This is a genomic window from Streptomyces sp. NC-S4, from assembly GCF_054353315.1.
Map to the genome: position 1 here is coordinate 6,454,591 of NZ_CM135937.1, position 56,576 is coordinate 6,511,166.

Below are 56,576 nucleotides of genomic sequence, written 5' to 3' on the forward strand. Positions count from 1 at the left end.
CCTGCGGGTCGTCGGTCGCGGCGGCGGCCGGGGGCGCGTCGTGTGCGGCCTCCGGCCCGGTCCCCGCCGGTGCGCTCCGCGCCGGCACTGCCTGTCCGGGTGCGGCCGTGGCCGTGGCGCCGCCCGCCGGGGCGGAGACGGCCCGCGCCAGCAGGTCGAGCAGCGGCTCCGGGTCCGTGCCCGCCACGGCCGCGAGCTGCTCGACGGCCACGGTGGTCGGTAGCTGTTTCCCGTTGAGGAACCGTTCCCATGACGAGCGGCTGTAGTGCGTCCGGTCGGCAAGCCGGCCGAAGCTGAGTTGCGAGGACTCCTTGATCCTGCGCATCTCCGTGCTCAACTGGGCACGCGCCGACTCCGTACCACTTGTTGCCTTTGTCTGGTCAGACATCAAAGGGCCCCCAACTCGCTTATGCGCCACACGGCTTCCCCGAGACGGTGTGGCGCGAGGGACAGGATATGCGGCGCCGCTGACACTTCCGGACGCGGCGGCGGGTGCCGGAATCCCTAGGGGCGACCGCCTTCGGGACGTCCCTGGGCCGGAAGGGCCGGAACGTGGGACGTCCCAGGGAAGCGCCCCGCTGTCGGCAGATCGCACAACGGTTTCCGGCCTCGGGCGTGTCCCTGGGACGCCGGGCCGTCCGCCGGGACGGCGGACCCGAGGCCATGATGATGCGGCGCCGGGGCGTCCCCGCCCGGTCCCCGCCTCCTCCCCCTCCCGACACACAGACACCCCACCGCAGAAGGAAGTTGCCGCACCATGCCCCAGATCTCACCGCGCAGGACCCTCACGGCCCTCACCCTGGCGGCCGCGGCCGTCGGCTCCCTGCTCGTCACGGCTCCCGCCGCCCACGCCGGCGACTACCTCGACGCGTGCCTGCGCAGCGTCGGCCAGCGCAAGTCACCGAACGGCTGGAACATCCCGGCGCGGAACTTCTCCCAGGGCTCCTCGGGCGTGTGCGTCAAGGAGCTGCAGTTCGACCTCTCCTCCACCATCGGCATCGACGAAGCGGACTGGCCCGACTTCGTCGACGGCCGCTTCGGCCCGAAGACGGACAAGTACGTGCGGCGCTTCCAGCAGTCCAGCGGTCTCGAGCCGGACGGCATCGTCGGCCCCCGGACGTGGGAGAGCCTCATCTCCCGCACCACGGACTGACGGGAAGCGGCAGGAGGTGACGGCCTGGAGCTGCCCCTGCCCCTGCCCCTGCCCCCGCCGCGCCGCGAGGAAGGGGCTGGGCTCCCCGTTCCAGGAGACCCGCAGGGCCTCGCGCACGCGGGTGCAGGCGACGAAGAGGAGGCTCAGCTCGCCGAACCGCCAGCCCCTTCATCCGGTGCACCGTCCCGATGCCGACCCCTTCGCCGGCCCCCCGGAGGGGCCGCAGGCCGACGGTGACGAGGCCGCCACCCGCTTCGAGGCGCTGCTGCGCGCGAACCGGACGCCGGAGGTGGTCGAAGGCGTCCTGGGCGCACTCGGGTTCCGGGAGGGGCGGGGCGGCTACCGGGTCTACAGCAAGGCGGCCGGGACGAGCTGCTTCCCCACGCTGGACGCCGGCCGCCCGAACGCGCCGCGCACGCTGTGGCCGATCGGTGTCCACCCGGTGAGCGGTACGGCGGAGGTGGTCTTCCAGTGCCTCAAGCGGCGCCCGCCCTTCGACGACGAGCCGCTGCGCCGCGCCCTGATGGAGCGGTTCAACGCCATCGACGGCATCGACCTGGCGGAGGCCGAGCTCGACCTGCGCCCGCCGTCCCGCTGGAGGTCTTCGCCACGCACGGCGAGGAGGTCCGCAGAGTACTGGAGCGGTTCGTCCGCACGGTCGCCCCGGCCGAGGCCCGCCGCCCGGTCGACGACGGCGACACGTCGGCCGACTGACCCGGGCGACGCGGCCGGACGGCGGTGCCGCTTCCTGCCGTTCACGGGCTTCAGCGGGAGTCGACGGGCAGGCCGTCCGGTTCCTTGATGCGCTTCATGATGATCTGCGAGTTGACCTCGGTGATACCGGTGAGCGCCGTCAGCTTCTCGATCCACAGGCGCTCGTAGGCCCGCAGGTCGGCGACGGCGATCCGCAGCAGACAGCCGGGGCTGCCGAAGAGGCGGTAGGCCTCGATGACGTCCGGGATGTCCTGGAGGGCCGCCTCGAAGGCCTCGACCGCCTCCCGGTCGCGCCGCACCTCGACCGAGACGAGCACCTCGAACCCGCGGTCCACCGCCTCGGGGGAGATCACGGCGCGGTAGCCCTGGATCACCCCGTCCTGCTCCAGCTGGCGCACCCGGCGCATACAGGGGGAAGGGGTCAGTCCCACGCGCTGGGCGAGTTCCTGGTTGCTCAGACGGCCGTCGGCCTGAAGCTCGCGCAAGATATCTCGGTCAATGGCGTCCATGGCGCAATTATCACCCAGCGTTTGTGAACGGGCCCGATGGAATACGCAATCACATTGCGCGTAGATCGCTCTATCATTGCTGCTTTGAGTACATATGTACGAGTGACGTACTAGTGACACGAGTGACACGAGTGAAGGGCGGCCACGGCCGATGGGACGGATCGTCGTGATCAGCACCGGCGGGACGATAGCCAGCCGCTGGCAGGGTTCCGGCTTCGCAGCGGACGCCGACGGGAACGAGGTGATCGCCACCGCGCCACTCCCCGAGGGCGTCACCGTCGAACTGGTCGACCTGTTCAGCGTGAACAGCCCGCGACTCACCACCGCACACCAGCTCACCCTGCTCCGCACCGTGCACGAGGTGCTCGCCGACCCCGGCGTGGACGGCATCGTCGTCACGCACGGCACCGACACCCTGGAGGAGTCGGCGTTCCTCCTCGACCTCCACCACCACGACCCGCGCCCCGTGGTCTTCACCGGCTCGCAGCGCCCCATGGGCACCGCCGACGGGGACGGCCCGGGGAACCTCTACGACGCCCTGCTCACCGCCGCGAACACGCGCGGGCTCGGCGTGCTGATCGCCTTCGCCGGGCGGGTGCACGCCGCCCGCGGCACCGTGAAGACCCAGGCCGTGGACCTGGACGCGTTCGCCGACCCCTCGAAGGAACTCTTCGGGAAGATCGGCTTCGGCAAGGTCACCATCCTGCGCGCCCCGCAGCGCCCGGCGCCGCTCCCGCTGCCCGCGATGCCGGAGCTCCCGCCGCGCGTGGACGTGGTGGTGCACCACGCCAACGGTGACGCGGTCCTGCTGAACGCCGCCGTCGAGGCCGGCGCGCGCGGCATCGTCCTCGTGGGGACCGGCGCGGGCAACGCGACCCCGGAGATCGTGGAGGCCGTCCGGGCCGCCGTCGGCCGCGGGGTCCTGGTCGCGCTGACCACCCGGGTCATGGCCGGACCGGTCACCGAGATCTACACCCACGGCGGCGCGGTGGACCTCGTGGCCGCCGGCGCCGTCCCGACCGGCACCCTGCGCGCCGGACAGGCCCGCATCGCCGTCCTGTCCGCACTGCTCGCCACCGAGAACAAGGTCGAACAGGCCCGCGTCCTGCGCGAGGCGCTGGGCGCGGGCGGCTCGGTCCTCGTCGGGGCATAACCCTCCGGTCCGGCGTCGGCAACCGTTAGGCTCCGGCCCAACGGTCGCTACGCTGCGGGGGGTTGCATGGAGCCCGGGACCATCGGCATCCGACTGGCCTCGACGGCCGTCGGCCCCCTCGTCAAGAAGCTGTTCGTCAGCGAGGGCGGCGGGGCGGGCCTGGTCGACAAACCGATCCGCATCTCGGGCCACGTCTCCTTCACCGGCGAGAAGCGCTCGCTCACCGAAGCCGACCTCGGGACGCTGGCCGCCAAGCTGGTGAAACAGGCCTTGCGCACGGGCGGGGAGAGCCCGATCTCCCCGGACGAACAGCAGGCCGTCACCGACGCCCTCGCGCGGACCCTGCGGGGCCTGGGCGACCTCACGATGACCGACCTGGACGCGGTCCGGCTCGGCTCGAAGGACTTCGCCCGGGAACTGCGCCGGGTGAGCGACCGCCCCGAGCGCGAACTCGGCTCCGACGCGACGTACTTCTACGAGCGCCTGGTCGACGCCGCCTGCCTGCACATCCTGCAGTTCTTCACGCAGCGCTCGACCTTCGTCGCCCACACGCTGGTGGAACAGACCCGGGGGATCGCCGGACTGACGGCCAAGATGGACGAACTCGTCCGCCGCGACCCGCTGCCCGGCGCGCAGGACGCGGCGTTCGAGCAGCTGTACCTCCCGTACGTGGAGAAGAAGCACGGCAGGCTGACCATCTACGGGATCGACCTCGGCAACTCGCCCACGAGGTGGCCGCTGGACGCGGCCTACCTGAGCCTGGAAGTGACAGGGCTGCCGCGCTTCTGGCGCAAGAGCGTGAGCCGGTACGAAGAGCTCCTGAACGAACTCTCCCGCCACCCCCTCGCCGACTGGCATCCCGCCCTCGCGGACCGCACACCGCCGCCCGCGTTCCCGGCACGGATCTCCGAGCTCGCCGAAGTGGGCGCCGCGGAAAGGGAGTTCCTCACGGACGCGATGATCGAGAGTCTGGTCCCGCAGTACGCCGACCTGGCCCTGTCCCACAGCTCCCGCGTACTGCTCCGCGGCGAGGCGGGATCCGGGAAGTCCACCCTGGTGCAGTGGCTCGCCGTCACGGCCGCCCGCCAGGACCTCACGCAGCAGACGGAGTACCTCTACGACCGGATCCCCTTCGTCCTGCCCCTGCGCACGCTCACCCGCCACGGCGAGCGGCTGCCCGCCCCCGCGGACTTCCTGACCGCGGCCGGCTGTCCGTTCGGGGCCGAGCAGCCGGCCGGCTGGGCCCACCGGGTGCTGACGGCGGGCCGCGGCCTGGTCCTCGTCGACGGCATCGACGAGATCCCCGACACCGAACGCGAACGGGCCCGCGGCTGGCTGCGGTCCCTGATGGACGCCTACGGCGGCGACAACCGCTGGCTCGTCACCTCCCGGCCCTCCGCCGTGGGCGCGAATTGGCTCGCCGAGGACGGTTTCGCCGAGCTGGCCCTGACCGCCATGAGCCCGGCGGCGGTCGTCACGTTCATCAAACGGTGGCACCTCGCGGCCCGCGACGGCGGGGACGAGGACGCGGACCTGCGCACCTACGAGGCCCAGCTCCTCACCGCCGTGCGGATCAAGTCTGACCTCGGCCCCCTCGCCACCAACCCCCTGATGTGCGGACTGATCTGCGCACTGCACCGGGACCGGCACGGCTACCTGCCGCACGGGCGCAAGGACCTCTACGAGGCGGGGCTCTCCATGCTGCTGAGCCGCCGCGACCGGGAGCGGGACATGAAGATCCCGCACCTGCGGGAGGAGCCTCAGCTCGACCTCCTGCAGCGCCTCGCCTACTGGCTGATCAAGAACGGCCGCACCGAGATGGACCGGTCCCGCGCCGAGGACATCATCGCCCGCGCCCTGCCGTCGGTCCCGGAAGCGGCCGTCCTGGGTGACGCGTCCGCGGTCTTCGAGCACTTCCTCCAGCGCAGCGGACTCCTGCAGGAACCGGCTCCCGGCACGGTGGTCTTCATCCACCGCACCTTCCAGGACTTCCTCGGCGCGCGGGCCGCGGTCGAGGAGGGGGACTTCGGCCTGCTCGTCTCCCGTGCCGGCGACGACCAGTGGGAGGACGTCATCCGGATGGCGGTCGCCCTGGCCCGGCCCGCCGAGCGGGTCACGCTCCTGCGCGAGCTGCTCGCCCTGGGAGACGGCGCCCGTGACCCGCGCACACGCGCCCGTGTCTACCTGCTGGCCACCGCCTGCCTGGAGCACGCGACGACCCTCGACCCCGATACGCGGGCGGCCGTAGAGGAACGTACGGCCACCCTCATCCCGCCGTCGAGCCCGCAGCAGGCACGTGCGCTCGCGGAGGTCGGCCCCCTCATCCTGGGCCTTCTGCCGGGGCCGGAGAAGCTCGACCACGCGGATGCCGCCCTGGTCGTGGTCGCGGCCTCCCACGTCAAGTCGGATGCCGCGATCCGGTTCCTCGCGCAGTTCGCCACGCACCCCACGATCGAAGTCCGCTCCCAGCTCCTGTGGGCCTGGTCACGCTTCGACTGCTCCGACTACGCCGAAGAGGTGATCGCGAAGCTCGATCCGCTCGACCTCAGGTACTCGATCCGTTCGGACGAGCAGCTGCGCCAACTGGAGCGTCTCGGCCTGCGGCCGAGCAGTCTGGACGTCAGGTCCGAGGTGTCGCTGCCGGCCCTGGCCGGGTACGCCGGCCGGCACGGCCTCACGGAGCTCGTCCTCGCGCATCCCGCGGTGTCCGATCTGGACTTCCTGAGAGGGCAGTCCGCACTGCAGGACCTGGCTCTCGACAACTGCCCCGAACTGACGGACCTCAGCGCCCTGGCCGCTCTGCCGATCAGGCGGCTGGGCGTCAGGAGCGTCCGGCCGGACCTCGGCCTGGACGTGGTGGCACGGCTCGGAGAGCTGGAACAGCTCGCGTTGAGCGGCCCCGCGGGGATGACCTGGTCACCGCGGGCACTGCCGACGCGCGCCCCGCTGGCCGTGCTGCTGGTGAGCGGAGCGATGGCTCCCGCCGCCGGGCTCGCGGGGCTGGGCGCGATCTCCGGGCTGAGTCATCTGGGACTCAACGTGGCTTCCGGCCCGGCCTCGGAAGCCGACTGGCGGGAGATCGGAGAGCTGCGCTCACTCCAGTACCTGACGGTGTCCGCCGCGTCCTTCGCCTTCCTTCCGCCCGCCGCCACCCTGCCCTCCGTCACCCACCTGACCCTCATCGGCTCCGACGAGGACAGCCGCATGTCTGCGGCGATCGATCGGCTGGACGCCGTGTTCCCCCGGCTGGACGGGTGGCATACGGGGGAAGCGTGGGACTTCTCCGCGGAGTGAGGCGCCGGCGCCCGGATCCGGACGGCGCCCACCGGGCGCCGTCCCGACCTCAGTTCCCGGGGTGGCCGAACGCCGCCAGGATGCGGTCCGCCGCCGACGTCGGGGTCACCGTGCCCGCCCGGACCGCGGACTCCAGCTCCGGCGCGAGCTCCCGCACGGCGGGATCCGCCCGCAGGCGTTCCAGCAGCGCGTCGCGGACCATCGACCAGGTCCACTCCACCTGCTGCGCCGCCCGCTTCGCCGTCAGCCGGCCCCCCGCGTCCAGCAGGGTCCGGTGCTGCTCCAGCCGGCTCCACACCTCGTCCAGCCCGGTCGACTCCCGCGCGCTGCACGTCAGCACCGGCGGGGTCCAGGCCGCGTCCACCGGGTGCATCAGGCGCAGCGCACCCGACAGTTCCCGGGCCGCGGCCTTCGCGTCCCGCTCGTGCGGGCCGTCCGCCTTGTTCACCGCCAGGACGTCGGCCAGCTCCAGGACGCCCTTCTTGATGCCCTGCAGCTGGTCGCCCGTACGGGCCAGGGACAGCAGCAGGAAGGAGTCGACCATCCCCGCCACCGTCGTCTCCGACTGGCCCACGCCGACCGTCTCGACGAGGACCACGTCGTAGCCCGCCGCCTCCATCACGATCATCGACTCGCGCGTGGCCTTGGCCACCCCGCCCAGCGTTCCCGCCGACGGGGACGGCCGCACGAACGCCGCCGGGTCCACCGACAGCCGCTCCATCCGGGTCTTGTCGCCCAGGATGGAGCCGCCCGTCCGCGTCGACGACGGGTCCACCGCGAGCACCGCCACCCGGTGGCCGAGCCCCGTCAGCATCGTGCCGAAGGCGTCGATGAAGGTGGACTTGCCCACCCCCGGCACACCGCTGATGCCGATCCGCCGGGCCCGGCCCGCGTGCGGCAGCAGCTCGGTCAACAGGCCCTGTGCCAGCACCCGGTGAGCCGGCAGGGTGGACTCGACGAGGGTGATCGCACGCGCGACGAACGCGCGCTTCCCGTCGAGCACCCCCTTCGCGTAGGCCTCGATGTCGATCTTCGGCACCGGCGGCCGCCTACAGCTCGTGGCCCAGGTCCGCGGCCAGCCGCGTCACCAGGTCGTGGGCCGCGTCCGGGATCACCGTGCCCGGCGGGAAGACCGCGGTGGCGCCCATCTTCAGCAGCGTCGGGACATCGGCGGGCGGGATGACCCCACCCACGACGATCATGATGTCCTCGCGGCCCTCCTCCGCCAGCTGCTCGCGCAGCGCCGGTACGAGGGTTAGGTGGCCGGCCGCCAGCGACGACACGCCCACCACGTGGACGTCCGCCTCGACGGCCTGGCGGGCCACCTCCGCCGGGGTCTGGAACAGCGGGCCGACGTCCACGTCGAAGCCCAGGTCGGCGAAGGCCGTCGCGATCACCTTCTGGCCGCGGTCGTGACCGTCCTGGCCCATCTTGGCGACCAGGATGCGCGGACGGCGGCCCTCCGCCTCCTCGAACCGGTCGACGAGCGCACGGGTGCGCTCCACGGACGGGGACTCGCCTGCCTCGGTGCGGTACACACCCGAGATCGTACGGATCTGGCTCGCGTGCCGCCCGTACACCTTCTCCAGTGCGTCGGAGATCTCACCGACGGTGGCCTTGGCGCGCGCCGCGTCCACCGCCAGGGCCAGCAGGTTGCCGTCACCGCGCTCGGCGGCGTTCGTCAGCGCCCGCAGGGTGTCCTGGGTGACCGCCTCGTCGCGCTCCTCGCGCAGCCGCCGCAGCTTGGCGATCTGCTGCGCGCGCACCGAGGAGTTGTCGACCTTCAGGACGTCGATCGCCTCGTCGTTCTCCACGCGGTACTTGTTGACGCCGATCACCGGCTGCCGGCCCGAGTCGATGCGGGCCTGCGTCCGCGCCGCGGCCTCCTCGACGCGCAGCTTCGGGATGCCCGCGTCGATGGCCTGCGCCATGCCGCCGGCCGCCTCGACCTCCTCGATGTGCTGCCAGGCGCGGCGCGCCAGGTCGTACGTCAGCTTCTCGACGTACGCGCTGCCGCCCCACGGGTCGATCGACCGGCAGGTCCCCGACTCCTGCTGCAGCAGCAGCTGGGTGTTGCGGGCGATGCGCGCCGAGAAGTCCGTCGGCAGCGCGAGGGCCTCGTCGAGCGCGTTGGTGTGCAGCGACTGGGTGTGGCCCTGGGTCGCCGCCATCGCCTCGATGCAGGTGCGCGTCACGTTGTTGAAGACGTCCTGCGCGGTCAGCGACCAGCCGGAGGTCTGCGAATGCGTGCGCAGCGAAAGCGACTTGGCGTTCTTCGGGTCGAACTGCTTGACCAGGCGCGCCCACAGCAGCCGGGCCGCGCGCAGCTTCGCGACCTCCATGAAGAAGTTCATGCCGATCGCCCAGAAGAACGACAGGCGCGGCGCGAACGCGTCCACGTCCAGTCCGACGGCCTGACCGGCCCGCAGGTACTCCACGCCGTCGGCGAGGGTGTACGCCAGCTCCAGGTCGGCCGTGGCACCGGCCTCCTGGATGTGGTAGCCGGAGATGGAGATCGAGTTGTACCGCGGCATCTTCTGCGAGGTGAACGCGAAGATGTCCGAGATGATCCGCATCGAGGGCTTCGGCGGGTAGATGTAGGTGTTGCGGACCATGAACTCCTTGAGGATGTCGTTCTGGATGGTCCCGGCCAGCTTGTCGGGGGAGACGCCCTGCTCCTCCGCCGCCACGATGTAGAGCGCGAGGACCGGCAGCACCGCGCCGTTCATCGTCATCGACACCGACATCCTGTCCAGCGGGATCCCGTCGAACAGCTGGCGCATGTCGTAGATCGAGTCGATCGCCACGCCCGCCATGCCGACGTCACCCGTCACGCGCGGGTGGTCGCTGTCGTAGCCGCGGTGCGTGGGCAGGTCGAAGGCGACCGACAGGCCCTTCTGGCCGGACGCCAGGTTGCGCCGGTAGAAGGCGTTCGACTCCTCGGCCGTGGAGAAGCCGGCGTACTGCCGGATCGTCCAGGGCTGGTTCACGTACATGGTCGGGTACGGGCCGCGCAGGTACGGGGCCACGCCCGGGTACGTCCGCAGGAAGTCCAGGCCCTCCACGTCCCGCCCGGTGTAGAGCGGCTTGACGCCGATGCCCTCGGGCGTCTCCCACAGCAGGTCGGCGGCCGCGGTGCCGGTGGACTCCTTCACCGCGGAGCGCCACTGCTCCTCGGAGACCCCACGGGCGGCGGTGGGGTCGAGCGCCAGCTCGGAGAAATCGGGGATGCTCATGCGGGCACTCCCATCCGGTCGAGTACGGAGGACAGCACGGCGACGGCGTCACAGCCGGCGAAGACGTACTCGTCCACGGAAGCCTCTGCGGTGCCCGGCCGGCCGGCGAGGAAGACGGTCGTGGCGCCCGCCGCGCGCAGCGCCCCGGCCACCTCCGCGGCCTGCTCCTCGTACAGCGCGTCGCTGGAGCAGAGCACGGCCATGCCGTCGGCGCCGCTCGCGGCGTAGGCCTCGGCGGCCGTAGCCGGATCCACCGACACCGGGTCGTGCACCGGTTCGATGCCGCCCGCCTGGAACAGGTTCGAGGCGAAGGTGGCGCGCGCGGTGTGCGCGGCCGCCGGGCCCAGCGCGGCGAGGAAGATCCTCGGCCGGGCGCCGGTCGCGGCCAGGTGCGCGTCGCTGCGGGCGCGCAGGGCCTCGTACGCCTCGTCGCGCCGCACGCGCGGCAGCCCGCCCGTGGGAGCGGCCGGCGCGGGCTCGCGGACGACCGGCTTCTCCGAGAGCAGCGGGAACTCGCTGACGCCGGTGATCGGCTCGCGGCGCCTGGCCAGCTTCTTGGAGCGCGCGGCCCAGGTGGCGGCGAGCCGCTCGGCGACCAGCCCGGAGCGCAGGGCAGCGGCCTGACCGCCCGCCTTCTCCAGGGTCTGGAAGAACTCCCATGCCGCGTGGGCGAGTTCGTCGGTGAGCCGCTCCACGTAGTAGGAGCCGCCGGCCGGGTCGATCACCCGGGCCAGGTGCGACTCCTCCAGCAGGATGGTGGAGGTGTTGCGGGAGATCCGGCGCGCGAAGGCGTCCGGCAGGCCCAGCTCGTTGTCGAAGGGGAGCACGGTCACGGCGTCCGCGCCGCCCACACCGGCGGCCATGCAGGCCACGGTGGTGCGCAGCATGTTCACCCAGGGGTCCCGGCGGGTCATCATCACCGGCGAGGTGACGGCGTGCTGGAGCTGGGCGCCCGCCTCCGGGGCCCCCGAGGCCTCGGCGATACGGGCCCACAGCCGGCGCGCGGCGCGCAGCTTGGCGATGGTCAGGAACTGGTCCGCGGTGGCGGCGTAGCGGAACTCCAGCTGTCCGAGCGCCGCTTCGGTGCTCAGCCCGGCCTCGGTGAGGGCGCGCAGGTAGGCGACACCGGTGGCCAGGGACAGGCCCAGTTCCTCGGCCGCGCTGCCGCCGGCCTCGTGGTACGGCAGCGCGTCCACGGTCAGGGCGCGTACCCCTGGCCAGCCGGCAGCGGCCTCCCGGGCCAGCTCGGCGGCGTCGGCCATGTCCAGCGCCTCACCCGTGCGGGCCTCGTGGCCCAGGGGGTCGGCGCCCAGCGAGGCCCGAGCGGCCTCGGGGGCCACCGCGCTCCCGGTGAACAGGCGCAGCAACGCGCGTGCGGCCTCGGCGTATTGGGCTCCGGCGTCCAGGGTGACGGGGGCGAGGTCCAGGTAGACCCCCTCCAGAGCCCGGGCGAGGCCCTCGACGGGGAGACCGCCCCGGCCCACGGTGAGCCAGAGGGAGGTGACCCCGTTCTCCAGATCGGCGAGGGCCGCCTCGTTCACGCGTACCGGGTCGGTGCCCGCGAGGCGCTGGCGCACGTCCCAGCCGTTCGCGGTGGTGCCTTCCGGCCTGCCCCCGCGGACGAACGGGGCGAAGCCGGGAAAACCGGTGTCGGGAGCCGCCCCGTCGGGCAGCGCGGTGTACAGCGGGCGCGTGGTGAGCCCGTCCTCGATTGGGGTGGACAACGCGTCTTCTGCGGCCTCGCCGGAGACTTCCTTGCCCGACTTGCGCAGTACGCCTTCTACAAGGCGCTGCCACTGCTCATGCGTCGCGTCAGGGAACTCGGCGGCCAGGGAGAGCCCGTCGTCAGGCAGGACCGTCATGGCTCGAATGTAGGGGAGCGCGCTCAGCTGGCACCATACCGGTGGGTGTGATCTCGCCCTCTCGGGCCATGCCGAAGGGCTCCTGGAAGACCCGGCTGAGCAGCACGGTTGCCGCCGCCTCCGGGAGCACGGCAGGACCCGCGTGCGGCACCACGATCCGCTCGGGATCGTCGCAGACGTGCGAGAGCTCCATCGCGGCGGCCCGGATCTCCTCCAGGTATCCCTCGTCGAGGACGCTCGCCAGCTCGGTCACGACCATGACCGCCGGATTGAAGACATCCAACAGAAGGGCCGCCGCGCGGCCCACCGCCCGGGCGCGTTCGCGCAGCAGCCGGTCGGCCCGCGGATCGCCGGCGGCGGCCGCGTCCACCAGCAGGTTCACCGAGGGATCCGGCACGATGCCGCGGCGCACGGCCTCGGCGCCGAGCGCGGTGTCGGACGCGGTCGCCTCCAGGCAGCCGGTACGCCCGCACGCGCACCGGGCCTGCGAGCGCGGCACCGGCAGATGCGCCACGTCGCCGGCCGCCGCGCCCGGCCCCTGGTGCACGGTCCCCTCGATCCCGAAGGCGGCGTCGACGACCCGGCCGATGAACAGGTGCACCAGGCTCCGGCGGGCCTCGGGCCGGCCGAAGAGGATCTCGGCCCGCGCGACGGCCCGCGCGTGGTTGTCGACCCGCACCGGCAGCCCGAGCGCGGCGGACAGCTCGGCGGCGAGCGGCTTGCCGCTCCAGCCCAGCGCGGGGTGCCGCACGACGGTCCCCTCGTCCGGGTCGACCCAACCGCCCAGGGCCACGCCGAGCCCGAGGAGCGGCCGCCCCGAGTCGTACGCGTCGAGGAAGCGGCGCAGTTCGACGGCGATCCCGCCGGACAGCCCGTCCGTCGGGCGGCCCTCGTGGGGGAAGGCCCGCCGGGCGAGCAGCTGCCCGCGCAGGTCGACGAGGCTGAAGGTCGAATGCGGCACCCCGATGTGCAGCCCGGCGGCGACCGGCCCGCCGACCGCCCCGGTGTGCAGGTCCAGCGGGATCCGCGGCCGCCCCACCCCGCCGCCGGGCCCGGGCAGCTCGCGCAGCAGCCCGCCGCGGAGCAGCCCGGTGGTCTGCCGGGACACGGCGGCGGGACTCAGCCCGCACAGCGGGGCGATCGCGCTGCGCGCGACCGGCCCGTGGTCGAGCACCGTCCGCAGCACGGCGGCGGCATTCGCGGCGGCCCGGCTGTCACCGGCCATACGCGTCACGCGGTCTCCTCGGGGGGCGGGGGCATGTCCCCCGATCATGCCGGTTCCCCTGCGGGGGGCCCGGCCGTTCGATCCGGATCATGCCCGTCCCCTGCGGGGACATCGGGCAGGTCCCGGGTGGGCCGGGTGAGGCATGGGGCGTGCGTCGAGCGGCCGCGCGGGCCCCGCGGGCGGGGATCCCGGCGAACGCGTGGCGGCCGCATTGCGGGGCCGTGAAATCCGGCCACGCTTTTCGGCCGTCGGGGTGGAGGGGCGAGAGGGGGCGGGGCATGGGGGAAAGTGCAGGTCGCACGGGGTGTGCGGGGTGGGCCCGGGGGCCGGTGAGGGGCGCCTTCGGTGGCCGCGGGCGGGGGTTGACCCCCGCCCGGGCCGCTGACACGCTCCGGGACATGTCCGCGAACGCACTCCTCGCCCCGCGGCTCCGCACCCCCGGCCTCCGTACCGTGCCGGGCGAGTGTCCGGGCCGCTGTCCGGCCCCCGGCTGCGCCTGACCCCGCCGATCCGGCGGCCCGGCCGACCGGGTCCGCCCGGCCCGGTCCCGGCTCGCACCGGTGCGCCGTAGAGCCGCGTGCCCGACCGGTCCTGTCCCGGGGCACCCCCAGGGGTGGTGCCCCGGGACGCCCGCACCGGGACGGGTGCGTTCCCGCTCTCCCGTGGTCCCGGGCGACCGCTTCCCGCACCACCCACCTGCACCCGTACGCACCCGCACGCACCCGTACCGCTCGGCGCGGCGCAGCGCCCAACGCACTCGTAACGCTATTTCTTCCGCTGCGGAAATAACCCCCGCGGCCCACACCAGGGAGTCCTCATGGCCACTGCCACCACTGCCACCACCGCCACCACCGCCACCACCGCCACCACCGTCACCAGGATCGGCGGCCGCATCGGTGCCGAGATCGGCGGCGTGAAGCTCGGCGGCGACCTGCCCGCCACCACCGTCGCCGAGATCCGGGCCGCCCTCCTCGCCCACAAGGTCGTCTTCTTCCGCGGCCAGGACCACCTCGACGAGGCCGGTCACGAGGCCTTCGCCCAGCTGCTCGGCGCGCCCGTCGCGCACCCCACCGTCCCCTCCGCGGACGGCCGTTACGCCCTCGGCATCGACTCCCACCACGGCGCCCGCGCCAACCAGTGGCACACGGACGTCACCTTCGTCCCCGCCTACCCCGCCTTCTCCGTCCTCCGCGCCGTCACCATCCCCCCGTACGGCGGAAACACCCTCTGGGCCAACACGGCCACCGCCTACAGCAACCTTCCCGAGCCGCTCCGCGCCCTCGCCGACAGCCTGCGCGCCGTCCACTCCAACGAGTACGACTACGCCGCCCTGAGGCCCGACGCCCTGCCCGAGGCCCTGGCCCAGTACCGCGAGGTGTTCACCTCCACCAAGTTCCTCACCGAGCACCCGGTGGTCCGCGTCCACCCCGAGACCGGCGAACGCACCCTGCTCCTCGGCAATTTCGTCCAGCGGATCAACGGCCTCACCGGCCGTGACTCGCGCGTCCTCCAGGACCTCTTCCAGGCCCACATCGAGAGCCCCGAGAACACCGTCCGCTGGCAGTGGCGGGCCGGCGACGTCGCGATCTGGGACAACCGCGCCACCCAGCACTACGGCGTGGACGACTCCGACGACCACGAGCGCACCCTGCGCCGCGTCACCGTCGACGGCGACGTCCCGGTCGGCCCGGACGGCGAGCCGTCCCGCCTGATCAGCCCGGAGGCCGTCCCCGCCCCCTCCTTCGGCATCGCCTCCGGTGCCTCCACCTCCGCCTGACGACACCAAGGAGCGCCCCGTGCCGAACCTGCTCGCCATCACCGGCAGCCCCTCCGCCCACTCCCGTACCGCCGTCGTCGCCGACCACGTACTGCGGCGCCTGTCCCACTCCGGCTTCGAGACCGCACACCTGTCCGTGCGCGAGCTCCCGGCCGCCGACCTCCTCGCCGCCCGCCGCGGCGAGCCCGAGATCCGCCGGGCGCTCGAGGCAGTCGCCGAGGCCGACGGCCTCGTCATCGCGACCCCCGTCTACAAGGCCTCGTACACCGGACTGCTCAAGGCCTTCCTCGACCTGCTCCCGCAGGACGGCCTCGACGGCAAGACGGTCCTGCCGCTGGCCACCGGCGGCAGCCTCGCCCACGTCCTGACCATCGACTACGCCCTGCGCCCCGTGCTCGCCGCCCTCGGCGCCCGGCACGTCACCGCCGGCCGGTTCGTCCTGGACTCCTCCATCGAGCGCGGATCGGGCCCCGACCGGCTGCGGCCCGAGGCCGAACTGGACCTCTACCAGGCCGTCGACGAGTTCGCCGCGGCGCTTCGCTCCGTGCCGACCGCCGTCGCCGCCACGTTCACCGCCGCCGCCCTCACCGCCACCCCGTAGCACCGCCGCCACCACGCGACCCGCACCGACAAGGAACCGTCATGTCCGCAGCCTTCACCTCGACCACCACCTCCCGACGCCAGTTCCTCGCCCTGCTCGGCATCTCGGCGGCCGCGGTGAGCTGCGGCACGGCCACCGCGCGCGGCGGCGGTTCCGGTGCCCAGGTCAAGACCCTGAAGTACCAGGGCTCGGTCGGCGCCGTCACGCTCCCCGAACTCGCCGCCGACCTCGGATACCTGGGCGACCTCACGCTGGAGTGGGTCGGCAACACCATCAGCGGTCCGCAGGACATCCAGTCCGCCGCCACCGGCCAGACCCACTTCGGCGGCGCCTTCAACGGCGCGATCGTCAAGCTCGCCTCCAGCAAGGCCCCCATCAAGGCCGTCATCTCCTACTACGGCGTCGACGAGTTCTCGTACAGCGGCTACTACGTCCTGGAGGACAGCCCGATCCGCTCCGCCCGCGACCTCCTCGGCAAGAAGGTCGGCATGAACACCCTGGGCGCGCACTCCCAGGCCGTCCTCGACATCTACCTGAGCCGCAACGGCCTCGCCAAGGCCGACTCCGCGAAGGTCGAGTCGCTCGTGGTGCCGCCCGTCAACACCGACCAGGTGCTGCGCCAGAAGCAGATCGACGTGGGCGTGCTGGGCGGGATCCTGCGCGACAAGGCCGTCGCCGGCGGCGGGATCAGGCCGCTGTTCAGCGACTTCGACCTGCTCGGCAAGTTCAGCGCGGGCTCCTACATCATGACCGAGCGGTTCATCAAGGAGAACCCGGACACCGTACGGACCTTCGTGACGGGCGTGGCCAAGGCCATCGAGTGGGCCCGCACCACCCCGCGCGAGGAGGTCATCGCCCGGCAGACCGAGATCGTCAAGAAGCGCGGCCGCAACGAGGACACCGCCACCCTCCAGTACTGGCGCTCGTACGGCGTCGCCGAGACGGGCGGCCGGATCGAGGACAAGGAGTTCCAGCTCTGGCTCGACTGGCTCGGCGAGCGCGGCGAGATCAAGCAGGGGCAGCTCAAGGCCGCCGACCTCTACACGAACGAGTTCAACGGCTTCGGGAAGGGCTGACCCGGCATGGCGAAGATCGTGTTCGAGGACGTGACCAAGACCTTCCCGACGAAGGACAAGAAGAAGCGGGAGCGGTTCACCGCGCTCGACGGCATCGACCTGGAGATCGAGTCGGGGGAGTTCGTGGTGGTCGTGGGCCCCAGCGGCTGCGGCAAGTCCACCCTCCTGGACCTGCTCGGCGGACTGACCCGGCCGTCGTCCGGGCGGATCCTGCTCGACGGCAAGCCGATCACCGGGCCGGGCCTGGACCGGGGGATCGTCTTCCAGCAGTACGCCCTGCTGCCCTGGCGGACGGCGCTCGGCAACGTCGAGTTCGGCCTGGAGGCGACCGGCGTCCCGCGCCGCGAACGGGGCGCGAGGGCACGGGAGTTCCTGGACCTCGTGGGCCTCACCGGCTTCGAGGACCGGCACCCGCACGAGCTCTCCGGCGGTATGCGCCAGCGCGTCGCCATCGCGCGATCGCTGGCGTACGACCCGGACGTGCTGCTGATGGACGAGCCGTTCGCCGCCCTCGACGCGCAGACCCGCGAGTCCCTCCAGGACGAGCTGCGGCGCATCTGGCAGCGCACCGGCAAGACCGTCGTCTTCATCACGCACGGCATCGAGGAGGCGGTGTACCTCGGCCAGAAGGTGGCCGTCATGACCTCCCGCCCGGGCCGGGTCAAGGAGATCGTCCCGGTCACCTTCGGCGCCCGCGGCGCCGGTTTCCAGGGTGAGGACCTGCGTTCCAGCCCCGAGTTCGCCCGCTATCGCCACGAGATCTGGACCCTGCTCCACGACGAGGTGGCCCGTGCCCAGCAACTGGAGAAGGAGGAGGCCACCGTATGACCACGAACATCTCCACCCCCACCACCGACGCCCGGGCCGGGCAGGACCCGGCGCCCGCCGAACGCGAGCCCCGCAGGACCCGCACCGGCGTCCCGTCCCTGCTGGCACGCCGCCTGCGCAGCGCGAGCCGGCCCACGACGGCACCCGCCCGCCCGGAGTCCCCCGCGGCTCCCGTCACCGGACCGGATGCCGCGGCGGCGCCGAAGGGCGCTGGCAGGGCTGCGTCCAGCGTCCGCAAGGCCGCCGGCTTGCTCGGCCGTTGGCTGCGGGCCGCCGCCCTGCGCTCCGCGGCCCTCGTCGCCCTGCTCGCCCTCTGGGAGACCGCCCCGCGCCTCGGCCTCGTCGACGCCACCTTCCTGCCACCGGTCAGCGAGGTCGCCACGGCCTGGTGGGACCTCCTGGGCAACGGCCAGCTCGGCCAGCACACCCGGGCCAGCCTCGCCCGCTCCTTCGGCGGCTTCGGCATCGCCGTCGTCATCGCGGTCCCGCTCGGCCTGCTCATCGGCTGGTACCGGCCGGTCGCCGCGCTGCTCGGCCCGCTGCTGGAGGTGTTCCGCAACACCGCTGCACTGGCCCTGCTGCCGGTCTTCGTCCTGCTCCTCGGCATCGGCGAGACCTCGAAGGTCTCGATCGTCGTCTACGCCTGCCTATGGCCGGTCCTGCTGAACACCATCAGCGCGGTGGGCAACGCCGACCCCACCCTGGTCAGACTGGCCCGCTCGATGGACCTGTCCACCCCCAGGCTCTTCCAGAAGGTGATCCTGCCGTCCTCCGTACCGGCCATCTTCACCGGCATCCGGCTGGCCGGCGCCGTCTCCATCCTCGTCCTGGTGGCCGCCGAGATGATCGGCGCCAAGGCGGGACTCGGCTACCTGATCAACGCCTCGCAGTACAACTTCGCGATCCCGCAGATGTACGCGGGCATCGTCACCATCTCCGCCGTCGGCGTGGCCTTCAACCAACTGCTGGTCACGATCGAACGCCGCCTGAGCACCTGGCGCGTCCCCGCCTGACCCGCGCGCGGCGCCCCCACCGCACCACCCCCGAATCCCGAGGAACAGCCATGACCGCGAACCGCACCCTCCACCTCAACGCCTTCCTGATGAACGCCGGTCACCACGACGCCGCCTGGCGCCACCCCGACAGCCGGCCCGAGCTGATCACCGACCTGCGGTACTTCCAGGACCTGGCCCGCACCGCCGAACGCGGACTGCTCGACTCCATCTTCTTCGCCGACGGGGTCGCCCTCTGGGGCAAGGCCCGCCACAACGCCCTCGGCGGCTTCGAGCCGCTCACCCTGCTCTCCGCCATCGCCGCCGTCACCGAGCACATCGGACTCATCGCCACCGTCTCCACCACCTTCAACGAGCCCTACAACCTGGCCCGCAAGTTCGCCTCCCTCGACCACATCAGCGGCGGCCGGGCCGGCTGGAACATCGTCACCTCCGGCACCGTCGACGAGGCCCGCAACTTCAACCGCGACGAGCACCTGGAGCACCACCTCCGCTACGAGCGGGCCCGCGAGTTCCTCGACGTCGCCACCAAGCTCTGGGACAGCTGGGAGGACGACGCGATCGTCCTCGACAAGGAGCGCGGCATCTACGCCGACACCGACAAGCTGCACCCCGCCGCCCACCGCGGCGAGCACTTCGCCGTCGCCGGACCGCTCAACGTCCCGCGCTCCCCCCAGGGCCACCCGCTGCTCGTGCAGGCCGGTTCCTCCGAGGACGGCAAGGAGTTCGCGGCCCAGTACGCCGAGGCCGTCTTCACCGCCCAGCAGACCCTCGCCGACGGCCAGACCTTCTACAAGGACCTCAAGTCCCGCCTCGCCAAGTACGGCCGTGCCGAGAGCGACCTCCTCGTCCTGCCCGGCATCGCCCCGGTCATCGGATCCACCGAGGCCGAGGCCAAGGCCCTGGAGCAGCAGCTCACCGACCTCCAGGTACCGGAGTACGGCCTCGCCCAGCTCTCCGGGATGCTGAACGTGGACCTCACCGGCCTGCCGCTGGACGGTCCGCTCCCCGACCTGCCCGAGGAGCGGGACGTCAACGGGAACAAGAGCCGCTTCACCCTCGTCGCCGAACTCGCCCGCCGCGACGGCCTGACCCTGCGCGAGCTGATCGCCCGCCTCGGCGCCGGCCGCGGGCACCGCGTCTTCGCCGGCACCCCCGAGCAGATCGCCGACCAGCTCCAGGAGTGGTTCACGCAGGGAGCCGCCGACGGCTTCAACATCATGGCGCCGGTCCTGCCCACCGGCCTGACCGCCTTCGTCGACCACGTCGTACCGATCCTCCAGCGGCGCGGGCTCTTCCGGACCGAATACACGGGCGCCACCCTCCGCGAGAACTACGGCCTGGCCCGACCCGTCAACCGCTACGCGCGGGAGGGTTCATGACCGACCACGCCACCGACGTCCTCGTCGTCGGCGGCGGACCGGCCGCCACCTGGGCCGCCCTCAAGGCCGCCGAGGCGGGCGCCCGGGTCGTCCTCGCGGACAAGGGCTACTGCGGAACGAGCGGCGCCACGGCCGCGGGCGGCACCGGCGTCTGGTACGTCCCGCCCGAACCCGCCGCCCGGGAAGCGGCCATGGCCTCGCGGGAGGGCCTCGGCGGGTACCTGGCCGACCGGCGCTGGATGGCCCGGGTCCTCGACGAGACCTACGACCGGATGAACGAGCTGGCCGCGCAGGGCCGTTACCCGTTCCCCACCGGCCCTGACGGGCAGCCGCTGCGGGGCGGCCTGCAGGGCCCCGAGTACATGCGGCGGATGCGCATCCGGATCCGCCGGGCCGGGGTCCGCGTCCTCGACCACAGCCCGGTCACCGAGCTGCTCACCGACGCCGACGGGGCCGTCGCGGGCGCCGCCGGCTACCGCCGCCAGCTCCGCGAGTCCTACCGGGTCCGGGCCGGTGCGGTGGTCCTGGCCGCCGGCGGCTGCGCCTTCCTCAGCGGGGCCCTCGGCACCAACACCAACACCGGCGACGGCGCGCTCCTCGCCGCCGAGGCCGGGGCGGAGCTCTCCGGGATGGAGTTCTCCAACGCCTACGGGATCGCCCCCGAGGGGACCTCCGTCACCAAGACCGCCTTCTACTCCTTCGCCACCTTCTACCGGGAGGACGGCAGCGTCCTGGAGGGCGCGGCGAGCCAGGGCGGCCGCTCGGTGATCGCCCGCGAACTGCTCACCGGAGCCCGCGTCCACGCGCGCCTCGACCGCGCCGACGAAGCGGCCCGGGCCGCGATGCGCCTCGCGCAGCCCAACTTCTTCCTCACCTTCGACCGGCTCGGCATCGACCCCTTCGCCGACCGGTTCGCCGTCACCCTGCTCGCCGAGGGCACGGTCCGCGGCACCGGCGGCATCCGGATCACCGCCGACGACTGCGCCACCGGAGTGCCCGGGCTGTACGCCGCCGGGGACGCGGCCACCCGCGAGGAGATCTGCGGAGGTTTCACCGGAGGCGGCAGCCACAATGCCGCCTGGGCCATCTCCTCGGGCAGCTGGGCGGGCCGGGGCGCCGCCGGACACGCCCTGTCCCTCGGCCCCGGCCGCGCCGCGGGCCGTCCCGTCACCGGCGCCGGCGGTGCGGGCCTGCGCCCGACGGGGAACGCGGCCGCCGGACCGGAACCCCGTGAGGCGGTGGCGCTCGTACAGCGGGAGGCGCTCCCCTACGACAAGAACTACCTCCGCCGCGGCGATGTCCTGGCGGCCTCCCTGCGCACCCTCGACACGGCGTGGTCGCAGCTGCGCGCGGGCCTGCACGGCGAGGGGGCCGACCTGGTCAGGGCCCGGCAGGCGGCGGCGATGACGGCGCACGCGCGCTGGATGTACACGGCCGCCCTCGCCCGGTCGGAGAGCCGGGGGATGGCCAGGCGCCTCGACCATCCGGACCAGGACCCGGCCCAGCACCACCGGATCCTGGTGGGCGGCCTGGACCGGGTGTGGAGCAGGCCGGCGGCGGTAACGGCGGTGGCGGCGTGATCGAACTCGTCTCGGCGGAGCGCTGCATAGCCTGCGACAAGTGTGTGGAGGTGTGCCCGACGGATGTCTTCGAACGGGGGCCCGGGGGGATTCCGCTGCTCGCCCGGCAGGAGGACTGCCAGACCTGCTTCCTGTGCGAGGCGAACTGCCCGGTGGACGCGCTGTTCGTGGCCCCGCTGACCCGCCCCCTTCCCGAGGATCCGGCCGTACGGGACGAAGCGGGGCTGGTGGGCCGCGGGCTGCTCGGCAGCTACCGGCGCCACATCGGCTGGGGCGAAGGGCGCACGCCCGGATCGCTGCGGGCGATCGGGCCGCCGCTGGGCCGGTCCGCGCCGCCGATCACGTCCTGAGCGCGTGCGCGCCGCCGGAGCCCGGGCTCCGGCGGCGCGCACGTATGCCGCGAGGCCGGCGGCCGGCGGCCGGTCAGACGGTAAGGACGATCTTGCCGCGGGTGCGGCCCGCGGCGCTCAGCTCCCAGGCCCTGGCGGCCTCGGCGAGCGGCAGCGCGTGCTCCACGTTGACCGTGAGCTTCCCCGCGTCGGCCAGTTCCGCCAGGAAGGTCAGGTCGGCGGTGTCCGGGCGCACCCACAGCTGGTGGGCGCCCTTGGCGGCCGCGTTGTAGTCGGCGATGGAGACCACCCGGTGGCGCTCCTTGACCAGGGACTGGAGCGTCTCGATCACGTCGTCGCCGTAGAAGTCCAGACCCGCGTCGACGCCGTCGGGCGCGAGCTCGCGGATCCGGTCCGCCAGACCCTCCCCGTACAGCACGGGTTCCGCGCCGAGGGAGCGCAGGTACGCGTGGTTGTGCGCGCCCGCCGTGCCGATGACCCGCAGGCCGAGCGCGACCGCGATCTGCACGCCGAAGGATCCGGTGCCGCCGGCCGCGGAGTGGATGACGACGGTCTCCCCGGCCTTGAGGCCGGCGCGGGTGAGCGACTGGTAGGCGGTGAGGCCGGCCAGCGGGATGCCCGCGGCCTGCTCGAAGCTCAGCTCGCGGGGCTTGCGGGCGAGGGTGCGGACGGGGGCGGACACCAGCTCTGCGTACGTGCCGAGTTCGACCCACTCCTTGCGGACGTAGCCGTAGACCTCGTCGCCGATGGCGTAGTCGAAGGTGTCCTCGCCGACCGCTTCGACGACTCCGGCCACGTCCCAGCCGGGTATGACCGGGTAGCGGACTTCGAGGATCGGGTCGAGGTATCCGGCGGCGAGCTTCCAGTCCACCGGGTTGACCCCGGCGGCCTTGACGCGGACGAGCACCTCGCCCGGTCCCACCTTGGGGCGCGGTAAGTCAACGAGCTGGAGTGCGGCGGGAGTTCCGTATGCGCTGTACGTGATGGCCTTCATGATCGTTCCCAACGCGGGTCCGCGGCCGGGTATTCCGGCACGTCAGGCCGTCAGGCCGTCAGGCCGTCAGGCTGCCAGGCCGTCAGGCCGGCAGGGTGTTGCGGTGCGAGCTCCGCCGGGCCGCGCTGAAGAGCGCCTGGATCTGCGTACCGGCCTGCTCGACGTCGTCGAGGGGCGAGGGGAAGGGCAGCCGCACGTCGCGGTGGCCGCGCCGCTCCTCCAGCCGCAGGGTGATCCCGTACCGGTCCATGGCGACCGGCAGCGCGCGCAGCACGGCGGCGGTGGGCTGCGGCCGGACCAGCCGCAGCAGCAGGGTGACCAGGTCGTGGTGGTCGTCGAGGAGGTGCGTGAGCATGCCCGCCTCGTACGGGGACAGCGGGTCGGGGCAGGCCGCGTCGAGCTCTTCGAGGCCGACGTGCGAGAGGCCTTCCGGGGTCTCCAGGACGGCCCGGTCGAACTCCATGCAGGCGGAGTCGGCGCCCGAACCCTGGGCCAGGTCGGCGTAGGGGGTGAGCAGACGGCCCAGCACGGTGACGCGGGCGCGCACCCGGTCCCGTACGGGGGTGGGGGCGATGTCGGTGAACTCCAGCCGGATCGAGGGCCGGTACTCGGACTCGCCGCCGGGCTCGGCGGGGTGCAGGTGCAGCCGTCCCATCGGGTCGCTGCCGTCGAGGTGGCGGACCTCGGACCGCTGCCCGTCGGTGATCACGGTCATGGAGTGGGCGGCGGTGAGGATCGACCGGATGCGCTCGGCATCGGTGGGCCGGTCGGCCGGGGTGGCGGGGGCACCGAACAGGCGCATGCGGATCTCTCCTCGTCCGAGTGACTTAGGTATGCCTAACCTAACCTATCCGGCTCTCCGAGAGTACCCGGCCCGCTCGTGTCGTTGTTGGGCTGAACGGGTGAAACACGAGAGGATGGGGGGATGCACATGAAGCGCACGGCCGAGGCGGCCCGGTGAGCAGGTACGACGTCACCGACGAACAGTGGGAGGGGCTCGCGCAGGTGGTCCCCCTGCGCAGTCGCAACGAATGGCCCTCCCGGGTGGACCACCGCACGATTCCGACGGCGCCCGGAGCGTCGGCGGCGGAGCAGCGGCGCTTCGTGGTGATCAGAGTCCAGATCTTCGCGGACGCGCGGGAGGTGGCGGAGTACCTGATCGCGCAGATCCCGGTCCTGCTCGACCTCACCGGCGCGGACAGCGAAGTGGCCAAGCGGATCCTGGACTTCAGCAGCGGCGTGGTCTTCGGCCTGGGCAGCGGGATGCACCGGGTGGACCGGAACGTCTTCCTGCTCGCGCCGGTGGGGACCGAGGTCGAGGGGATCGCGGCCGCGGCCGTCCCCCGATCGTAGGAAGGTCCCCGCGAGGGAACGGTTCGCCGGAGCCACGGGGGGTCCGGCGGGCCGTACCGTCCCGCGCATGGACGCCACCCTGGACGCGACGGCGGGGCGCACCGCCGACGCCGTCGCGTTAGCCGACCCCCGCACCGATTTCCCCGCAGCCGGACGACCGGCCGCCGAGCGGCCCGCCGCTGAGCCCGCCGAGCGGCCCGCCGCGGAGCCCGCGCGGCGGGAGCCCCGGCCCGTGGTCACCGAGCTGCGGCTCTCCGCCTTCGGGCCGCACCGCTCGGCGGTCTTCCCGCTCGGCCCCCTCACCCTCTTCGCCGGGCCGAGCGGCAGCGGCAAGTCCCATGTCCTGGCCGCCTACGAGGCCCTGGCCGGGCTGGGCTCCGGGCTCGCGCTGGAGCGGGCCTTCCCGGATCCGCGCGCCCGCATTCCCGACCGGGCCGTCCCCGACGCGCAGCACCGGCGCGGGTTCCGCCTCGGCTGCACCGTGGACGGGCCCGTCGGCCCGGTCCGGCTCGACCTCGCCGTCCAGGCCGAGCCCACGCTGCGGATCGTCGGCGAACGGCTTTCGCAGGACGGGCAGATCCTGCTCGCCACCGCCCTGCGCGACCCCGGCCGGCGCTCGGTCCAGGCCGCCTGGCTGACCGGCGGCGCCATCGGCGTCACCAGGGCCCCGCTGCCCGACGACCTGCTCGGCACGGCACTGCTCCCGTTGCGCGTCGCCGGTTCCACCGCGGGCCAGCGCCAGGTCCTGGCCGCCGCCGAGCAGGTGGTCGTGGCCCTGCGCGCGGTGTTCCCGTGCGACCCCCGCCCGGACCGGATGCGCGCCGCCGTCCCGCCGGGCGAGGGCCGGCTGCTCGGGGACTGCGCCAACCTGGCCGACGTGCTGCGCCGGACCCGCAGCGAATGCGGCACCCGCCACGCGCTGCTGGCCGAGGCGGCCCGCACCGGCTGCGCGGGGCCCGTCGCGGGGCTGGACGTACGGGCTCCCGCGGGCGGCGGCCGCGTGGCGGCGGTACTGGACCGGGGCCCCGGCCGGCCCGCCACGGAACTGGCCCGGCTGGGCGCGGGCGAACTCCGCTTCCTCGCGCTGGCGCTGGTCCTGCTGACCGGGCCGGGCGTGCTGGCCGTGGACCCCGCGGCCGAACTGCTCTCCGCACGGCAGGCGCTGACGGTGCTGGCCGACGGCTTCGACCGTGGTCTCGACCGGCGCCAGAGCGCCGAGCTGCTGCGCCTGGCCCTGCTGTCCTGCGGCCGCGGTCACATCCGGCTGGTGGCGGCGGTGGGGGAGGGGACCGCGGCCGCCGCCCGCGACCTCGCGGGCGTCGCGATGGTAGACCTGGGGGCATGAACGAGACGCAGCAGGAGCCGCCGCAGCCGCCCGAACGGCGGCCCGACCGACGCCCCGAGGAGCGGCTGGACCGACTGCAGCGCCGGCTGGCGCAGTTCGCGGCGGCCCGGGGCTGGGAGCCGTACCACACGCCCAAGAACCTGGCCGTGGCGCTCAGCGTGGAGGCGTCCGAACTGGTCGAGATCTTCCAGTGGCTGACCCCCGAGCAGTCGGCGAAGGTGATGGAGAAGCCGGAATCGGCCCACCGCGTGGCCGACGAGGTGGCCGACGTGCTCGCGTATCTGCTGCAGTTCTGTGAGGTTCTCGGGGTGGATGTGCTGGATGCGCTCGCCGCGAAGATCGAGAGGAACGAACTCCGCTTTCCTGTGCGAGGTACATCGACACCGAATAGTCACTCTTCGGAGTGATGGACTCATCCACAATCACGTTTGTGTCCACATTTTCCGAATACCCCTGGCTTTACTGGCTCATTGCCCTCACTCTGGGTAGTGGTGAGGACGGCGGGATGTCGTGCGGACGGGGGACGGCATATGGATGCGGTACGGCTCATCGCGGCCGGCCGGCACGCGCTGGCACAGAGCGGGGTCGCGTGGGACATCGTGGGCGAGGCCTGGCAGGCCCAGGCGCTCGCGCAGGGCGTAGGGAGCTATCTGGCGGTCAACGGGCCGCCGGAGCTGAGATCGGAGGCACGAGGACTGGGGGAAGCGGGAGGCAGAGGATGCGGGGTGCTCGACCGGGCGGCCCTGCGCGGAGAGGGCAGTGCGCCCGAACATCCGCCTCGGGCGGCGCAGTTGAGCGAGGTGGCGGATGTCCGGCAGGCGCTGCTCGGACTCCAGGCGCTGCTGGGCGAAGTGGGGATAGCCCTGGTCGGGGTGGCCTGCGCGACGGACGACGAGGCCCTGTACTGGCAGTGCATAGAGTCGATCGACGCGGCCGACGAGTCGAGCGACCGGGTACGGGCGATCCTGCGCCGCATGGTGGTCCGTGAGCGGGGGTCGGCCTCGGGCGTGGCCTGAGCCCGGCAGGATCCGAAAGGGACGGCCCAGGGTCCCGCCGTGCGCGGCGGGACCCGCCCGGTCAGGACGGCCGGTGCGAGCGGCGCTCGCCCTCGGGGGCGCGGTCCGTGGAGGCCTGGAGATCGGCGTCGAGCCGCGACAGGTCGTCGTTCAGCGCGGTCATCAGGTCTTCCATCTGCTGCAGCAGGCCCTTCGGCGCGCCGCCGTCCTGGGCGGCGGCCGCCGGGTCCTGACGCGAGCCGTCATGTGCTGCCCGCGCCGCCCGTCCGGTCGGTCCGGTGTGTCGGCGGGTCTCCGGCACGGCCTCGTGCGACATGGCGGCCTCCTCGGCCCCGGCCCTTCCGGGGCGGAAGGGGGCGATGGACGCACCAGCGGGACGCCGCCGGCGCGCGGGCCGGGCGGTCCGGCTCCGACCGGGCCAACGATCCCCGTCCGGGCCGGTCACTGGCGGGCCCGCGGTGGTCCGTCCGGTTGACGGAAGATTCACCCTGCCGGGGCGGGAAGGGCAGGATGGGGGCATGGATCTTCGCGTTTTCACCGAGCCGCAGCAGGGTGCGAGTTACGACACCCTCCTGACCGTCGCCAAGGCCACCGAGGACCTGGGCTTCGACGCGTTCTTCCGCTCCGACCACTACCTGAGCATGGGCTCCGCCGACGGCCTGCCCGGACCCACCGATGCCTGGATCACCCTCGCGGGCCTGGCCCGGGAGACCAAGCGGATCCGCCTCGGCACGCTGATGACGGCAGGAACCTTCCGGCTGCCCGGAGTCCTCGCCATCCAGGTGGCCCAGGTCGACCAGATGTCCGGCGGGCGCATCGAACTGGGCCTCGGCGCGGGCTGGTTCGAGCAGGAGCACAAGGCCTACGGGATCCCCTTCCCGGCGGACCGGATGTCCCGGCTGGAGGAGCAGCTGGCCGTCGTCACCGGCCTGTGGGCCACCGAGGCCGGCGCCTCCTTCGACTACGCGGGCAAGCACTACCGGGTGGAGAACTCGCCCGCGCTCCCCAAGCCCGCCCAGGCCAAGGTCCCCGTCCTCATCGGCGGCCACGGAGCCAAGCGCACCCCGCGGCTCGCCGCCCGGTACGCGGACGAGTTCAACATGCCCTTCGCGTCGATCGCCGACAGCGAGCGGCAGTTCGCCCGGGTCCGGCAGGCCGCCGAGGAGGCCGGCCGCAAGGCCGACGACCTGCGCTACTCCAACGCCCTCGTCGTCTGCGTGGGCAAGGACGACGCCGAGGTGGCCCGCCGGGCCGCCGCCATCGGCCGCGACGTCGACGAGCTCAAGGCCAACGGCCTGGCCGGCTCCCCGGACGAGGTCGTCGAGAAGATCGGAGCCTACGGCGCCGCCGGCTCCTCCCGCGTCTACCTCCAGCTGCTCGACCTCGACGACCTGGACCACCTGGAGCTGATCTCCGCCCGGGTGCTCTCCCAGCTCCGCTAGGAGGCGGCGAACCGATGCCACGCGCGTCCGGCCCGCTCGCCGAAGCCCTGGCCCGCAGGGCCGTACTCCTGGACGGCGGACTCAGCAACCAGCTCGCCGCCCAGGGCTGCGACCTGTCCGGCGACCTCTGGTCGGGCCGGGTGCTCGCCGAGCACCCGGACCAGGTGGCGGCCGCCCACACGGCGTACGCCCGGGCCGGCGCCGAGGTGCTCATCACCGCCAGCTACCAGGTCGGCTACGAGGCCTTCGCCGCCCACGGCCACGCCCGCGCCGAGACCACCGCCCTGCTGCGGCGCAGCGTGGGCCTGGCAGCCCGGGCGGCCGAGGCCGCCGACCACGAGGTGTGGGTGGCCGCCTCCGTGGGCCCGTACGGAGCGGTGCTCGCAGACGGCTCCGAATACCGCGGACGGTACGGGCTGGGCGTGCGCGAGCTCGCCGCCTTCCACCGCCCCCGCATCGAGGCCCTGCTCGCCGCCGGCCCCGACGTCCTGGCCGTGGAGACCGTCCCGGACAGCGACGAGGCCGAGGCGCTCCTGACCGTCCTGGCCGGGAGCGGCGTCCCCGTCTGGCTCTCGTACACGGTGGCCGGCGGCCGCACCCGGGCCGGACAGCCCCTCGGCGAGGCCTTCGCCCTCGCCGCCGCTGCCCCGGAGGTCATCGCGGTCGGAGTCAACTGCTGCGACCCGGCCGAGGTCCTGCCCGCCCTCGGGGCCGCGGCCGCCGTCACCGCCAAGCCGCTGCTGGCCTACCCCAACGACGGCTCGGTCTGGAACGCCACCACCCGCACCTGGCACAGCCCCGAAACCCCCGCCCCCTGGCCCACGGAGGCCTGGTACGCCACCGGTGCCCGCCTCATCGGCGGCTGCTGCCGCATCGGCCCGGACCGGATCGCGGACCTGGCCCGGACCGTTCGCGCAAGCTGACGGTCCGGGCCGTCCGACGGGCCGCGGCGCCGACGCCGAGTCGCCCCGACGCGTTGTCGCGCAGTGCCGGGCGTATGTTGTCATCGGAGAGAAAATCCCTGGTCGGCGGGGAGGGCCACGGACGATACTCGGTCGTGTGTTCCTGACGATCTCCGCCACCGGCTCCCCCGAACGACCCGCCACCGACCTGGGCTACCTGCTGCACAAGCATCCCGGTAGGACGCAGGCGTTCTCCACCTCCCACGGCACCGCCCACGTGTTCTATCCCGAAGCATCGGCCGAGCGGTGCACGGCGGCGCTGCTGCTCGAGGTGGACCCCGTCGCGCTCGTGCGGCGCGGCCGGGGCAAGGGCCGGGGCGGGGCGCCCGACGCCGCGCTCGCGCAGTACGTGAACGACCGGCCGTACGCCGCGTCCTCGCTGCTCGCCGTCGCACTCAGCACGGTGTTCCGCACCGCGCTCAAGGGGCAGTGCACCGCCCGCCCCGAGCTCCCGGAGCAGGCCCGGCCGCTGCGCGTCGAGATACCGGTGCTGCCCGCCCGCGGCGGCGCCGCCCTCGTGCACCGGCTGTTCGGCCCGCTCGGCTGGGACCTCGTCCGGGCCGAGGCCGTACCGCTCGACGAGCAGTTCCCCGAGTGGGGGGACTCCCGCTACGTACGGCTCGTCCTGGAGGGCGAACTGCGCCTCGCCGACGCCCTGCGGCAGCTCTACGTGCTGCTGCCGGTCCTCGACGACGCCAAGCACTACTGGATCTCCCCGGACGAGGTCGACAAGCTGCTGCGCGCCGGGGACGGCTGGCTCGCCGCCCACCCCGAGAACGGGCTGATCACCTCCCGCTACCTGGCCCGCCACAAGCGGCTGACCCAGGACGCCAACGAGCGCCTGGAACTGGTCCGCCTCGCCGAGGCCGACGGCAGCGAGGTCGAGGAGATCGACAACGCGGTGGACGAGAACCGCGACACCGAGGAGCGGCCCGTCCCGCTCGCCGTGCACCGGCGCGAGGCGATCCTCGCCGCCCTCAGGCTCGCCGGCGCCCAGCGGGTGCTCGACCTCGGCTGCGGCCAGGGGCAGTTGCTCCAGGCGCTGCTCGGGGACCCGGCGTACTCCGAGATCGTCGGCATGGACGTGTCCGTGCGGGCCCTGCAGATCGCTGCCCGGCGGCTGCGGCTGGACCGGATGGGCGAGCGGCAGAGCTCGCGCCTGAAGCTCCTCCAGGGTTCGCTCGCCTACACCGACAAGCGGCTGGCCGGCTACGACGCGGCCGTGCTCAGCGAGGTCATCGAGCACCTGGACCCGGAGCGGCTGCCCGCCCTGGAGTACGCGGTCTTCGGCTCGGCCCGCCCCCGCACGGTCCTCGTCACCACCCCGAACGTCGAGTACAACGTGCGCTGGGAGACCCTGCCCGCCGGGCACGTCCGCCACGGCGACCACCGCTTCGAGTGGAACCGCGAGGAGTTCCGTGCCTGGGCCGGGCAGGTCGCGGAGCGCCACGGCTACCAGGTCCGGTACGTGCCCGTCGGCGACGACGACCCCGAGGTCGGTCCGCCGACCCAGATGGCCGCCTTCACCCAGCACGACGGCACCGGCACCGTCGACACGACTCCCGCCACCGGCACGATCCCCACCGACACCCCGAAGGAGGGCGAGGCAGCATGACCGGCACCGAGACCACCGAGACCACCGAGACCACCGAGACCACCGAGACCACCGATACCCCCCGTACGCGCACACTTCCCGTCACCGACCTGTCCCTCGTCGTCCTGATCGGGGCCACCGGATCGGGCAAGTCCACCTTCGCCCGCAAGCACTTCAAGGCCACCGAGGTCATCTCCTCCGACTACTGCCGGGGCCTGGTCAGCGACGACGAGAACGACCAGAGCGCCAGCCGCGACGCCTTCGACGTCCTGCACTACATCGCGGGCAAGCGCCTCGCCGCGGGCCGCCTCACCGTCGTCGACGCCACCAGCGTGCAGGCCGACGCCCGCCGCTCGCTGGTCCAGCTCGCCCGCGAGCACGACGTCCTGCCGATCGCCATCGTCCTGGACATGCCCGAACAGGTCTGCGCCGAGCGCAACGCCGCCCGCCCCGACCGGGCCGGCCTGCCCCGCGCGGTCATCCAGCGGCACCGCCGCGACCTGCGGCGCTCCCTGCGCGGTCTGGAGCGCGAGGGCTTCCGCAAGGTCCACGTACTGCGCTCCGTGGAGGAGGCCGAGACCGCCGAGGTGGTCCTGGAGAAGCGGTTCAACGACCTCACCCACCTCACCGGCCCCTTCGACATCGTCGGTGACATCCACGGCTGTTCCTCCGAGCTGGAGACCCTGCTCGCCAAGCTCGGATACGAGGACGGGGTCCACCCCGAGGGCCGCACCGCCGTCTTCGTCGGCGACCTCGTCGACCGCGGCCCCGACAGCCCCGGCGTCCTGCGCCGCGTCATGGGCATGGTGAAGTCCGGCAACGCCCTGTGCGTGCCCGGGAACCACGAGAACAAGCTCGGCCGTTACCTGAAGGGCTCCAAGGTCCAGCGGACCCACGGCCTCGCCGAGACCATCGAGCAGCTGGAGGGGGAGCCGGAGGAGTTCGTCCAGGAGGTACGGGAGTTCATCCGCGGCCTCGTCAGCCACTACGTCCTCGACGGCGGCAGGCTGGTGGTCTGCCACGCCGGACTGCCCGAGAAGTACCACGGCCGCACCTCCGGCCGGGTCCGCTCGCACGCCCTCTACGGCGAGACCACCGGCGAGACCGACGAGTTCGGCCTGCCCGTGCGCTACCCGTGGGCCGAGGACTACCGGGGCAAGGCCGTCGTGGTCTACGGCCACACACCGGTCCCCGACACCACCTGGATCAACAACACCATCTGTCTCGACACGGGTGCCGTCTTCGGCGGCCGGATGACCGCCCTGCGCTGGCCCGAGCGCGAACTGGTCGACGTACCGGCCGAGAAGGTCTGGTACGAGCCGGTCAAGCCGCTCGTCGCCGAGGCGCCGGGCGGCCACGACGGCCGCCCGCTCGACCTGGCGGACGTGCACGGCCGCCGGGTCGTGGAGACCCGCCACCTGGGCAACGTCAACGTCCGCGAGGAGAACGCGGCGGCGGCCCTGGAGGTCATGAGCCGTTTCGCGGTGGACCCCCGCCTGGTCCCGTACCTGCCGCCCACGATGGCGCCCACGGCGACCTCCCGGGTCGAGGGCTACCTGGAGCACCCGGCCGAGGCCTTCGCCCAGTACCGGGCGGACGGCATCGCCCAGGTGGTGTGCGAGGAGAAGCACATGGGCTCCCGCGCCACGGTCCTGGTCTGCAAGGACGCCGACGCGGCCCGGACCCGCTTCGGCGTCGACGGCCCCACGGGCTCCGTCTACACCCGCACCGGGCGGCCCTTCTTCAAGGAGCCGGAGGTCACCGAGGAGGTCCTCACCCGGCTGCGCTCGGCGGTCACCGACGCGGGCCTGTGGGAGGAGCTCGACACCGACTGGCTGCTGCTCGACGGGGAACTCCTGCCCTGGTCGCTGAAGTCCACCGGCCTGCTGCGCAACCAGTACGCCGCCGTCGGCGCGGCTTCCGGCGCCGTCTTCCCGGGCGCGCTCGCCGCCCTGGAGGCGGCCACCGCCCGGGGCGTCGACACCGGCGAGCTGCTGGAGCGCCAGCGCGGCCGGGCCGAGGACGCGGCCGCCTTCACCGACGCCTACCGGCGCTACTGCTGGACCACCGACGGGCTGGACGGCGTACGGTTCGCGCCGTTCCAGCTGCTGGCGGTGGCCGGGCGGTCGCTGACGGCGGTGCCGCACGACGAGCAGCTGTTCTGGCTGGACCGGCTGGTCGCCGCGGACGAGGCGGCCGGTATTGGACTGCTCCGGCGCACCGGCCGGATCCTGGTGGACACCGCGGACGAGGACTCCGTACGGGCCGGCACCGACTGGTGGCTGGAACTGACGGCCGCCGGCGGCGAGGGCATGGTCGTCAAGCCGCTCCAGGCCTACGCCAAGGACGGCAGGGGCCGGCTGGTCCAGCCCGGGGTCAAGGTGCGCGGGCGCGAGTACCTGCGGATCATCTACGGCCCGGAGTACACCCGTCCCGCCCAACTGGAGCGGCTGCGCGAGCGGTTCCTCGGCCACAAGCGCTCGCTCGCCCTGCGCGAGTACGCGCTCGGGCTGGAGGCGCTGGACCGGCTGGCGGCCGACGAGCCGCTGTGGCGGGTCCACGAGGCGGTCTTCGCGGTGCTCGCGCTGGAGTCGGAGCCGGTCGACCCGCGCCTGTGAGCCCGTACCGGGGCAGGACCGGGCCGCGTCAGCACGGCCCGTAAAGGAGTGGCCCCCGTACGGCCCCGAATTAGGTCGTATGGGGGAACTTTCCCGGAGAACGCCGGGAAAACCGCCGGCGGGATCGTTCATCCAGGGCAGCGGAGTGTCCGCGACCCTGGAAGGACGGAACGTCACCTATGAAGATGACCGCGCGCGGAAGCATTGCGGCGCTCATGACCTGTATGGCTGCGGCCGGTGCGGCCACCCCGGCCATGGCCCAGTCGGTGCCGGTCGGTGTCCCGCTGGACGCCGTGAAGACCACGCTGGGCGTGGACACCCCGCGCGTGGGCACCGGCGTGCCGGTGCCGGTCGTGGGGGCGCCGGAGTCGCCCCGTTTCCACAAGGGGAACATGCTTCCGACCCCGCTGCTCCCGTCGGTGCCGGTCGGCACCGAGCTCGGCAGCACCCTCGTCACCTCCCCGCTGCCGAACCTGCTGGGCAAGCCCGAGACGGACGGCGAGGGTTCCGTGGAGGCGCCGGCCACCGACCTGCTCGCCCGGACCCCCGGTCTGGTCGCCGGCGGTCTGCTGACGATGCCGGACTCCTCCAACTCCGGGGTGCCGAACCTGACCGCGCCCGAACTGGGCCTGACCACCCCGGAGCTCACCGGCGCCCCTTCGGCGCTTCTCGGCCTCGGTACCCCTCGCTGAGCGGACGCCAGGTCAAAAAGCCGTTCGGTCTGGGAATGTGTACGGCATGGGATTCCATGTCGACTCCGAGACCGGGCGGCTTCGCCGCGTCATCCTCCACCGGCCCGACCTGGAGCTGAAGCGGCTCACACCGAGCAACAAGGACGCACTCCTCTTCGACGACGTGCTGTGGGTGCGCCGGGCCCGCCAGGAGCACGACGGCTTCGCGGACGTGCTGCGGGACCGGGGCGTGGAGGTCCACCTCTTCGGTGACCTCCTGTGCGAGGCCCTCGACATCCCGGAGGCGAGACACCTCGTACTGGACCGGGTCTTCGACGAGAAGGAGTACGGGCCGCTCGCCACCGACCACCTGCGGTCGGTCTTCGACGGGCTGACCTCGGCCGAGCTGGCGGAGGCGCTGGTCGGCGGGATGACCAAGCGGGAGTTCCTGGAGCGGCACGCCGAGCCGGTGTCGGTGCGCTTCCACGCCCTGGACCTGGACGGTTTCCTGCTGGGCCCGCTGCCCAACCACCTCTTCACCCGCGACACCTCCGCCTGGATCTACGACGGGGTGTCGATCAACGCGATGCGCTGGCCCGCCCGGCAGCGCGAGACGGTCCACTTCGAGGCGATCTACAAGCACCACCCGCTCTTCACCACCTCCGGCGCCTTCCACTACTGGTCGCAGGGGCAGGCGGACTACCCCTCGACGATCGAGGGCGGTGACGTCCTGGTCATCGGGAACGGGGCGGTGCTGATCGGGATGAGCGAGCGGACCACCCCGCAGGCGGTGGAGATGCTGGCGCGCGGCCTGTTCGCGGCCGGTTCGGCGACGTCCATCGTGGCGCTCGACATGCCCAAGTCGCGGGCCTTCATGCACCTGGACACCGTGATGACGATGGTCGACGGAGATACGTTCACTCAGTACGCCGGTCTCGGCATGCTGCCCTCCTACACGATCGAGCCTGGTGGCGGGCCGCACGAGCTCAAGGTGACCGATCACCCGGAGGACCACATGCACCGGGCCATCGCGGGGGCGCTCGGCCTGGACTCGATCCGGGTGCTGACCGCGACGCAGGACGTGCACTCGGCCGAGCGCGAGCAGTGGGACGACGGGTGCAACGTGCTCGCCGTGGAGCCGGGGGTGGTGGTCGCCTACGAGCGCAACGTTACGACCAACACCCACCTGCGCAAGATGGGCATCGAGGTGATCGAGATCCCGGGCAGCGAGCTGGGGCGGGGCCGGGGCGGGCCGCGCTGCATGAGCTGTCCCGTCGAGCGGGACGCGGTCTGAGGAGACCGGGCCGGGGGAGGGGTCCCGGGCCCGGGGGAAAGACCCCGGGCCCGATCTGTATATCAATACAGAGGATCGTATAGACTTCCAACATCCCCTGTCACCGTGACGCTGGAGCGACCCCATGGCCACCGACCTCGCCGGCCGCAGTTTTCTCAAGGAGCTGGACTTCACGGCCGCCGAGTTCCGCGGCCTGATCGAGCTCGCCGCCGACCTGAAGGCAGCCAAGAAGGCCGGCGTCGAGCAGCGCCTGCTCCAGGGCCGGAACATCGCTCTGATCTTCGAGAAGACCTCCACCCGGACCCGCTGCGCCTTCGAGGTCGCCGCCGCCGACCAGGGCGCGCACACCACCTACCTCGACCCCGCCGGCTCCCAGATGGGCCACAAGGAGTCGGTCAAGGACACCGCCCGGGTGCTGGGCCGGATGTTCGACGGGATCGAGTACCGGGGCGACAGCCAGCAGGCGGTCGAGGAGCTCGCCGCCCACTCGGGCGTCCCCGTCTTCAACGGACTCACCGACGACTGGCACCCGACCCAGATGCTGGCCGACCTGCTCACCATGACCGAGCACACGGCCAAGCCGCTGGAGCGGATCTCCTTCGCCTACCTCGGTGACGCCCGTTTCAACATGGGCAACTCCTACCTCGTGACCGGTGCGCTGCTGGGCATGGACGTGCGGATCGTCGCGCCCCGGTCCTACTGGCCCGCCGAGTCGGTGGTGGCCGCGGCGCGGGAGCTCGCGGCGGAGAGCGGGGCGCGGCTCACCCTGACCGAGGAGGTCGCCGAGGGAGTCGCCGGGGCGGACTTCGTCGTGACCGACATCTGGGTGTCCATGGGGGAGCCCAAGGAGGTCTGGGACGAGCGGATCGCGGCCCTGTCGCCGTACGCGGTGACCATGGACGTGCTGCGCGCCACCGGGAACCCGGACGTGAAGTTCATGCACTGCCTGCCGGCCTTCCACGACCTCGGCACCAAGGTGGCCCGGGAGATCCACGAGCGGCACGGGCTGGAATCCCTGGAGGTGACGGACGAGGTGTTCGAGTCGGAGCACTCCATCGTCTTCGACGAGGCCGAGAACCGGCTGCACACCATCAAGGCCGTACTCGTCGCCACCCTCGGCCGGTCCGGCCGGAGTGACGCATAGTCATACGCCGGCGGGGCCGGCTCGCCGCGCGGGCAGGGCGAATGATGTTGCGCTTCTGTGACGGCAGTCACGATCAGGTGATATCTTCGGTGGTGTGAGCCCCTTCACCGGTTCCACACCAGCGACCGAACGGTGGCACCACCTCCGGGTCACCCGGCAGGACGGCGTCGCCACCGTCACCTTCGACCGCCCCGAGAAGCTGAACGCGCTCACCTTCGGCGCCTACGCCGACCTGCGCGATCTGCTCGGCGAACTGTCCCGCGAGCGCTCCGTGCGCGCCCTCGTGCTCGGCGGCGAGGGGCGCGGCTTCTGCTCCGGCGGGGACGTCGACGAGATCATCGGCGCCACCCTCGCCATGGACACCGCCCAGCTCCTCGACTTCAACCGGATGACCGGCCAGGTGGTGCGCGCCCTGCGCGAATGCCCCTTCCCGGTGATCGCCGCCGTGCACGGGGTCGCCGCCGGGGCCGGAGCCGTCCTCGCGCTCGCCGCCGACTTCCGGATCGCCGATCCCACCGCCCGCTTCGCCTTCCTCTTCACCCGCGTCGGCCTCTCCGGCGGCGACATGGGCGCCGCCTACCTGCTGCCCCGGGTCGTCGGCCTGGGCCACGCCACCCGCCTGCTCATGCTCGGAGAGCCCGTCCACGCGGCCGAGGCCGAGCGGATCGGCCTGCTCAGCGAGCTCACCGAGGAGGGCAAGGCCCACGTACGGGCCGCCGAACTCGCCGCCCGGCTGGCCGCGGGCCCCGCCCTCGCCCACGCGCAGACCAAGGCGCTGCTCACCGCCGAGCTCGACATGCCGCTGGCCGCGTCCGTGGAACTGGACGCCAACACGCAGGCCCTGCTGATGCACGGCCAGGACTACGCGGAGTTCCACGCGGCCTTCACCGGGAAGCGGCCGCCGGAGTGGAAGGGCAGGTAGTCACATGACTCCTGGTGCCATGCGGGTCGCCGTCGTCGGCGGGGGACCGGGAGGGCTGTACGCCGCAGCGCTGCTGGCCCGCCAGGGCCACACGGTGGAGGTCTGGGAGCGCAACGCCCCCGACGACACCTTCGGCTTCGGCGTGGTGCTCTCCGACGAGACCCTCGGCGGCATCGAGCGGGCCGACACGGTCGTCCACACGGCCCTGAGCGCGGAGTTCGTGCGCTGGGACGACGTGGACATCGTGCACCGCGGCCGACTGCTGACCTCCGGCGGGCACGGCTTCGCGGCCATCGGACGGCGCCGGCTCCTGGAGATCCTGCACGAGCGCTGCGCGGGCCTCGGCGTCCGCCTGCGCTTCCGCTCCGAGGCCCCGGCCGCGCCCGAGCTCGCCGCCTCGTACGACCTGGTGGTCGCGGCCGACGGGGTGCACAGCGCGATCCGCGAGGCCGGCGCCGCGCACTACGGACCGACGCTGACCGGCGGACGCTGCCGCTACATCTGGCTCGCCGCCGACTTCGCCTTCGACGCCTTCCGCTTCGAGATCGCGGAGACCGAGCACGGCGTCATGCAGCTGCACGCCTACCCCTACGCCCGCCCGTCGCCCGACCACCACCCCTCATCGGGGCCCTCCGGGCCGCAGAATCAATTCGGTGCCTCCACGGTGATCGTGGAGATGCGCGACGAGGTGTGGCGGGCGGCCGGCTTCGACCTGTGCGACGAGGACGAGTCCGCCGCCCGCTGCGCCAAGATCTTCAGCGAGGCCCTGCGCGGACGCCCGCTGCACGGCAACCGCTCCGCGTGGACGCAGTTCCGTACCGTCGTCAACCGGCGCTGGTCGCACGGCAACACGGTGCTGCTCGGCGACGCCGCGCACACCGCCCACTTCTCCATCGGGTCCGGAACCAAACTGGCGGTGGAGGACGCGCTCGCGCTCGCCGAAGCGGTGGGCGACGCGCCGGACGACGTCCCGGCCGCCCTCGCCGCGTACGAGGCGGCCCGCCGCCCGGCGGTCGCCAGCACCCAGCGGGCGGCGGCCGCGAGCCGGCAGTGGTTCGAGGAGATCGCCGGCTACGTCGACCAGCCCGCCCGGCAGTTCGCCTTCAACCTCCTCACCCGCAGCCGCCGGGTCACGCACGACAACCTGCGGCTGCGCGACCCACGGTTCACCCGGGCCGTGGAAGGGGACTTCGGGTGCCCGGACGGCACTCCCGCGATGTTCACCCCCTTCACCCTGCGGGGCCTGACCCTGCGCAACCGGGTCGTCGTCTCACCGATGGACATGTACTCGGCCCAAGGCGGTGTGCCGGGCGACTTCCACCTCGTCCACCTGGGCGGACGAGCCCTCGGCGGGGCCGGACTGGTGATGACGGAGATGGTCTGCGTGTCCGCCGAGGGCCGCATCACCCCCGGCTGCACCGGCCTCTACACCCAGGAACAGACCGCCGCCTGGAAGCGCATCACCGACTTCGTCCACACCTCGGCGCCCGGTACCGCCCTGGGCGTCCAGCTCGGGCACGCCGGCCGCAAGGGCTCGACCCGGCTGATGTGGGAGGGCATGGACGACCCCCTGCCCGAGGGCAACTGGCCGCTGGTGGCCGCCTCCGCGCTGCCCTACCGGCCCGGCGTCTCGGCGCTGCCGCGTGCCCTCGCCGCCACGGACCTGGCCGCCCTGCGCTCCGACTTCGCGGCCGCCGCCGTCCGCGCCGCCGACGCGGGATTCGACCTGCTCGAACTGCACTGCGCCCACGGCTACCTGCTCTCCGGCTTCCTGTCCCCCCTGACCAACCACCGGGACGACGAGTACGGCGGCCCGCTGGAGAACCGGCTGCGCTTCCCCCTGGAGGTCTTCGACGCGGTCCGCGCCGTCTGGCCCGAGGACCGCCCGATGACTGTCCGCCTCTCGGCCGCCGACTGGGCCCCCGGGGGCACATCGCCCGAGGACGCGGTAAGGATCGCGGCCGCCTTCGCCGCCCGCGGCGCGGACGCCATCGACGTCTCGACGGGCCAGGTCGTCGCGGACGAGGCCCCCGAGTACGGGCGCTCGTACCAGACCCCGTACGCCGACCGGATCCGCAACGCACTCGGCGTCCCCGTCATCGCCGTCGGAGCCATCTCCTCCTGGGACGACGTGAACTCCCTGCTGCTGGCCGGCCGTGCCGACCTCTGCGCCCTCGGCCGCCCCCACCTCTACGACCCCCACTGGACCCTGCACGCGGCCGCCGAGCAGTCCTACGAAGGCCCCGGCGCGCCCTGGCCGGCCCCGTACCGCGCGGGCAGCCGGCCCCCGCCGACGGGCCGCGGCTAGGCCGCGGCCCGTACGGGGAGCCGAGGTGAGCGCAGCGGGCGCCTACGGCTGCGGGATCGGGACGAACAGGGCGTTGATGGTCCGGTTCGCGTTCATGGTGAGCTGGTAGTTCGGGTTGTTCCCCTCCAGCTCGATGCCGTCGACGGCCCAGGCGTCGAACTGGAAGCCGGGGTTGGGGACGGCGGTGACCGTGACCTGCGTTCCGGGGTCGTACGGACCGTACTCGCTGACCCGGACCGTGCCCGCGCCCACGGGGTCGTGCGTCAGGGTGAGGGAGCTGCGGTTGGTGACGAGGGAGGCGCGGTAGCCGGCCAGGGTGTCCGCGTTCTGCAGCGCGACGGCGGCGTTGTTGTTCTGGGCGTTGCCCAGGATCTGGCCGTTCCAGGTGCGGTCGGGGGTGGAGTACGAGTTGACCACGTTGCACGCCTGGGGGCAGGCGGTGGAGTACGCCATGAGCGTGCGGTGCTGGCCGTTGGGCGTGACCCAGCCGTAGTTGAACGTGCCCGCGGGGGTGGCGCCGCCCTGGCGGGTGACCGTCAGACGGTCGTGCTTCATGCCGAAGTTGTGGCCGATCTCGTGCGCGAGGTTCTCCCAGGCCGTCACGGACCCGATGCTGGTGACCGAGAACGCGGCACTGTCGGTCGTCGCGGTCGGGCCCGGGTCGGGCAGGCTCGCCGCTCCGGAGCTGTCCTCGAAGGGGACGGCGGCCAGCAGCGCCACCAGGTCGCCGCCGTACTGGTTGCGCCGGGCGGCGGCCGTGGCACCGAGGACCGTGTTCGCGGGGTTGCTGATCATGCTGAGCAGAGTGTTGACGTTCTCGTTGGGAACGCCCGTGGCCGCGGTCTGGTAGCTGTGCACGACGTGCACACTGGCCGGCACGTTGTCGGTGGCGAGCGCCCGGTTGAGCTGGTTCACCCCGTAGGAGATGCGGGACTGGACCGCCTGGACACTGCCCATCACCTGCACGGTGGCCGGCGTATAGGCGACGACGATGTCGATGGCGGCCGGGTCGTTGGGCGTGGCGGCCCGCAGACCCGGCCGGTTCGGCTTGTGCGGCTTGCCCGGGTGGTGCGGCTTGTGCGGCTTCTTCGCCGGGACGTTGACCGTGTCGACACCGATCCCGCTGGGCGGCAGCTCCAGGGAGTCGATCTCCTGCAGCTCGTACCAGCCCGGGCGCTTCGCCAGCGGCTGGTACGCGTACTGGCGGAAGCCGATCGTGATGACACCGGAGAGGGTGACCGGTCCGTCGGTGCAGGCCCCGATGGCGGACACGGAGATGGTGTTCTCCGGGTTCTTCGGGTCGTGGCCGCCCCAGTACACCGTGCCGTCCGGCTCCTGGCGCTGGAAGTCCTGCACCGCCGTGAAGCCCTTGCCCCGGCCGAACAGCGGGAAGGTGCGGCGCTCGGGTCTGCCTTCCTTCTGCTCGCCGCACAGCGAACGGAACGCCTTGGCGTCCGTGCGCTGCGCGGCGGAGCGCACCACCCAGGGCTCGTGCTCGTCCCCGCGCGTTCCGGCGGAGGCGGCGGGTGCGGTGGCGGCGAGTGACAAGGTGGCGGCGAGGGCGGTCGCCGCGGCGGAGGCGGTGAGCAGGAAACGACGGCGCATGAGGGACGTGTGCCTCTCTGTGGGGGTTTGTCCCGCCGTGTATTCCGTGGCGGGCGCCACGCCACGCCGGTACGGCCGTCCCCGCAGTGCCGGCCGCGCCGAGGTTCACCCGAACACGGGGGCGGCCTACCCCTTGGAGACCTGCGTGTTCTGGCAGACGGTCAGGAGCCAGCGACCGTCGTCGTTCCTGGTCATCACGTACGTCGGGACGCCCTCGTCCCCGGGGCCGTCGGCCGAGCGGTAGACCTGGCTGACCTTGACCGCGGCCACGTCGGGGCGCAGGAACTGGAGGTGGGTGACGGTGTAGCTGACCTCGCCGTCCCAGCTCGCGGCGGGGAGGACCGCGCGGGTGAACTCGGAGATGGCGTCCAGGCCGATGAGGACCTTGCCGCCGCCGGTGGTCCACAGGGCGTCGGGATGGAAGAGGGAGAGGAAGGCGTCGGGGTCCTTGGCGCGCTGGGAGGCCTCGACGGCGGCCACCACCCGGTGGATGGCCTCGATGTCAGTGGTCCGGGCCGTGCTGTCGGTCGTCATGTGGATCATCATCGAACCTCAAGGGCCCTTGAGGTCAAGGCCCGGATCCGGCCGGTCATGCCGCGACGATCTCGGCCCGGTCCTCGACCGGGGTGTAGCCCAGACGCAGATAGACGCCGTTGCTGGTGGGGTTGGCCAGGTCCGTGAAGAGGAGGACCTCGGTGGCGCCGGCCGCGTACGCCGCTTCGCTCACCGCGTGCGTGACCCCGGCGGCGTAGCCGCGGCCGCGGTGCCCGGGCGGGGTGTAGACCGGCCCGACGCGGGAGGCGGAGCCGATCGGGCGGGAGAAGCCGGCCAGCGAGACAGGGGCCCCGGCGTGCTCCCACAGCCGGATCCCGCCGTAGGAGATCCGGTCGCGCAGCACGGCCTCGGAGGCGCTGCCCGGAAGGCCCGCCTCCGCCCTGAAGGCCGCGGTCCACTCCAGCAGCAGCGGGAGGTCGGCCGTGGTGGCGGGCCGGGCCCGCCCGGCCGGAGCGGGATCCGGGGCGAGGAGGCCGGCCAGCCGGTACAGGCGCAGCTCCTCGGCGATCCGGCTGGGCCGCCCCCAGGCTCCGGCCAGAGCCTCCGCGTCCGGGCGGCGGGCGTTGAACCGGTGCGTCCCGGCGAGCAGCGGCTCGCCGGCGAGCGCGGCGCCGAGCGCCCGGACCGCCTCCCCGGGCAGCACGCCGAGCACGGCCGGGAACGGCGGCGTGCACAGCAGGCCGCCGGCGACGGCGCCGTCGGCCCCCGTCCACCAGCCGAAGAAGGGGGTGCCGTCGCCGTAGGCTCGGGGCCCGCGGCGCCGCAGCCCGTCGGTCACGGTCAGCAGCAGGGTGTTGGAGACGGGCCGCGCGGCCGTGGCCGGGCCCGCGGCGGCCAGATAGGCCGTCAGGTCCGTGCTGAAGGTCCAGGTCATGGCCCATCCTGGCGCGGCGCGCGGCCCGCCCGCACCCGGATTTCCCACGCAGGTGCCCGCGCCTAGGGTCGGGCGAAGCCGGCCCCGATGTCGCGCAGCCTTTCGTGCAGCTCGGCGAAGACGGCCGCCGCCCGGTCGCCCGGCCAGTCCGCCGGGAGCAGCTCCCGCGGCAGGCCAGGGTCGGCGTACGGCAGCCGGCGCCAGGTGTCCAGCGCGCGCAGGTAGTCCCGGTAGGCCTCCTCCGGGGTCGGCCCCGGGCCCGACCGGAGCGCGCGCAGGACGGGTTCGTGCAGGTCGAGGAACTGCTCGTGCTGCTTGGCCAGGGCCGCCAGGTCCCACCAGCGGGCCACCGCCTCCGCGGTCGGCGCGAAACCGAGGTGGGCGCCGCGGAAGAGTTCCACGTACGGGGTCAGGTGCAGCCGCTCCAGGGTGTGCGCGGTCTCCTCCGACAGCCGGGCCGGGGCGATCCACACGCCCGGTGCCACCGCGCCGAAACCGAGCCGGGCCAGCCGCGAGCGCAGCAGGTGCCGCTTGCTGCGTTCTTGCTCCGGGACCGAGAACACCGCCACCAGCCACTCGTCCGACAGCTGCGGGCTGCCGTAGATCCGGCGGTCGCCGTCGTCCAGCAGCTGCCCCGCCTCCTCGGAGAGCCCGTACGCCGCCGAGCCGTCCGCCGCGCGCCCGGGCAGCAGGAAGCCGCGCCGCTTCAGCCGGGACACCGACGAGCGGACCGACGGGGCGTCCACGCCGGCCGCGCCCAGCAGGCGGATCAGCGCGGCCACCGGGACCGGGCCCTCGAAGGCCCGCCCGTAGGCTCCGTAGAACGTGACGATCAGGGATCGCGGAGTGTGCTGCTCGACCACGGGTTCACTCTAGATCCTGTCGGGCGGATCGGGCCGGGCACCGGGATCGCGCAGCCGGAAGCGCTGCAGTTTGCCCGTCGCGGTACGGGGGAGGGCGGGGAGGAAGACGAAGGAGCGCGGGCACTTGTGCGGGGCCAGTTCCGCCCGCATGAAGGTGCGCAGGACCTCCTCCGTCAGTACCGCGCCGTCGCGGGCCACGGTGTACGCCACCACGATCTGCCCGCGCCGCTCGTCCGGAAGGCCCACCACCGCCGCCTCCACCACGTCCGGGTGGCGCAGCAGGGCCTCCTCCACCTCGGGGCCCGCGATGTTGTAGCCCGCCGAGACGATCATGTCGTCCGCCCGGGCGACGTAGCGGAAGTAGCCCTCCGGGTCGCGGACGTAGGTGTCGCCGGTCAGGTTCCAGCCGCCCTGTACGTACTCCCCCTGCCGGGGATCGGCCAGGTAGCGGCAGCCCACCGGGCCGCGCACGGCCAGCAGTCCCGGCTCGTCGTCCGGGACCGGGCGGCCGGCCCGGTCCACCACGCGGGCCTGCCAGCCCGGGACCACCCGGCCCGTCGTCCCGGGCCGGATGTCCTCGTCGGCGGCGGAGATGAAGATGTGCAGCAGCTCGGTCGCCCCGATGCCGTTGATGATGCGCAGGCCGGTGCGCTCGTACCAGGCCTGCCAGGTGGCGGCGGGCAGGTTCTCCCCGGCCGAGACGCAGCGGCGCAGCGCCGACAGGTCGTACATGCCCACGTCGTACGGGCCCAGCGCGTCCAGCATCGTCCGGTACGCGGTGGGCGCGGTGAACAGCACCGTCACCCGGTGCTCCGCGAGCGCGGGCAGCAGCCGGCGCGGTACCGCCTCCTCCAGCAGCAGCGCCGAGGCCCCGGCGCGCAGCGGGAAGACGACCAGTCCGCCGAGGCCGAAGGTGAAGCCGAGCGGCGGGCTGCCCGCGAAGACGTCGTCCGGGCGGGGCCGCAGCACGCTGCGCGAGAAGGTGTCGGCGACGGCGAGCAGGTCGCGGTGGAAGTGCATGCACCCCTTGGGCCGTCCGGTGGTCCCGGAGGTGAAGGCGATCAGGGCGACGTCGTCCGCGGAGGTCGGGGCGGCCGGGAAGGGGTCGGGATGCCGCTCGGCCAGCCGGAGCAGGTCCCCCGGGCCACCGCCCCCGTACACGGTGATCCGCAGCCCCGGCACCTCCGCCTTGACCAGGTCGTCCAGTACGTCCGCATGGCACAGGGCGTGTCCCACCCGGGCCATCGCGCACACCGTGGCCAGCTCCTGCGCGCGCTGCTGGGGCAGGACGGTGACGGCCACCGCGCCCGCCTTCATCACCGCGAGCCAGCAGGCAGCGAGCCAGGGGCCGGTGGGTCCGCGCAGGAGCACCCGGTTGCCGGGGACCACGCCGAGGTCGGCGGTGAGCGTGTGGGCCAGGCGGTCCACGCGCTCGCGCAGGTCCCCGTACGTCCACACCTCGCCCGACCCGCTGCGGAAGGCCGGGCGGTCGGCGCCCGCCGGACCGAACCGCTCGATGGTGGCGTCGAGCAGCTCCACCCCGCAGTTCAGGCGGTCCGGATAGGCCAGCTCGGGCAGCTCGAAGAGGAGCTCCGGCCAGGTGTCCGCGGGTGGCAGGTGGTCACGGGCGAAGGTGTCGGTGTGAGCGGAAGGCTTGAGGTCCAAGGCGGGTCGCCCCCCTTGCAGCGGTCCGGGGTGGGGTGGAGCCGGCCGTGCGGTGGTTCCCCCGGCCACGACCGGAGGTCCTTCCAGGAGCGTATCGTGATGGTGACGGCAGTCAACAGGACGCGATAGATGCGGGGATGTTCGGATGACCGGATTCGCGCTCGGAGTGGACCAGGAGGAGTGGTGCGGGCAGTTGCGCGCACTGGCGGTGGAGCGGCTGCGGCCACTGGCCGAGAAGGGGGAACCGGGTCGGGTCAACCGGCCGCTGCTGGTGGCGCTGGGGGAGCTGGGCCTGCTGGAGCGGGTGTTCGCCTCGGGCGCGCTGGAACTGTGCCTGCTGCGGGAATCCCTCGCCTACGGTTGCACGGAGGCCGAGACGGCGCTCGCCCTGCAGGGGCTCGGGGCGTACCCGGTGCTGCGGGCGGGGAGCGAGGAGCAGCGGGAGCGCTGGCTGCCGGAGGTGCGGGCCGGGCGGGCGGTGGCGGCCTTCGCGCTGAGCGAGCCGGGGGCGGGCTCGGACGCGGCGGCGCTGGCGCTGGCGGCGACCGCCGAAACGGCGGCCGCCGGGGGCGGTTGGCGGCTCAGCGGTGAGAAGTGCTGGATCTCCAACGCCCCCGAGGCGGATTTCTACACGGTGTTCGCCCGAACGGGGGAGGGGCCGGGGGCGAAGGGGGTCTCGGCCTTCCTGGTCCCGGCCGACCGGCCCGGACTCTCCGGCGCACCCCTGGACATGCTCTCCCCGCACCCCATCGGCTCCCTCGCCTTCGACGGGGTGCCGGTCGGCCCGCGGGACCTGCTCGGCGAACCGGGGCGGGGCTTCCGCGTCGCGATGGACACCCTGAACCTCTTCCGGCCGAGCGTCGGCGCCTTCGCGGTGGGCATGGCCCGGGCCGCGCTGGACGCGACCCTCGCGTACACGGCGGACCGGACGGCGTTCGGCGGAACGCTGAGCGATCTCCAGGCGGTGGCGCACCGGGTGGCCGAGATGGCGACCCGCACGGAGGCGGCCCGGCTGCTGGTGTACGCGGCGGCCGGGGCCTACGACCGGGGGGCCGGGGACGTTCCGCGCCGGGCGGCGATGGCGAAACTGCTGGCCACGGAGACGGCCCAGTACGTGGTCGACCACGCGGTCCAACTGCACGGCGCGGTCGCCCTCCAGCGGGGTCATCTGCTCGAACACCTCTACCGGGAGGTGCGGGCACCGCGGATCTACGAGGGGGCGAGCGAGGTGCAGCGCACGATCATCGCGAAGGAGCTGTACGGGGCGGCGGTGGCGGGGCGATGAGCCTGGAGCGGATCAACCCGGCGGAGCTGTCGCCCGCGACGGGTTTCTCGCACGCGGTCGCGGCGACCGGCACCCGGCTGGTGTTCCTGGCGGGCCAGACCGCCCTGGACGGCGCGGGCAAGGTGGTGGGGGAGAGCCTCCCGGAGCAGTTCGAGGTCGCCCTCACCAACCTCCTCGCGGCCCTGGCCGCGGCGGGCGGCACCCCGGCGGACCTGGCCCGGGTGACGGTGTACGCGGTGGACGTGGCGGCGTACCGGACCCACGCGGCCGAACTGGGCCGCATCTGGCGGCGGTCGGCGGGCCGCGACTATCCGGCGATGGCCGTCATCGGTGTGGTCCGCCTCTGGGACGACCGGGCCCTGGTCGAGCTGGACGGGGTGGCGGTGCTCGGGTAGCGGCGGGGCGGCCCGGTCGTGCCGGGCCGCGGTCGCGCGTTCGTCCCGCGGGGACACCCCGCCGTGCCCCCGCCCCGGCCCCCCCCGCCCGGGGACGGCCTAGCTCTGTGCGCGGATGCGGCGGTACTCGTCCGTCCGGACGCCGCCCACGCCCCAGTCCTCCAGCTCCACCTCGTCGATGAGGACGAAGGTGGTGGCCGGGTCCTTGTCGAGGACCTGGACCAGCAGGTCGGTCACACCGGCGATGATCTCGGCCTTCTGGGCGGCGGTGGCGCCTTCGCGGGTGATCCTGACGTTGACGTACGGCATGGTGAGGGACGTCCTTCCGGTGCGGCAGGGGCAGGGGCAGGGGCAGGGGGAGAGGGGCGTGCGGCTCAGGCGCGACCGGTGACGTGGCCGCCGTCCACGCGCAGGGCGTGACCGGTGACGAAGGTGGCGCCCGCGAGGTAGAGCACCGCCTCGGAGATCTCCGCGACCTCGCCGACCCGGTTCAGCAGGGCGAGCCCGCCGAAGGAGTCCACGTCGGATCCCGCGTGCAGCGGGGTGCGGATGATGCCGGGGGACACGAGGTTCACGCGGATGCCGTCTGCGGCGAGTTCGGCGGCCAGGCTGGTCGTCAGAGCGTGCACCCCCGCCTTGCTGACCACCGGTGCGGAGGACGGGAAGCCCGCCAGCGCGTGGTCCACCAGGACGGTGCCGATGTTGACGATGCTCCCGCCCCGGCCCTGCGCGCGCAGCGCCCGTACGACGGCCTGGGTGGTGAGGTAGGTGCCCTTGAGGTTGCCGGTCAGGAAGCCGTCGAGTTCTTCCTCGGTGACCTCGGTGAAGGGCTTGGGCGCGAAGGTGCCCGCGTTGTTGACCAGGACATCGATGCGGCCGAACCGGTCGAGGGCGGTACGGACGAGGGCCTCGCCCGTCGCCGGATCGGCGATGGCGCCGGCGACCCACGCGATCCGCCCGGGGTGCCCGAGGGTGGCCGCGGCCTTGGCGAGGCGGTCGGCGTCCCGGCCGTTGAGGACGACGTTCGCGCCGCTCGCGAGGAAGGCGCGGGCGATGTCCAGGCCGATGCCGCTGGAGGAGCCGGTGACCAGAGCGGTGGTGGTGGTGTCGTCGATGTCCGTGCGGGTGTCGGTCATGGTGCTGTGCCTTTCGTCGGTGTCGTCCGTCGGGGTCCCGACCGGCTGACACCAAGAACCTAGGAGCGCCCAATTGATAACGCCACGACGAAGATTGAAGCGTGTGATAATCCCTGGTTATGGATGTGGATCTGCGTGACCTGGAGCTCCTGGCCGCCACCGCCGAGGCCGGCTCGCTGACCGCCGCCGCCGAGCGGCTCTACGTGAGCCAGCCCGCTCTCAGCCAGCGGCTCACCCGGCTGGAGGCCCGCCTGGGCATGGCCCTCTTCGACCGCAAGGGCCGCCGCCTGGTCCCCAACGCCGCGGGCCGCCGACTGCTGGTCGCGGCCCGCCACGTCCTCGGCGAACTGGACTCGGCGGCCCGGGACCTGCGCGAGATCCGTGACGGGCGCGACCGCCGGGTCCGCTTCACCGCGCAGTGCAGCACGACCTTCCCGTGGCTGCCGCCCGTGCTCCGCGCCTTCCGCGAGCGCGCGCCGGACATCGACGTGCGCATCGAGACCGTTGCCGACGACGCGCCGATCCCGGCACTGCTCGCCGACCTCGTCGACGTCGCGCTGGTCACCAAGCCGGACCTGCAGATGGACCGGGTGTCGCTGACCCGGCTGTTCGAGGACGAGATGATGGCGGTGGTGCCCACCGGCCATCCGTGGGCCTCGCGCGCGCACCTGACCGCCCGTGACTTCGACGGCGTCGACCTCGTCCTCTACGACTTCTACGACCAGAAGCGGATCCCGTCGATGCCGCTGCCGATCCCCGTCGGGGCCCGGCCGGCCCGGATCACCACGATGCCGGTGGTGACCGATCTGGTGATCGAGATGGTGGCCGGCGGCCAGGGCGTGACCGTGCTGCCCAACTGGGTGGCCGCCCCCTACGCGGCCTCGCACGGCCTCGCCCTCGTAGGCATCGGCGCGCAGCCGCTGACCCGTACCTGGTTCTGTGCCACCCGCACCGGACCGCGCCCACCCCACCTGGAGGCTTTCGTCGAGGAGCTGACCGCCCGGCTCACCACCCCGCACAGCGTCTAGGCCGGGGCGTCCAGGAGCCGGCCCATCCAGTCCTCGATGCCGGACACCGTGCGCGGCAGCGCGTCCGACATCAGGCGGGCGCCGTTCGCCGTGATGACCAGGTCGTCCTCGATGCGGACGCCGATGCCCCGCAGCTCCGCCGGGAGGGTCTCGTCGTCGGGCTGGAGGTAGAGGCCCGGTTCCACCGTCAGGACCTGTCCCTCCTCCAGCACGCCGTCCAGATAGGTCTCGGCCCGGGCCTTCGCGCAGTCGTGGACGTCCAGCCCCAGCATGTGCCCGCTGCTGCACAGCGTGTACCGCCGGTGCAGGTCGCCCTCCGCGTCCTTCAGGACGCCCCACTCGGCCAGGCCCTCCGCGATCACCCGCATCCCGGCCCGGTGGAAGTCCCCGAAGCTCGCCCCCGGGCGCAGCGCCGCGATGCCCGCCTCCTGGGCGGCCAGGACCAGTTCGTAGACCTGGCGCTGGACGGGTGAGAAGCGGCCCGACAGCGGCAGGGTGCGGGTGATGTCCGCCGTGTAGAGGGTGTCCGTCTCCACGCCCGCGTCCAGGAGCAGCAGTTCCGTCCCGTTCAGCCGGCCGTCGTTGCGGATCCAGTGCAGGGTGCAGGCGTGCGCGCCGGACGCCGCGATCGTCTCGTACCCGGTGCCGTTGCCCTCCGCCCGGGCGCGCAGCCCGAAGACCCCCTCGATCCAGCGCTCCCCGCGCGGATGCGCCAGCGCGCGCGGCAGGGCCCGTACGACGTCCTCGAAGCCCGCCGTCGTGTGGTCCACGGCCAGCTGGAGCTGCTCGACCTCCCAGGCGTCCTTGACCAGGCGCAACTCCGACAGCGCGGCGGCGAGTTCCGAGTCCGTGGCCGCGTGGCGCCCCTCAGGCGCGCCGAGCGAGTCCAGGTGTGCGCAGCGGATGCCGGTGAGGCGCTCGGCCTCCGCGAGGTCCGGCCGGCGGCCCACCCAGAACTCCCCGTACCGGCGGTCCCGGTAGAACTCCCCGTCCCCGTCCGCCCGCGGCGAGCGCGGCCGCAGGTACAGCACGGCCTCGTGGGCGTGCGGGCCCGACGGCTCCATGACCAGGACGTGGCCCGCCTGGTCCTCACCGGTGAGGCCGGTCAGCCAGGCGTACGCGCTGTGCGGGCGGAAGCGGTGGTCGCAGTCGTTGGAGCGGACCTTCAGCTCACCGGCCGGGACGATCAGCCGTTCGCCCGGGAAGCGGGCCGAGAGCCGTGCCCGGCGGGCCGGGGTGACGGCGTGGCCGGGGACGCGGGCGGAGTCGGGCAGCGGGGTCGCGGCCCAGCTGCCCGCCATGAACCGGGACAACTCCGGGGACACCGGGCGGTCGTGACTGCCCGTGTTGAGGCGGGCGGACGCGTCGGTCACGAGGACTCCCTCAAGAAAGATGCGAACTGGTGGGCGCACAGGTCTTGTCAGTGCAATTTCACATTACTATGTTACAGCTCACATCGCGGCACGTTAATCCCCGTCAAACGCCGTGTGACGCAGGGCAGTTCACGCACCACCCCCCACCTCGCCTCTCCCTTCAGGAGTTCTCGGTGCTCAAGCACAGAGCTGTGCGCTCTTCCCTCCTCGCCTCCGCCGTGGCGGTCACCCTCCTCGCCACCGCGGGGCAGGCCACCACGCAGGCCGCCGAGTTCGCGGCCCCGGCCACCTTCACCGGCGCACAGGCCGCCCCCGCCGCCGCCCCCGGCCCCACGGGGAACCCGTTCGACGAGGTCGACCGCCTGGCCGCCCAGAAGGACAACGCGCCGGCCCCGGCCCCGGCCCCCGGCGGGCAGGACATCGCCGGGCAGGTCCCCGGTGCGGCCACGGCCGCCGCCGCGCCCGTCGACGACCTGCAGAAGCGCGGCAAGGCGGTCAAGGCGGCCCCCACCGCCAAGAGCGTCGCCGCGGGAGTCCCCTGCACCCTCGACGGGATCACCGGCCTGACCCCCGAGCAGTTCGCCGACTTCCTCGCCGACCAGGCCGTCCTCGCCGACGGCTGTCTGCGCGGGCTCATCTGGACCTGGGACGCCCGCCTGGCACCGGTCATGTCGGACGCGCACGTCCAGGCCGTCTCCCGCCGGATATCCGGCCTGGCCGCCGCCCACGACGGCCGCAACTCCTCCCATCTGGAGGAGATGTTCACGTACCTGCACGCGGTGGCCTACCACGACTACTCGCGCTCCGAGATAGACGTCACCGACGCGCCCACCGTCGACGCCATGCGCCGTGCCATCGCCGACTTCGGCGCCGCCGCCCGCACCTTCGACGTGACCCCGAGCAACGCCCGCACCCTGCGCGAGGCCCTCTACGCCGGCAGCGCGCCCGGCCTGCGCCAGCACCAGCTCGGCCTCATCAAGCAGGTGCTGGCCACCATGGACCCGGCCCACCCGGCCACGCACCTCGACGCCGGCTGGGCGGGCGCCGCGCTGGCCGCCCTCTCCGTCACCTACCTGGGCGTCTACCCGGGCAACCAGGACGCCGCCTTCCACTCGGCGGTGGCCGCCGACGCCGCCTACCGCGACGCCTTCAAGGCCTTCGCCGGCTACACGCACCTCAAGGGCACGGGCAACGCCTGGGTGGTGCGCGACGCGCTGAGCGAGTACGCGCGCTTCGGCCAGGTCGAGGGCCTGCGGGACCGGGTCGTCGCCGACCTCGGCGCGATGCTCGGCCCCGTCCGCTCCGCCTTCGGCGACGGCAGCGAGCCGTGGGCCAAGGTCGTCTCCTGGCTCAACTTCTACGAGGCCTGCAAGCCGTACGGGGTGTGCAAGGAGGACATCGAGAAGCAGCTGTTCCCCTACACCTACTCCTACGACAACGGCGCCATCAAGGTCCGCACCGCCCTGGACCGGGCCACCGTCGACCAGCTGTACTACGCGAGCAAGCAGGTCAAGGCCCAGTACCACCGCGTGCTCGGCACCGACCAGCCGCTCGCGGGCGACCCCAACTCCACGCTCAACATCGTGCTCTACGCCTCCCGCGCCGACTACGTGAACTACCACCCGATCCTGACCGGATACGGCACCAACAACGGCGGCATCTACATCGAGAACGGCGCCACCTTCTACACCTACCAGCGCCGCGTCCCCCAGGACTCCTCCCTCACCCTCGAGGAGCTCTTCCGCCACGAGTACACGCACTACCTCAACGGCCGCTTCGCGGTACCCGGCTTCTTCGGCCAGGGTCCCTGGTACGAGGGCGACCGGACGACCGCCATGGACGAGGGGACGGCCGAGTTCTTCGACGGCGCCACCCGCGACAACGGCATCGCCGTCCGCAAGTCCCTCGTCAAGAGCATCATCAGCGACACGGCCGGCGGCGGCCCGCGCATGAGCGTCGAGCAGCTGCTGAACGCCACCTACGACGGCGACGGCTTCCGCTTCTACAGCTACGCGGGCACCTTCTTCGAGTTCCTGTGGACCGAGAAGCCCACGCTGCTGCGCGAGATGTACACGCACCTGCGGGCCGACGACGTGGCGGCGTACGACGCCTGGCGCCACCGCATGGGCGCGGACACCTACCTCCAGCGCGACTACGACCGCTTCCTGGACGCGCAGATCGCCAAGGTCGACCAGCTCTACGTGCCGAACACCTCCTTCACCCCGAACGAGCGGCTGCGCGACGCCGCGCTCGCCTCGGTGAAGTCGTCCTTCGCCACGGCCACGTACAACACCCCGGACTGCGTGGAGAACGGCGACCCGGGCAAGCGCCGCTTCACCTGCACCGGCCGGATCACCGCGAACCTGAAGAACTGGCGCAACGACGACCAGAACTTCAAGGACATGTCGGAGACGGTCGACTACTTCATCCTCGACCGGGCGGGCGCGGCCTCCAACAACCTCGCCGACATGAACTGTTCCTTCGGCCCGGTGGAGATCTGGACCAACAAGGTCGCGGGTACGTCCAGTTACAGCTGTGAGGGCCCCCTCCGCAGCTGACCGGCACCTGCCCGGCGCCGGACCGGTCCCGCACTCGAGGGGGGTGCGGGACCGGTCCGGGCGTCTGGGCAGGCTTTAAAGAATGTGACATATTACTGTCGTGCTCAAGAGACACTCCCTGGACGCCGTGATCATCGGCGCCGGCGTCGTCGGGGCGGCCTGCGCCTACTACGCGGCCCGCGCCGGACTCTCCGTGGCCGTGGTCGACCGGGGCCCCGTGGCGGGCGGCACCACCGGCGCCGGCGAAGGCAACCTGCTCGTCTCCGACAAGGAGGCGGGACCCGAGCTCGACCTCGCCCTGCTGTCCACCCGCCTGTGGACCGAACTCGCCGCGGTCCTCCCGCCGGACATCGAGTACGAGCCCAAGGGCGGGCTCGTCGTCGCCCCCGACGAGAGGACCGTGAAGGCCCTGCGGCACTTCGCGGAGGGCCAGCGCGCGGCCGGCGTCGACGCGGTCGAAGTGGCGGCGGACGCCCTGCACGACCTGGAGCCGCACCTGGCCCCGGGCCTGGCGGGCGGCTTCCACTACCCGCAGGACGCCCAGGTCCAGCCCGCCCAGGCGGCGGCCCGGCTGCTGGCCGCCTCGGCCGCCGAGGCGTACCTCGGCGAGGAGGTGACGGAGATCCTGCTGGACCGGGGCGCCGTACGCGGCGTGCGCACGCCGCGCCGCGAACTCCTCGCCCCGGCCGTGGTGAACGCCGCCGGCACCTGGGGCGGGCGCATCGCCTCGCTGGCCGGGGTCACCCTGCCGGTCCTCCCGCGCCGCGGCTTCGTCCTGGTGACCGAACCCCTGCCGAGGGTGGTCCGGCACAAGGTCTACGCCGCCGACTACATCGCGGACGTCGCCAGCGGCTCGGCCGCCCTGCAGTCCTCGGCGGTGGTCGAGGGCACCCCGTCCGGCCCGGTCCTGATCGGCGCCACCCGGGAGCGCGTCGGGTTCGACCGGAGCCTGTCCACGGAGGCCCTGCGCCGCCTGGCCGCCCAGGCCGCGGCGCTCTTCCCCGTCCTGGCCGACGTCCGGGTCATGCGCACCTACCACGGCTTCCGACCCTACCTGCCCGACCACCTCCCGGCGATCGGACCCGACCCGCGCCGCCCCGGGCTGCTGCACGCCTGCGGCCACGAGGGCGCGGGCATCGGCCTGGCGCCCGCCACCGGAGCGCTGATCGCCGCCGCCCTGACGGGGACCGAACCGCCGCTCCCCGCCGACCCGTTCCGCCCGGACCGCTTCACAGCCGGCCCGGCCGCCTCCGACGGCGCGGGGGGTGGTCCGCAGTGAGGCCGGGTACGCCCCGTGCGGCCCGCAGGCCCCGAGCCGGCCGCGCCCGCGCGCACGTACACCCGGGTGCCGGCCGGCCCGGCGTCACCGCTTCGAGGAGGACCAACTGATGCGCAGCCCCCGTTCGCTCGTCGGCGGCAGCCCGGCAGCCGTGCACGCGATCACCTTCGACGGCCGCGAACTGCCCGCCCTGCCCGGCCAGAGCGTCGCCGCCGTGCTCTGGGGCGCGGGCATCCTGGCCTGGCGGACCACCCGGGAGGGCGGCGCCCCGCGCGGCGCGTTCTGCGGGATCGGCAGCTGCTTCGACTGCCTCGTCACCGTCAACGGCCGCCCGAACCAACGCGCCTGCCTGGTCCCGGCCCGGCCGGGGGATTCCGTCACCACCCAGGAAGGTACCGGCCGTGCCGAACTCGCCGTCTGACCCCGCCGAGCCCTCCCGCCCCGCGGAGCGCCCCGGCGCTGCCGAGCCGCCCGCCCCCGCCGGGCCGTCGATGCCCGCGGGGTCGGGTGTGCACGCGGAGCCAACACCTGCCGAACGGCCCGCGCCCGGACAGGCGCCTGCGCCGGCCGCGCACGCCGCGCCCGCGGAGCTGCCCGCACCTGCGGAGGGGTCTGCGCCCGCGGGGTCGGGTGCGCACCCAGGGCCCGTGCCTGCCGAACGGCCCGCGCCCGGACAGGCGCCTGCGCCGGCCGCGCACGCCGGGCCCGGGCCCGATGGGCAGGCCGTCGCCGCCGGGAGGCCGGGGTCTGACGGGTCGGTCGTTCCTGCCGCGGCCACGCCCAGCGCGGATCCGGTCGACCTGGCCGTCGTCGGGGGCGGTCCGGCGGGCCTCGCCGCCGCCGTCACGGCCGCCCGCCTCGGGCTGCGGGTCACCCTCCTCGACGCGGGCGACCGCCCGGGCGGGCAGTTCTACCGCCACCCCGCCCCGGGCCTGGGGGCGGCCCGCCCCGAGGTCCTGCACCACGGCTGGGCGGAGTTCGCGACCCGCGAAGCCGCCCTGCGCGCCCACGAATCGGCCGGCCGGATCACGTACCTCCCGCTCCACCACGTGTGGACGATCGTCCCGCGCGAGGCGGGCCGGGCGGCCGCGGCCCGCCGCGGGCATGCCGCGCCCGCCACGGAGTGGATCCTGCACGCGGTCGCCGGTCACGCCCCCGAGGAGCGGGCCGCGACCGTCACGGCCCGGGCCGTGCTCATCGCCACCGGCGCCTTCGAGCGGCAACTGCCCTTCCCCGGCTGGACCCTGCCGGGTGTGGTCGGGGCCGGCGGGGCGCAGGCCATGCTCAAGGGCGGGCTGGTGCTGCCGGGCGAGCGGGTGGTCGTCGCCGGCAGCGGACCGCTGCTGCTGGCCGTGGCCGGATCGCTCGCCGCCGCCGGAGCCACCGTGCCCGCCGTGGTGGAGGCCGCCGCCTACACCGCGTACGCGGGCCGGCTCCCGGCCCTGCTGCGCAACCCCGGCAAGCTCGTGGAAGGCGCCGGCTACGGCGGGGCGCTGGCCCGCCACCACGTCCGGCTCCTCACGCGGCACGCCGTCACCGAGGCGCACGGCACCGACCGGGTCGAGGCCGTCACCGTGGCCCGGCTCGACCGCGACTGGCGGCCGCTGCCCGGCACCGCCCGCCGGATCCCCTGCGACGCCCTCGCCGTCGGGCACGGGCTGGTGCCCCAGCTGGAGCTCGCCACCGGCCTCGGTTGCCAGACCCGCCCGTCCCCCGACGGCACCGTCGCCCTCGTCCTCGACGCCGAGCAGCGGACCTCCGTCCCCGGCATCTGGTCGGCGGGCGAGACCGGCGGCATCGGCGGGGCCCAACTGGCCATGACCGAGGGCGAACTGGCCGCGCATTCCGTCGCGGGCGCGCTGCCCGGGGCCCGGCTCACCCGCGGCCGGGCGCGGCTGCGCGCCTTCGCCGACGCGATGGCCGCCGCCCACCGCCCCGGCGCGGGGTGGACCGGCTGGCTCCGGGACGACGCCGTCGTCTGCCGCTGCGAGGAGGTGCCGGCCGGACGGATCCGCGAGGCCGCCGGCGACCTCGGCGCACGCGACGCCCGTACCGTCAAGCTCCTCACCCGGGCCGGCATGGGCTGGTGCCAGGGCCGGATGTGCGGCCCGGCCGTCGCGGCCCTGGCCGGGGAGGAGCCCGCGCCCGACCGGCGGCCGCTGTCGTGTCCGGTTCCGCTGCGCCACCTCGCCGAACTTCCGCCCACCACGCACTGATCGGGGTGCCGGGGCCCTTGTGGCCGCACCGCACCCGCTAGTAAAATGTCACACACCACACTAGGGAGCTCTCACATGACCCACGCGCACACCCCCGCGCCCCGCACCCGCCCCTGGCACGGAATCATGGTCGCCACCGCGCTCCCGCTGCGCGAGGACCTCACCGTCGACCACGACGCGTACGCCGAGCACGTGGCCTGGCTGATCGAGGGCGGCTGCGACGGCGTGGTCCCCAACGGCTCCCTCGGGGAGTACCAGACCCTCACCGACGAGGAGCGCGCGGCCGTCGTGCGCACCGCCGTCGAGGCGGCGGGCGACGGCGCCCGCG

The 56,576-nt window shown here is 73.4% G+C and carries 50 protein-coding genes (2 of these 50 only partly in view); 33 read left to right on the forward strand and 17 right to left on the reverse strand.

All coding sequences use genetic code 11. From position 1 onward, the window contains the following. Window positions 1-388, reverse strand: partial view of a helix-turn-helix domain-containing protein gene (locus ACXNSR_RS29085; RefSeq protein ID WP_458638317.1) — the start only. It extends 587 nt beyond the left edge of the window; the window shows 388 of its 975 coding nt (coding positions 1-388); its start codon is at window positions 386-388; its stop codon lies off the left edge, out of view. A 369-nt stretch (window positions 389-757) separates the two neighbouring features. Between ACXNSR_RS29085 and ACXNSR_RS29090 the strand changes: the two genes are divergently transcribed. Further along, window positions 758-1,153 (forward strand): peptidoglycan-binding domain-containing protein, encoded by a 396-nt coding sequence (locus tag ACXNSR_RS29090; protein ID WP_458638318.1) that lies wholly within the window; start codon window positions 758-760, stop codon window positions 1,151-1,153. Between the two features lie 175 nt (window positions 1,154-1,328). Then, the gene (locus ACXNSR_RS29095; protein ID WP_458638319.1) at window positions 1,329-1,955 is read left to right on the forward strand and encodes a hypothetical protein; all 627 of its coding nucleotides are present in this window, start codon (window positions 1,329-1,331) and stop codon (window positions 1,953-1,955) included. Here the strand turns inward: ACXNSR_RS29095 and ACXNSR_RS29100 are convergent. Beyond that, the gene (locus ACXNSR_RS29100; protein ID WP_458638320.1) at window positions 1,918-2,376 is read right to left on the reverse strand and encodes an Lrp/AsnC family transcriptional regulator; all 459 of its coding nucleotides are present in this window, start codon (window positions 2,374-2,376) and stop codon (window positions 1,918-1,920) included. The two genes, ACXNSR_RS29095 and ACXNSR_RS29100, sit on opposite strands and share 38 nt — an antisense overlap. Window positions 2,377-2,527: 151 nt before the next feature. Here ACXNSR_RS29100 and ACXNSR_RS29105 point away from each other — a divergent pair, with 151 nt between their 5' ends. Beyond that, window positions 2,528-3,529, forward strand: coding sequence for an asparaginase (locus ACXNSR_RS29105; RefSeq protein WP_458638321.1), 1,002 nt, complete (start codon window positions 2,528-2,530; stop codon window positions 3,527-3,529). Window positions 3,530-3,595: 66 nt separating this feature from the next. After that, window positions 3,596-6,823 (forward strand): NACHT domain-containing protein, encoded by a 3,228-nt coding sequence (locus tag ACXNSR_RS29110; RefSeq protein WP_458638322.1) that lies wholly within the window; start codon window positions 3,596-3,598, stop codon window positions 6,821-6,823. A 49-nt stretch (window positions 6,824-6,872) separates the two neighbouring features. Here ACXNSR_RS29110 and meaB read toward each other — a convergent pair whose 3' ends face one another. From meaB to ACXNSR_RS29130, 4 genes are read right to left on the reverse strand one after another with little or no spacing between them, the layout of a single operon-like run. Beyond that, a complete protein-coding gene (gene meaB / locus ACXNSR_RS29115) occupies window positions 6,873-7,862 on the reverse strand; it encodes a methylmalonyl Co-A mutase-associated GTPase MeaB (protein WP_458638323.1) in 990 nt (329 codons plus the stop codon). 10 nt (window positions 7,863-7,872) lie between these two features. Next, entirely contained in the window at window positions 7,873-10,059 is a 2,187-nt protein-coding gene (gene scpA, locus ACXNSR_RS29120; RefSeq protein WP_458638324.1) for a methylmalonyl-CoA mutase, read from the reverse strand. After that, window positions 10,056-11,921, reverse strand: coding sequence for a methylmalonyl-CoA mutase family protein (locus ACXNSR_RS29125; RefSeq protein ID WP_458638325.1), 1,866 nt, complete (start codon window positions 11,919-11,921; stop codon window positions 10,056-10,058). Before ACXNSR_RS29125 ends, scpA begins: the two co-directional genes overlap by 4 nt. Continuing rightward, window positions 11,905-13,146, reverse strand: a complete 1,242-nt coding sequence (locus tag ACXNSR_RS29130; RefSeq protein WP_458643425.1) for an ROK family protein — start codon at window positions 13,144-13,146, stop codon at window positions 11,905-11,907. Before ACXNSR_RS29130 ends, ACXNSR_RS29125 begins: the two co-directional genes overlap by 17 nt. 817 nt (window positions 13,147-13,963) lie before the next feature. On the opposite strand from ACXNSR_RS29130, the gene ACXNSR_RS29135 reads away from it, so the two are divergent. From ACXNSR_RS29135 to ACXNSR_RS29170, 8 genes are read left to right on the forward strand one after another with little or no spacing between them, the layout of a single operon-like run. Next, entirely contained in the window at window positions 13,964-14,923 is a 960-nt protein-coding gene (locus tag ACXNSR_RS29135) for a TauD/TfdA dioxygenase family protein (RefSeq protein ID WP_458638326.1), read from the forward strand. Between the two features lie 19 nt (window positions 14,924-14,942). Continuing rightward, a complete protein-coding gene (gene ssuE, locus ACXNSR_RS29140; protein WP_458638327.1) occupies window positions 14,943-15,524 on the forward strand; it encodes an NADPH-dependent FMN reductase in 582 nt (193 codons plus the stop codon). A gap of 41 nt (window positions 15,525-15,565) precedes the next feature. After that, on the forward strand, window positions 15,566-16,600 hold the full coding sequence (locus ACXNSR_RS29145) for an ABC transporter substrate-binding protein (protein ID WP_458638328.1): 1,035 nt from the start codon (window positions 15,566-15,568) through the stop codon (window positions 16,598-16,600). Between the two features lie 6 nt (window positions 16,601-16,606). Beyond that, window positions 16,607-17,428: an ABC transporter ATP-binding protein gene (locus ACXNSR_RS29150; protein ID WP_458638329.1), complete on the forward strand. Its 822-nt coding sequence runs from the start codon at window positions 16,607-16,609 to the stop codon at window positions 17,426-17,428. Next, entirely contained in the window at window positions 17,425-18,441 is a 1,017-nt protein-coding gene (locus tag ACXNSR_RS29155) for an ABC transporter permease (protein ID WP_458638330.1), read from the forward strand. The genes ACXNSR_RS29150 and ACXNSR_RS29155 overlap by 4 nt, the downstream gene beginning before the upstream one ends. A 50-nt stretch (window positions 18,442-18,491) precedes the next feature. Beyond that, window positions 18,492-19,823, forward strand: coding sequence for an LLM class flavin-dependent oxidoreductase (locus ACXNSR_RS29160; protein WP_458638331.1), 1,332 nt, complete (start codon window positions 18,492-18,494; stop codon window positions 19,821-19,823). Next, window positions 19,820-21,403: an FAD-dependent oxidoreductase gene (locus ACXNSR_RS29165; protein ID WP_458638332.1), complete on the forward strand. Its 1,584-nt coding sequence runs from the start codon at window positions 19,820-19,822 to the stop codon at window positions 21,401-21,403. The genes ACXNSR_RS29160 and ACXNSR_RS29165 overlap by 4 nt, the downstream gene beginning before the upstream one ends. After that, window positions 21,400-21,753, forward strand: a complete 354-nt coding sequence (locus ACXNSR_RS29170; protein ID WP_458638333.1) for a 4Fe-4S binding protein — start codon at window positions 21,400-21,402, stop codon at window positions 21,751-21,753. Before ACXNSR_RS29165 ends, ACXNSR_RS29170 begins: the two co-directional genes overlap by 4 nt. 73 nt (window positions 21,754-21,826) lie before the next feature. On the opposite strand, the gene ACXNSR_RS29175 is transcribed toward ACXNSR_RS29170, so the two are convergent. Beyond that, window positions 21,827-22,747 (reverse strand): NADP-dependent oxidoreductase, encoded by a 921-nt coding sequence (locus tag ACXNSR_RS29175; RefSeq protein ID WP_458638334.1) that lies wholly within the window; start codon window positions 22,745-22,747, stop codon window positions 21,827-21,829. A gap of 82 nt (window positions 22,748-22,829) precedes the next feature. Further along, window positions 22,830-23,549, reverse strand: coding sequence for a DUF2470 domain-containing protein (locus ACXNSR_RS29180; protein ID WP_458638335.1), 720 nt, complete (start codon window positions 23,547-23,549; stop codon window positions 22,830-22,832). 155 nt (window positions 23,550-23,704) lie between these two features. On the opposite strand from ACXNSR_RS29180, the gene ACXNSR_RS29185 reads away from it, so the two are divergent. From ACXNSR_RS29185 to ACXNSR_RS29200, 4 genes are all read left to right on the forward strand, one after another. After that, complete coding sequence (locus ACXNSR_RS29185; RefSeq protein WP_030012729.1) at window positions 23,705-24,100, forward strand: cell division protein SepF; 396 nt, start codon at window positions 23,705-23,707, stop codon at window positions 24,098-24,100. Between the two features lie 67 nt (window positions 24,101-24,167). Continuing rightward, window positions 24,168-25,445 carry an AAA family ATPase gene (locus tag ACXNSR_RS29190; RefSeq protein ID WP_458638336.1) on the forward strand — a complete coding sequence of 426 codons (1,278 nt, stop codon included), beginning with the start codon at window positions 24,168-24,170 and terminating at the stop codon, window positions 25,443-25,445. Then, a complete protein-coding gene (locus ACXNSR_RS29195) occupies window positions 25,442-25,852 on the forward strand; it encodes a nucleotide pyrophosphohydrolase (RefSeq protein WP_458638337.1) in 411 nt (136 codons plus the stop codon). Before ACXNSR_RS29190 ends, ACXNSR_RS29195 begins: the two co-directional genes overlap by 4 nt. Window positions 25,853-25,975: 123 nt before the next feature. Next, complete coding sequence (locus tag ACXNSR_RS29200; protein ID WP_458638338.1) at window positions 25,976-26,461, forward strand: DUF6099 family protein; 486 nt, start codon at window positions 25,976-25,978, stop codon at window positions 26,459-26,461. A gap of 61 nt (window positions 26,462-26,522) precedes the next feature. Here ACXNSR_RS29200 and ACXNSR_RS29205 read toward each other — a convergent pair whose 3' ends face one another. Then, on the reverse strand, window positions 26,523-26,777 hold the full coding sequence (locus tag ACXNSR_RS29205) for a hypothetical protein (RefSeq protein WP_458638339.1): 255 nt from the start codon (window positions 26,775-26,777) through the stop codon (window positions 26,523-26,525). Window positions 26,778-26,979: 202 nt separating this feature from the next. Between ACXNSR_RS29205 and ACXNSR_RS29210 the strand changes: the two genes are divergently transcribed. From ACXNSR_RS29210 to ACXNSR_RS29250, 9 genes are all read left to right on the forward strand, one after another. After that, window positions 26,980-27,903, forward strand: coding sequence for an LLM class F420-dependent oxidoreductase (locus tag ACXNSR_RS29210; protein ID WP_458638340.1), 924 nt, complete (start codon window positions 26,980-26,982; stop codon window positions 27,901-27,903). A gap of 14 nt (window positions 27,904-27,917) precedes the next feature. Next, window positions 27,918-28,826: a homocysteine S-methyltransferase gene (gene mmuM, locus ACXNSR_RS29215; RefSeq protein WP_458638341.1), complete on the forward strand. Its 909-nt coding sequence runs from the start codon at window positions 27,918-27,920 to the stop codon at window positions 28,824-28,826. Between the two features lie 136 nt (window positions 28,827-28,962). Beyond that, window positions 28,963-30,480 (forward strand): 3' terminal RNA ribose 2'-O-methyltransferase Hen1, encoded by a 1,518-nt coding sequence (locus tag ACXNSR_RS29220; protein WP_458638342.1) that lies wholly within the window; start codon window positions 28,963-28,965, stop codon window positions 30,478-30,480. Continuing rightward, a complete protein-coding gene (locus tag ACXNSR_RS29225; RefSeq protein WP_458638343.1) occupies window positions 30,477-33,077 on the forward strand; it encodes a polynucleotide kinase-phosphatase in 2,601 nt (866 codons plus the stop codon). Before ACXNSR_RS29220 ends, ACXNSR_RS29225 begins: the two co-directional genes overlap by 4 nt. Window positions 33,078-33,292: 215 nt before the next feature. After that, window positions 33,293-33,769 (forward strand): hypothetical protein, encoded by a 477-nt coding sequence (locus tag ACXNSR_RS29230; RefSeq protein ID WP_458638344.1) that lies wholly within the window; start codon window positions 33,293-33,295, stop codon window positions 33,767-33,769. A gap of 46 nt (window positions 33,770-33,815) precedes the next feature. Then, complete coding sequence (locus ACXNSR_RS29235; protein ID WP_030009169.1) at window positions 33,816-35,042, forward strand: arginine deiminase; 1,227 nt, start codon at window positions 33,816-33,818, stop codon at window positions 35,040-35,042. Window positions 35,043-35,166: 124 nt separating this feature from the next. Beyond that, the gene (argF, locus tag ACXNSR_RS29240; protein ID WP_458638345.1) at window positions 35,167-36,186 is read left to right on the forward strand and encodes an ornithine carbamoyltransferase; all 1,020 of its coding nucleotides are present in this window, start codon (window positions 35,167-35,169) and stop codon (window positions 36,184-36,186) included. Window positions 36,187-36,280: 94 nt separating this feature from the next. Beyond that, on the forward strand, window positions 36,281-37,108 hold the full coding sequence (locus ACXNSR_RS29245; protein ID WP_189739142.1) for an enoyl-CoA hydratase family protein: 828 nt from the start codon (window positions 36,281-36,283) through the stop codon (window positions 37,106-37,108). Between the two features lie 4 nt (window positions 37,109-37,112). Beyond that, window positions 37,113-39,416 carry a bifunctional salicylyl-CoA 5-hydroxylase/oxidoreductase gene (locus tag ACXNSR_RS29250; protein WP_458638346.1) on the forward strand — a complete coding sequence of 768 codons (2,304 nt, stop codon included), beginning with the start codon at window positions 37,113-37,115 and terminating at the stop codon, window positions 39,414-39,416. Between the two features lie 42 nt (window positions 39,417-39,458). Here ACXNSR_RS29250 and ACXNSR_RS29255 read toward each other — a convergent pair whose 3' ends face one another. The 5 genes from ACXNSR_RS29255 to ACXNSR_RS29275 all read right to left on the reverse strand — a co-directional run bounded on the left by ACXNSR_RS29255 (window position 39,459) and on the right by ACXNSR_RS29275 (window position 44,978). Next, window positions 39,459-41,021, reverse strand: a complete 1,563-nt coding sequence (locus tag ACXNSR_RS29255; RefSeq protein WP_458638347.1) for a M12 family metallo-peptidase — start codon at window positions 41,019-41,021, stop codon at window positions 39,459-39,461. Between the two features lie 126 nt (window positions 41,022-41,147). Further along, window positions 41,148-41,564: an SgcJ/EcaC family oxidoreductase gene (locus ACXNSR_RS29260; protein WP_458638348.1), complete on the reverse strand. Its 417-nt coding sequence runs from the start codon at window positions 41,562-41,564 to the stop codon at window positions 41,148-41,150. Between the two features lie 46 nt (window positions 41,565-41,610). Further along, window positions 41,611-42,450, reverse strand: a complete 840-nt coding sequence (locus ACXNSR_RS29265; protein ID WP_458638349.1) for a GNAT family N-acetyltransferase — start codon at window positions 42,448-42,450, stop codon at window positions 41,611-41,613. Window positions 42,451-42,512: 62 nt separating this feature from the next. Beyond that, window positions 42,513-43,313: a PaaX family transcriptional regulator gene (locus ACXNSR_RS29270; RefSeq protein WP_458638350.1), complete on the reverse strand. Its 801-nt coding sequence runs from the start codon at window positions 43,311-43,313 to the stop codon at window positions 42,513-42,515. Window positions 43,314-43,322: 9 nt separating this feature from the next. After that, on the reverse strand, window positions 43,323-44,978 hold the full coding sequence (locus ACXNSR_RS29275) for an AMP-binding protein (RefSeq protein ID WP_458638351.1): 1,656 nt from the start codon (window positions 44,976-44,978) through the stop codon (window positions 43,323-43,325). Between the two features lie 145 nt (window positions 44,979-45,123). Here ACXNSR_RS29275 and ACXNSR_RS29280 point away from each other — a divergent pair, with 145 nt between their 5' ends. Further along, window positions 45,124-46,263: an acyl-CoA dehydrogenase family protein gene (locus ACXNSR_RS29280; protein ID WP_458638352.1), complete on the forward strand. Its 1,140-nt coding sequence runs from the start codon at window positions 45,124-45,126 to the stop codon at window positions 46,261-46,263. Beyond that, window positions 46,260-46,658, forward strand: a complete 399-nt coding sequence (locus tag ACXNSR_RS29285) for a RidA family protein (RefSeq protein ID WP_458638353.1) — start codon at window positions 46,260-46,262, stop codon at window positions 46,656-46,658. The genes ACXNSR_RS29280 and ACXNSR_RS29285 overlap by 4 nt, the downstream gene beginning before the upstream one ends. 99 nt (window positions 46,659-46,757) lie before the next feature. Here the strand turns inward: ACXNSR_RS29285 and ACXNSR_RS29290 are convergent, their stop codons facing one another. Further along, the gene (locus ACXNSR_RS29290; protein ID WP_458638354.1) at window positions 46,758-46,967 is read right to left on the reverse strand and encodes a tautomerase family protein; all 210 of its coding nucleotides are present in this window, start codon (window positions 46,965-46,967) and stop codon (window positions 46,758-46,760) included. Window positions 46,968-47,032: 65 nt separating this feature from the next. Beyond that, a complete protein-coding gene (locus ACXNSR_RS29295; protein ID WP_458638355.1) occupies window positions 47,033-47,794 on the reverse strand; it encodes an SDR family NAD(P)-dependent oxidoreductase in 762 nt (253 codons plus the stop codon). Window positions 47,795-47,913: 119 nt separating this feature from the next. On the opposite strand from ACXNSR_RS29295, the gene ACXNSR_RS29300 reads away from it, so the two are divergent. Further along, a complete protein-coding gene (locus ACXNSR_RS29300; protein ID WP_458638356.1) occupies window positions 47,914-48,822 on the forward strand; it encodes a LysR family transcriptional regulator in 909 nt (302 codons plus the stop codon). Here the strand turns inward: ACXNSR_RS29300 and ACXNSR_RS29305 are convergent. Further along, window positions 48,819-50,195, reverse strand: a complete 1,377-nt coding sequence (locus ACXNSR_RS29305; RefSeq protein WP_458638357.1) for an aminopeptidase P family protein — start codon at window positions 50,193-50,195, stop codon at window positions 48,819-48,821. The two genes, ACXNSR_RS29300 and ACXNSR_RS29305, sit on opposite strands and share 4 nt — an antisense overlap. A 173-nt stretch (window positions 50,196-50,368) precedes the next feature. On the opposite strand from ACXNSR_RS29305, the gene ACXNSR_RS29310 reads away from it, so the two are divergent. From ACXNSR_RS29310 to ACXNSR_RS29330, 5 genes are all read left to right on the forward strand, one after another. Further along, window positions 50,369-52,753 (forward strand): collagenase, encoded by a 2,385-nt coding sequence (locus tag ACXNSR_RS29310; protein ID WP_458638358.1) that lies wholly within the window; start codon window positions 50,369-50,371, stop codon window positions 52,751-52,753. Between the two features lie 100 nt (window positions 52,754-52,853). Next, window positions 52,854-54,032: an NAD(P)/FAD-dependent oxidoreductase gene (locus ACXNSR_RS29315; protein WP_458638359.1), complete on the forward strand. Its 1,179-nt coding sequence runs from the start codon at window positions 52,854-52,856 to the stop codon at window positions 54,030-54,032. A 109-nt stretch (window positions 54,033-54,141) separates the two neighbouring features. Next, on the forward strand, window positions 54,142-54,453 hold the full coding sequence (locus tag ACXNSR_RS29320; RefSeq protein WP_458638360.1) for a (2Fe-2S)-binding protein: 312 nt from the start codon (window positions 54,142-54,144) through the stop codon (window positions 54,451-54,453). A 379-nt stretch (window positions 54,454-54,832) separates the two neighbouring features. Further along, window positions 54,833-56,248 (forward strand): FAD-dependent oxidoreductase, encoded by a 1,416-nt coding sequence (locus ACXNSR_RS29325; RefSeq protein ID WP_458643426.1) that lies wholly within the window; start codon window positions 54,833-54,835, stop codon window positions 56,246-56,248. 75 nt (window positions 56,249-56,323) lie between these two features. Next, window positions 56,324-56,576: the start of a dihydrodipicolinate synthase family protein gene (locus ACXNSR_RS29330; protein ID WP_458638361.1), read on the forward strand. Its footprint extends 662 nt past the window's final position; the window shows 253 of its 915 coding nt (coding positions 1-253); it begins with the start codon at window positions 56,324-56,326; its stop codon lies beyond the right edge, outside the window.

Bases quoted from the DNA above. Each gene is read 5' to 3' on its own strand.
- ACXNSR_RS29130 (WP_458643425.1), bottom strand. From the start codon at position 13,146: ATGGCCGGTGACAGCCGGGCCGCCGCGAATGCCGCCGCCGTGCTGCGG.
- ACXNSR_RS29105 (WP_458638321.1), top strand. From the start codon at position 2,528: ATGGGACGGATCGTCGTGATCAGCACCGGCGGGACGATAGCCAGCCGC.
- ACXNSR_RS29200 (WP_458638338.1), top strand. From the start codon at position 25,976: ATGGATGCGGTACGGCTCATCGCGGCCGGCCGGCACGCGCTGGCACAG.
- ACXNSR_RS29225 (WP_458638343.1), top strand. From the start codon at position 30,477: ATGACCGGCACCGAGACCACCGAGACCACCGAGACCACCGAGACCACC.
- ACXNSR_RS29280 (WP_458638352.1), top strand. From the start codon at position 45,124: ATGACCGGATTCGCGCTCGGAGTGGACCAGGAGGAGTGGTGCGGGCAG.
- ACXNSR_RS29265 (WP_458638349.1), bottom strand. From the start codon at position 42,450: ATGACCTGGACCTTCAGCACGGACCTGACGGCCTATCTGGCCGCCGCG.
- ACXNSR_RS29150 (WP_458638329.1), top strand. From the start codon at position 16,607: ATGGCGAAGATCGTGTTCGAGGACGTGACCAAGACCTTCCCGACGAAG.
- ACXNSR_RS29210 (WP_458638340.1), top strand. From the start codon at position 26,980: ATGGATCTTCGCGTTTTCACCGAGCCGCAGCAGGGTGCGAGTTACGAC.
- ACXNSR_RS29290 (WP_458638354.1), bottom strand. From the start codon at position 46,967: ATGCCGTACGTCAACGTCAGGATCACCCGCGAAGGCGCCACCGCCGCC.
- ACXNSR_RS29135 (WP_458638326.1), top strand. From the start codon at position 13,964: ATGGCCACTGCCACCACTGCCACCACCGCCACCACCGCCACCACCGCC.
- ACXNSR_RS29235 (WP_030009169.1), top strand. From the start codon at position 33,816: ATGGGATTCCATGTCGACTCCGAGACCGGGCGGCTTCGCCGCGTCATC.
- ACXNSR_RS29260 (WP_458638348.1), bottom strand. From the start codon at position 41,564: ATGATCCACATGACGACCGACAGCACGGCCCGGACCACTGACATCGAG.
- ACXNSR_RS29155 (WP_458638330.1), top strand. From the start codon at position 17,425: ATGACCACGAACATCTCCACCCCCACCACCGACGCCCGGGCCGGGCAG.
- ACXNSR_RS29285 (WP_458638353.1), top strand. From the start codon at position 46,260: ATGAGCCTGGAGCGGATCAACCCGGCGGAGCTGTCGCCCGCGACGGGT.
- ACXNSR_RS29145 (WP_458638328.1), top strand. From the start codon at position 15,566: ATGTCCGCAGCCTTCACCTCGACCACCACCTCCCGACGCCAGTTCCTC.
- ACXNSR_RS29090 (WP_458638318.1), top strand. From the start codon at position 758: ATGCCCCAGATCTCACCGCGCAGGACCCTCACGGCCCTCACCCTGGCG.
- ACXNSR_RS29320 (WP_458638360.1), top strand. From the start codon at position 54,142: ATGCGCAGCCCCCGTTCGCTCGTCGGCGGCAGCCCGGCAGCCGTGCAC.
- ACXNSR_RS29255 (WP_458638347.1), bottom strand. From the start codon at position 41,021: ATGCGCCGTCGTTTCCTGCTCACCGCCTCCGCCGCGGCGACCGCCCTC.
- scpA (WP_458638324.1), bottom strand. From the start codon at position 10,059: ATGAGCATCCCCGATTTCTCCGAGCTGGCGCTCGACCCCACCGCCGCC.
- ACXNSR_RS29125 (WP_458638325.1), bottom strand. From the start codon at position 11,921: ATGACGGTCCTGCCTGACGACGGGCTCTCCCTGGCCGCCGAGTTCCCT.
- ACXNSR_RS29160 (WP_458638331.1), top strand. From the start codon at position 18,492: ATGACCGCGAACCGCACCCTCCACCTCAACGCCTTCCTGATGAACGCC.
- argF (WP_458638345.1), top strand. From the start codon at position 35,167: ATGGCCACCGACCTCGCCGGCCGCAGTTTTCTCAAGGAGCTGGACTTC.
- ACXNSR_RS29195 (WP_458638337.1), top strand. From the start codon at position 25,442: ATGAACGAGACGCAGCAGGAGCCGCCGCAGCCGCCCGAACGGCGGCCC.
- ACXNSR_RS29295 (WP_458638355.1), bottom strand. From the start codon at position 47,794: ATGACCGACACCCGCACGGACATCGACGACACCACCACCACCGCTCTG.
- ACXNSR_RS29190 (WP_458638336.1), top strand. From the start codon at position 24,168: ATGGACGCCACCCTGGACGCGACGGCGGGGCGCACCGCCGACGCCGTC.
- ACXNSR_RS29180 (WP_458638335.1), bottom strand. From the start codon at position 23,549: ATGCGCCTGTTCGGTGCCCCCGCCACCCCGGCCGACCGGCCCACCGAT.
- ACXNSR_RS29250 (WP_458638346.1), top strand. From the start codon at position 37,113: ATGACTCCTGGTGCCATGCGGGTCGCCGTCGTCGGCGGGGGACCGGGA.
- ACXNSR_RS29110 (WP_458638322.1), top strand. From the start codon at position 3,596: ATGGAGCCCGGGACCATCGGCATCCGACTGGCCTCGACGGCCGTCGGC.
- ACXNSR_RS29205 (WP_458638339.1), bottom strand. From the start codon at position 26,777: ATGTCGCACGAGGCCGTGCCGGAGACCCGCCGACACACCGGACCGACC.
- mmuM (WP_458638341.1), top strand. From the start codon at position 27,918: ATGCCACGCGCGTCCGGCCCGCTCGCCGAAGCCCTGGCCCGCAGGGCC.
- ACXNSR_RS29175 (WP_458638334.1), bottom strand. From the start codon at position 22,747: ATGAAGGCCATCACGTACAGCGCATACGGAACTCCCGCCGCACTCCAG.
- ACXNSR_RS29230 (WP_458638344.1), top strand. From the start codon at position 33,293: ATGACCTGTATGGCTGCGGCCGGTGCGGCCACCCCGGCCATGGCCCAG.
- ACXNSR_RS29100 (WP_458638320.1), bottom strand. From the start codon at position 2,376: ATGGACGCCATTGACCGAGATATCTTGCGCGAGCTTCAGGCCGACGGC.
- ACXNSR_RS29165 (WP_458638332.1), top strand. From the start codon at position 19,820: ATGACCGACCACGCCACCGACGTCCTCGTCGTCGGCGGCGGACCGGCC.
- ACXNSR_RS29300 (WP_458638356.1), top strand. From the start codon at position 47,914: ATGGATGTGGATCTGCGTGACCTGGAGCTCCTGGCCGCCACCGCCGAG.